The organism is Nonomuraea candida (assembly GCF_000725485.1).
Lineage (GTDB): Bacteria > Actinomycetota > Actinomycetes > Streptosporangiales > Streptosporangiaceae > Nonomuraea > Nonomuraea candida.
Window position 1 is genome coordinate 1 of sequence record NZ_JOAG01000049.1, and the last position, 57534, is coordinate 57534.

Annotated in this window: 49 protein-coding genes, 1 rRNA gene and 1 riboswitch (1 of these 51 only partly in view); of the genes, 24 read left to right on the plus strand and 26 right to left on the minus strand. The window is 71.3% G+C overall.

Annotated elements, in window-relative coordinates:
• Nucleotides 1–76, plus strand: a 5S ribosomal RNA gene (gene rrf, locus IO39_RS36330); the annotation flags it as partial.
• Nucleotides 77–422: 346 nt separating this feature from the next.
• On the opposite strand, the gene cpt is transcribed toward rrf, so the two are convergent.
• Nucleotides 423–956, minus strand: a complete 534-nt coding sequence (cpt, locus tag IO39_RS36335; RefSeq protein ID WP_084774087.1) for a chloramphenicol phosphotransferase CPT — start codon at nucleotides 954–956, stop codon at nucleotides 423–425.
• Nucleotides 957–1549: 593 nt separating this feature from the next.
• The gene (locus IO39_RS36340) at nucleotides 1550–2314 is read right to left on the minus strand and encodes a PhzF family phenazine biosynthesis protein (protein WP_043633491.1); all 765 of its coding nucleotides are present in this window, start codon (nucleotides 2312–2314) and stop codon (nucleotides 1550–1552) included.
• A 169-nt stretch (nucleotides 2315–2483) separates the two neighbouring features.
• On the opposite strand from IO39_RS36340, the gene IO39_RS36345 reads away from it, so the two are divergent.
• Nucleotides 2484–2867: a cell division protein SepF gene (locus IO39_RS36345; RefSeq protein WP_043633494.1), complete on the plus strand. Its 384-nt coding sequence runs from the start codon at nucleotides 2484–2486 to the stop codon at nucleotides 2865–2867.
• A gap of 133 nt (nucleotides 2868–3000) precedes the next feature.
• Here IO39_RS36345 and IO39_RS36350 read toward each other — a convergent pair whose 3' ends face one another.
• The 5 genes from IO39_RS36350 to IO39_RS36370 all read right to left on the minus strand — a co-directional run bounded on the left by IO39_RS36350 (nucleotide 3001) and on the right by IO39_RS36370 (nucleotide 10377).
• The gene (locus IO39_RS36350; RefSeq protein ID WP_245642496.1) at nucleotides 3001–4335 is read right to left on the minus strand and encodes a hypothetical protein; all 1335 of its coding nucleotides are present in this window, start codon (nucleotides 4333–4335) and stop codon (nucleotides 3001–3003) included.
• A gap of 120 nt (nucleotides 4336–4455) precedes the next feature.
• A complete protein-coding gene (gene argS / locus IO39_RS36355; RefSeq protein ID WP_043633497.1) occupies nucleotides 4456–6183 on the minus strand; it encodes an arginine--tRNA ligase in 1728 nt (575 codons plus the stop codon).
• On the minus strand, nucleotides 6180–8525 hold the full coding sequence (locus IO39_RS36360; RefSeq protein WP_245642497.1) for an HAD-IC family P-type ATPase: 2346 nt from the start codon (nucleotides 8523–8525) through the stop codon (nucleotides 6180–6182). The genes argS and IO39_RS36360 overlap by 4 nt, the downstream gene beginning before the upstream one ends.
• Before the next feature lie 120 nt (nucleotides 8526–8645).
• Entirely contained in the window at nucleotides 8646–9665 is a 1020-nt protein-coding gene (gene plsX / locus IO39_RS36365; protein WP_043633504.1) for a phosphate acyltransferase PlsX, read from the minus strand.
• A gap of 154 nt (nucleotides 9666–9819) precedes the next feature.
• On the minus strand, nucleotides 9820–10377 hold the full coding sequence (locus IO39_RS36370) for a DUF1707 SHOCT-like domain-containing protein (protein WP_245642498.1): 558 nt from the start codon (nucleotides 10375–10377) through the stop codon (nucleotides 9820–9822).
• 178 nt (nucleotides 10378–10555) lie between these two features.
• On the opposite strand from IO39_RS36370, the gene IO39_RS36375 reads away from it, so the two are divergent.
• Together IO39_RS36375 and IO39_RS36380 are read left to right on the plus strand one after the other, a co-directional pair.
• Entirely contained in the window at nucleotides 10556–11872 is a 1317-nt protein-coding gene (locus tag IO39_RS36375; protein ID WP_043633508.1) for a KamA family radical SAM protein, read from the plus strand.
• A gap of 401 nt (nucleotides 11873–12273) precedes the next feature.
• Complete coding sequence (locus IO39_RS36380) at nucleotides 12274–13275, plus strand: hypothetical protein (protein WP_157549400.1); 1002 nt, start codon at nucleotides 12274–12276, stop codon at nucleotides 13273–13275.
• 645 nt (nucleotides 13276–13920) lie between these two features.
• Here IO39_RS36380 and IO39_RS56255 read toward each other — a convergent pair.
• The 3 genes from IO39_RS56255 to IO39_RS36390 all read right to left on the minus strand — a co-directional run bounded on the left by IO39_RS56255 (nucleotide 13921) and on the right by IO39_RS36390 (nucleotide 16496).
• A complete protein-coding gene (locus tag IO39_RS56255; RefSeq protein WP_169789184.1) occupies nucleotides 13921–14076 on the minus strand; it encodes a hypothetical protein in 156 nt (51 codons plus the stop codon).
• 625 nt (nucleotides 14077–14701) lie between these two features.
• Entirely contained in the window at nucleotides 14702–15568 is an 867-nt protein-coding gene (locus IO39_RS36385; protein ID WP_211267297.1) for an ABC transporter ATP-binding protein, read from the minus strand.
• The gene (locus tag IO39_RS36390) at nucleotides 15561–16496 is read right to left on the minus strand and encodes an ABC transporter permease (RefSeq protein ID WP_043633514.1); all 936 of its coding nucleotides are present in this window, start codon (nucleotides 16494–16496) and stop codon (nucleotides 15561–15563) included. Before IO39_RS36390 ends, IO39_RS36385 begins: the two co-directional genes overlap by 8 nt.
• 602 nt (nucleotides 16497–17098) lie before the next feature.
• Here IO39_RS36390 and IO39_RS36395 point away from each other — a divergent pair.
• The 5 genes from IO39_RS36395 (at nucleotide 17099) to IO39_RS36415 (ending at nucleotide 22697) form a co-directional block, all read left to right on the plus strand.
• Entirely contained in the window at nucleotides 17099–18607 is a 1509-nt protein-coding gene (locus tag IO39_RS36395) for a peptide ABC transporter substrate-binding protein (protein ID WP_245642499.1), read from the plus strand.
• A gap of 128 nt (nucleotides 18608–18735) precedes the next feature.
• Entirely contained in the window at nucleotides 18736–19680 is a 945-nt protein-coding gene (locus IO39_RS36400; RefSeq protein WP_043633519.1) for an ABC transporter permease, read from the plus strand.
• The gene (locus tag IO39_RS36405) at nucleotides 19673–20647 is read left to right on the plus strand and encodes an ABC transporter permease (protein ID WP_052423820.1); all 975 of its coding nucleotides are present in this window, start codon (nucleotides 19673–19675) and stop codon (nucleotides 20645–20647) included. Before IO39_RS36400 ends, IO39_RS36405 begins: the two co-directional genes overlap by 8 nt.
• Nucleotides 20648–20659: 12 nt before the next feature.
• Nucleotides 20660–21697, plus strand: coding sequence for an ABC transporter ATP-binding protein (locus tag IO39_RS36410; protein ID WP_052423821.1), 1038 nt, complete (start codon nucleotides 20660–20662; stop codon nucleotides 21695–21697).
• Complete coding sequence (locus IO39_RS36415; protein WP_043633524.1) at nucleotides 21681–22697, plus strand: ABC transporter ATP-binding protein; 1017 nt, start codon at nucleotides 21681–21683, stop codon at nucleotides 22695–22697. The genes IO39_RS36410 and IO39_RS36415 overlap by 17 nt, the downstream gene beginning before the upstream one ends.
• Nucleotides 22698–22728: 31 nt before the next feature.
• On the opposite strand, the gene IO39_RS36420 is transcribed toward IO39_RS36415, so the two are convergent.
• The 5 genes from IO39_RS36420 to IO39_RS36440 all read right to left on the minus strand — a co-directional run bounded on the left by IO39_RS36420 (nucleotide 22729) and on the right by IO39_RS36440 (nucleotide 27159).
• Nucleotides 22729–23928 carry a lipid-transfer protein gene (locus tag IO39_RS36420; protein ID WP_043633621.1) on the minus strand — a complete coding sequence of 400 codons (1200 nt, stop codon included), beginning with the start codon at nucleotides 23926–23928 and terminating at the stop codon, nucleotides 22729–22731.
• Nucleotides 23925–24329 carry a Zn-ribbon domain-containing OB-fold protein gene (locus IO39_RS36425; RefSeq protein WP_043633527.1) on the minus strand — a complete coding sequence of 135 codons (405 nt, stop codon included), beginning with the start codon at nucleotides 24327–24329 and terminating at the stop codon, nucleotides 23925–23927. The genes IO39_RS36420 and IO39_RS36425 overlap by 4 nt, the downstream gene beginning before the upstream one ends.
• A gap of 48 nt (nucleotides 24330–24377) precedes the next feature.
• Entirely contained in the window at nucleotides 24378–25583 is a 1206-nt protein-coding gene (locus tag IO39_RS36430; protein ID WP_084774089.1) for a S8 family serine peptidase, read from the minus strand.
• Nucleotides 25580–26206: a hypothetical protein gene (locus IO39_RS36435; RefSeq protein ID WP_052423822.1), complete on the minus strand. Its 627-nt coding sequence runs from the start codon at nucleotides 26204–26206 to the stop codon at nucleotides 25580–25582. The genes IO39_RS36430 and IO39_RS36435 overlap by 4 nt, the downstream gene beginning before the upstream one ends.
• A gap of 146 nt (nucleotides 26207–26352) precedes the next feature.
• On the minus strand, nucleotides 26353–27159 hold the full coding sequence (locus IO39_RS36440) for an SAM hydrolase/SAM-dependent halogenase family protein (protein ID WP_043633530.1): 807 nt from the start codon (nucleotides 27157–27159) through the stop codon (nucleotides 26353–26355).
• A 117-nt stretch (nucleotides 27160–27276) separates the two neighbouring features.
• Here IO39_RS36440 and IO39_RS36445 point away from each other — a divergent pair, with 117 nt between their 5' ends.
• The 3 genes from IO39_RS36445 (at nucleotide 27277) to IO39_RS55220 (ending at nucleotide 29100) form a co-directional block, all read left to right on the plus strand.
• Complete coding sequence (locus IO39_RS36445; RefSeq protein WP_052423823.1) at nucleotides 27277–27576, plus strand: DUF3263 domain-containing protein; 300 nt, start codon at nucleotides 27277–27279, stop codon at nucleotides 27574–27576.
• Between the two features lie 39 nt (nucleotides 27577–27615).
• Entirely contained in the window at nucleotides 27616–28386 is a 771-nt protein-coding gene (gene otsB / locus IO39_RS36450; protein WP_043633532.1) for a trehalose-phosphatase, read from the plus strand.
• 63 nt (nucleotides 28387–28449) lie between these two features.
• On the plus strand, nucleotides 28450–29100 hold the full coding sequence (locus IO39_RS55220; RefSeq protein WP_043633535.1) for a hypothetical protein: 651 nt from the start codon (nucleotides 28450–28452) through the stop codon (nucleotides 29098–29100).
• On the opposite strand, the gene IO39_RS36460 is transcribed toward IO39_RS55220, so the two are convergent.
• Together IO39_RS36460 and IO39_RS36465 are read right to left on the minus strand one after the other, a co-directional pair.
• Nucleotides 29078–30277 (minus strand): MFS transporter, encoded by a 1200-nt coding sequence (locus IO39_RS36460; RefSeq protein ID WP_043633538.1) that lies wholly within the window; start codon nucleotides 30275–30277, stop codon nucleotides 29078–29080. The two genes, IO39_RS55220 and IO39_RS36460, sit on opposite strands and share 23 nt — an antisense overlap.
• A gap of 175 nt (nucleotides 30278–30452) precedes the next feature.
• The gene (locus IO39_RS36465) at nucleotides 30453–31877 is read right to left on the minus strand and encodes an alpha,alpha-trehalose-phosphate synthase (UDP-forming) (RefSeq protein ID WP_043633541.1); all 1425 of its coding nucleotides are present in this window, start codon (nucleotides 31875–31877) and stop codon (nucleotides 30453–30455) included.
• Nucleotides 31878–32007: 130 nt separating this feature from the next.
• Between IO39_RS36465 and IO39_RS36470 the strand changes: the two genes are divergently transcribed.
• From IO39_RS36470 to IO39_RS55225, 6 genes are all read left to right on the plus strand, one after another.
• Complete coding sequence (locus IO39_RS36470) at nucleotides 32008–32463, plus strand: RNA polymerase sigma factor (protein WP_245642500.1); 456 nt, start codon at nucleotides 32008–32010, stop codon at nucleotides 32461–32463.
• A 79-nt stretch (nucleotides 32464–32542) separates the two neighbouring features.
• Nucleotides 32543–32684: riboswitch (SAM riboswitch) on the plus strand.
• Nucleotides 32685–32697: 13 nt separating this feature from the next.
• A complete protein-coding gene (gene thrC, locus IO39_RS36475) occupies nucleotides 32698–33933 on the plus strand; it encodes a threonine synthase (protein WP_043633547.1) in 1236 nt (411 codons plus the stop codon).
• Between the two features lie 22 nt (nucleotides 33934–33955).
• Complete coding sequence (locus tag IO39_RS36480) at nucleotides 33956–34231, plus strand: MoaD/ThiS family protein (RefSeq protein WP_043633550.1); 276 nt, start codon at nucleotides 33956–33958, stop codon at nucleotides 34229–34231.
• A 240-nt stretch (nucleotides 34232–34471) separates the two neighbouring features.
• Nucleotides 34472–34672, plus strand: coding sequence for a cold-shock protein (locus IO39_RS36485; RefSeq protein ID WP_043633553.1), 201 nt, complete (start codon nucleotides 34472–34474; stop codon nucleotides 34670–34672).
• Nucleotides 34673–35001: 329 nt separating this feature from the next.
• Nucleotides 35002–36627 carry a chaperonin GroEL gene (groL, locus tag IO39_RS36490; RefSeq protein WP_043633556.1) on the plus strand — a complete coding sequence of 542 codons (1626 nt, stop codon included), beginning with the start codon at nucleotides 35002–35004 and terminating at the stop codon, nucleotides 36625–36627.
• Between the two features lie 147 nt (nucleotides 36628–36774).
• Entirely contained in the window at nucleotides 36775–37257 is a 483-nt protein-coding gene (locus IO39_RS55225; protein WP_157549403.1) for a hypothetical protein, read from the plus strand.
• Nucleotides 37258–37443: 186 nt separating this feature from the next.
• On the opposite strand, the gene IO39_RS36500 is transcribed toward IO39_RS55225, so the two are convergent.
• Both IO39_RS36500 and IO39_RS36505 read right to left on the minus strand, forming a co-directional pair.
• Nucleotides 37444–37974: a YbhB/YbcL family Raf kinase inhibitor-like protein gene (locus tag IO39_RS36500; protein ID WP_043633560.1), complete on the minus strand. Its 531-nt coding sequence runs from the start codon at nucleotides 37972–37974 to the stop codon at nucleotides 37444–37446.
• A gap of 64 nt (nucleotides 37975–38038) precedes the next feature.
• Nucleotides 38039–40120 (minus strand): HelD family protein, encoded by a 2082-nt coding sequence (locus IO39_RS36505; RefSeq protein WP_043633562.1) that lies wholly within the window; start codon nucleotides 40118–40120, stop codon nucleotides 38039–38041.
• A gap of 120 nt (nucleotides 40121–40240) precedes the next feature.
• Here IO39_RS36505 and IO39_RS36510 point away from each other — a divergent pair, with 120 nt between their 5' ends.
• Nucleotides 40241–40576 carry a hypothetical protein gene (locus tag IO39_RS36510; protein WP_043633565.1) on the plus strand — a complete coding sequence of 112 codons (336 nt, stop codon included), beginning with the start codon at nucleotides 40241–40243 and terminating at the stop codon, nucleotides 40574–40576.
• 289 nt (nucleotides 40577–40865) lie between these two features.
• Here the strand turns inward: IO39_RS36510 and IO39_RS36515 are convergent, their stop codons facing one another.
• The 3 genes from IO39_RS36515 to IO39_RS36525 form a co-directional block, all read right to left on the minus strand.
• Nucleotides 40866–42518: a DNA repair helicase XPB gene (locus IO39_RS36515; RefSeq protein ID WP_043633567.1), complete on the minus strand. Its 1653-nt coding sequence runs from the start codon at nucleotides 42516–42518 to the stop codon at nucleotides 40866–40868.
• Nucleotides 42519–42646: 128 nt separating this feature from the next.
• Nucleotides 42647–43000, minus strand: a complete 354-nt coding sequence (locus IO39_RS53355) for a hypothetical protein (protein WP_157549406.1) — start codon at nucleotides 42998–43000, stop codon at nucleotides 42647–42649.
• A gap of 170 nt (nucleotides 43001–43170) precedes the next feature.
• Complete coding sequence (locus IO39_RS36525; RefSeq protein ID WP_043633569.1) at nucleotides 43171–44649, minus strand: AMP-binding protein; 1479 nt, start codon at nucleotides 44647–44649, stop codon at nucleotides 43171–43173.
• Nucleotides 44650–44999: 350 nt separating this feature from the next.
• Between IO39_RS36525 and IO39_RS36530 the strand changes: the two genes are divergently transcribed.
• Nucleotides 45000–46388, plus strand: a complete 1389-nt coding sequence (locus tag IO39_RS36530) for a hypothetical protein (protein ID WP_157549409.1) — start codon at nucleotides 45000–45002, stop codon at nucleotides 46386–46388.
• 111 nt (nucleotides 46389–46499) lie between these two features.
• Here the strand turns inward: IO39_RS36530 and IO39_RS36535 are convergent, their stop codons facing one another.
• Nucleotides 46500–48830 (minus strand): helicase C-terminal domain-containing protein, encoded by a 2331-nt coding sequence (locus IO39_RS36535; protein WP_043633575.1) that lies wholly within the window; start codon nucleotides 48828–48830, stop codon nucleotides 46500–46502.
• Between the two features lie 273 nt (nucleotides 48831–49103).
• The gene (locus tag IO39_RS36545) at nucleotides 49104–49721 is read right to left on the minus strand and encodes a TetR/AcrR family transcriptional regulator (RefSeq protein ID WP_043633581.1); all 618 of its coding nucleotides are present in this window, start codon (nucleotides 49719–49721) and stop codon (nucleotides 49104–49106) included.
• A 241-nt stretch (nucleotides 49722–49962) separates the two neighbouring features.
• On the opposite strand from IO39_RS36545, the gene IO39_RS36550 reads away from it, so the two are divergent.
• Nucleotides 49963–50583, plus strand: coding sequence for an HAD family hydrolase (locus tag IO39_RS36550; protein WP_043633584.1), 621 nt, complete (start codon nucleotides 49963–49965; stop codon nucleotides 50581–50583).
• Between the two features lie 93 nt (nucleotides 50584–50676).
• Entirely contained in the window at nucleotides 50677–51072 is a 396-nt protein-coding gene (locus IO39_RS36555; RefSeq protein ID WP_043633586.1) for a cold-shock protein, read from the plus strand.
• Between the two features lie 121 nt (nucleotides 51073–51193).
• On the opposite strand, the gene IO39_RS36560 is transcribed toward IO39_RS36555, so the two are convergent.
• Complete coding sequence (locus IO39_RS36560; RefSeq protein ID WP_157549412.1) at nucleotides 51194–52867, minus strand: MFS transporter; 1674 nt, start codon at nucleotides 52865–52867, stop codon at nucleotides 51194–51196.
• 125 nt (nucleotides 52868–52992) lie between these two features.
• On the opposite strand from IO39_RS36560, the gene IO39_RS36565 reads away from it, so the two are divergent.
• Entirely contained in the window at nucleotides 52993–53793 is an 801-nt protein-coding gene (locus IO39_RS36565) for a DUF3027 domain-containing protein (RefSeq protein WP_043633589.1), read from the plus strand.
• Nucleotides 53794–53883: 90 nt separating this feature from the next.
• Nucleotides 53884–56919 (plus strand): sacsin N-terminal ATP-binding-like domain-containing protein, encoded by a 3036-nt coding sequence (locus IO39_RS36570; RefSeq protein WP_043633593.1) that lies wholly within the window; start codon nucleotides 53884–53886, stop codon nucleotides 56917–56919.
• A gap of 132 nt (nucleotides 56920–57051) precedes the next feature.
• Here the strand turns inward: IO39_RS36570 and IO39_RS36575 are convergent, their stop codons facing one another.
• Nucleotides 57052–57534: the end of an alpha/beta hydrolase gene (locus IO39_RS36575; protein WP_043633638.1), read on the minus strand. It continues 999 nt past the right edge of the window; the window shows 483 of its 1482 coding nt (coding positions 1000–1482); its start codon lies off the right edge, out of view; its stop codon occupies nucleotides 57052–57054.

A 57534-nucleotide genomic window follows, 5' to 3' on the forward strand; every position in this document is an offset into this window, starting at 1 on the left:
GAACCCGGAAGTTAAGCTTCTCTGCGCCGATGGTACTGCACTCGGGAGGGTGTGGGAGAGTAGGTCACCGCCGGACAATTTTTGGGAAGGCCCCGACGCTGCGCGTCGGGGCCTTTCTGCGTTTCCAGAGGGTTATGCGCCCTGCGGGGTGGCGGGCGGGCTGGCTTGGGGGTGTTGGCTGGTGGGCCGGCTACCGGGGCGTGGGCTTGATGGGCTTTCTGCCTCCTGCTGGGTGCCCGCCGGCTGATCGCGGCATCGTCGGACCCGGAAGCCTCACGCCAGAGCCGAGCTGCACCACTGCGTGGGAGATAAGCCGCCCTGGCGCCTCTTCGCGTGGCGCGGCTTCCCGTCATGGATGTCCTGCTCGCGATGACGGTGGCCGCAAGTGCCGTCGGGAATGGGAACGGTGCGGTGGTGGTGGTTCAGGTGACGTGGGCGGCGATGGTCTGGGCGCAGACCAGGGCTTCGGTGTGCGTGGTGTCCACCTCCAGGTCATAGACGACGCCCTGGTGGACCACTTCCGCCTGCAAAGCGGCCATCCCCTGAGGGCGGTCTCCCCGGGCGATCTCGCGGCCGGCGGCGACCTTGCTGTCGCATCTGACGCCGACCCACAGGACGTTCAGGCCGGTGAGAGCCTTCTGCCAGCGCTGCTGTGAGCCCGCACCGCCGAGGAAGACGTCATCGACGATGACCCGGGCGCCCGCGCGGGCCATCGCGGCGATCCCTGCCGTCCACGCCACGTCCAGGGCCATGAAGGCCGACCCGACGTTCACGGCACCGTCGGGGGAGAACTCGATGCCCTTCTCCGAAGCCTGCAAGGATGCGGGCAGCGCCTCGACCATATTGTCGACTCCCAAGGCGAGCCATGGGTCTGGCAGGACTGCTTGCAAGCACCGGGAGATTCCGGACTTTCCCGAGCTGGAGGCACCATTCAGCACGATCACATGAGTCGTCATGGCGCCACCCTAGGGGCTTACCGAGGAGCCTCGAAACGCATTTTCGGCGGCGTAGCGGGCTGCGGCCCATGGGTCCGGTGCCTACAGAGCGTCTCTGGGCTCCCACAGAGCGTCTCTCGGCGTCTTAGCAGGGTCTCGTAGGTCCTCCTCCTGCCGGCGTCCCCTGGCTCCCGTGTCTCCCGGTTTTGGCGTCGTCTGCTCCTGCTGTCTCCCGGCTCCGTTCTCTGCTGGTCCGGCATCTCTCGATTTCGGACGCTTCTTGGCCCCGACGTTTCCTGGTTCCGGATCTCCAAGCTCCCTCGTTTCCTGGTTCCGGCGTGCCCCGGGTCCCCACGTCTCGTGCGCGATCGGAACATCGTCTGCCTCGGGACACGCCGCCGGGGCCGGCGCGGCTCTCAGGCCGGCACGGCCCCGCCCCTCTCGCCTGATATTGCCAGGTCCCTCGCCTGGCATGGCACGGTCACGGCGCGGGCCGGTACCGTCGTCCCGATCCGGGCGTGGTCTGGCCGGGGGTGGCCCGGTCTCGGTGCGGTCGGGTCTTGGTGCGGGCGGCGTCCATCGGGAACTGCCGCGCATGAGGGGGCAGGGGTGGTTCAGAGGTGGAGGGTGCCGGATAGTACGGTGACGGCTTTGCCTGCCAGGTGCACGCGGTCTCCGGCGTGGGTGACGTGGACGAGGCCGCCTCGGGCCGAGAGCTGGGCGCCGGTCAGGGAGGGGCGGCCGAGGCGGGCCGACCAGTACGGTGACAGTGCGCAGTGGGCCGAGCCGGTCACCGGGTCCTCCGGTACGCCCACGTTCGGGGCGAAGAAGCGGGAGACGAAGTCCGTCTCCTCGCCGAGCGCCGTGACGATGACGCCCCGGGCGTCCACCGCGGCCAGGGCGGCGATGTCGGGGGCCAGGGTGCGGACAGCTTCCTGCGACTCCAGCTCCACCAGCAGGTCGAGGGCGCTTTTTCCGACGCGTACCGGGGTGGCGCCGAGTGCTTTCTCCAGGCCCTCCGGAGTGGGGGCGGGGGTGACCTCCTTGGCGGGGAAATCCATTGTGATCATGTTGTCGGGGGCGCGATTCACGGTAAGCGTGCCGCCGGCCGTACGGAATTCGAGGGGGCCTGTCGCCGCGCCCGTGGAATAGAGCACGTGGGCGGTGGCGAGCGTGGCGTGACCACAGAGTGTCACCTCTACGGCTGGGGTGAACCAGCGCAGGGAATCGCCGAGCAGGAAGGCGGTCTCGGAGAGGTTCATCTCGGTGGCTACGCTCTGCATCCATCGGTCAGTAACCGGAGAGTCCAGCAGGCAGACCGCTGCGGGATTACCCTTGAAAGCTGTGTCGGTGAAGGCGTCGACAGTGAACAGGCGCACGTGACCGATCGTATACGGGGGGTCGGATATCCAGCTGCAAGCAGGCTGCAAGCCGTACAAAATGGAATTAGGGCTGGGCGTGTCGCGTGGCGAATGCGGAATCGTCGGTTACCGTCCAATGTGTAGGGACGTGCCGATTACGGTGAGTTCCTGAGGAAAGGACAAGCCGATGGGGGCAGTGCGCAAGGTGGTGAGCTACCTTGGCCTGAGCGGGGTCGATCACTACGACGAGGGCTATGACGACGACGAGCACTACGAGGACGAGTACGTCCCCGCGACCGAGCGGGCCGCCAGGCGGTGGCGCGCGAACGTCGACTCGTCGCGGATCGTGATGGTCCAGCCGCTCAAGTACAACGACGCACCGTTGATCGGCCAGCATTTTCGTGACGGCCAGACGGTGATCATGGACGTCACGGGCATGTCGATGTCCGAGGCGACGAGGATGGTGGACTTCGCCGCCGGGCTGGCTTTCGGCTGCGAGGGGCGCATCGAGCGCATCGCCGAGCGCGTCTTCCTGCTCGCGCCGGCTCACGTAGAGATCGAGACCACCTGATCCCGCCACGGGGAGATCCGCACCTGAGCGGGCCCTCGTGAGCGGGATCAGCGAGCGGGATCAGCCCCGGCCTCGTGGGCCGGCCTGGGTCAGCGTGCGGGTCACCGCCGAGTCGGCCGGGTCAGCCTGGGGGTCAGCGGGCGGCGCGGGGGCCGCGGCGGATCAGGCGGGTCAGTTCGGCGGCGTCGTCGGCGGCCTGTTGTGCGCGGGTCTGCGCCTCGCGGGCGTAGGCGTGCAGCGCCCAGACCGCCCCTTCCGCCAGCTCCTTCAACTCGCCGACCTGGGCGGTGACGTAGCGGGCGTCCGCCTCGGCCAGCTTGCGGCGCTGCCAGAGCTGCCACAGGGCCAGGCCGATCATGGCCGCCGCGGCGGCGGCGAGCAGGCGGGTGGTGAAGAGCGTGCCGATGAGGCAGGCGACGCCCGCGACGATCAGCACGATGGCGGCCCACGGCCGGCCGCGTGGCACCATGCCCTCGGTGACGATGGACTCTTCCGCCGCGGCCAGCGAGGCTGGGTCGGCGCCTTCCGGGCGCAGCTCGATGGGGTGGCCGAGCAGCGGGACGACCAGCGTGTCGGGTGGTTCGAGGCGGCTGTCGGCCTCGAGCTCCTCGGCCACGCCGCGCAGGATGGGCGCCGCCACGTGCAGCGCGATGGCCGCCAGGTGGGGGTCGGCGCCGGGGCGCAGGTCGTCGAGGAGGTAGGAGCTGAGCGAGGCCATCGGCCCGGCCGGGCCGCCCTGGCCGATGAGTGAACGCAGCACCGCGAGCGGCTCGTTCTCGGCCCAGGTGGTGGCGGGGCTGCCGGAGCTGTTGTCGAGCGGGGCCGCGGAGCCGTGCTCGGCCTGGCGCGCCGAGGTGATCTCGGCGACCCGGCCGCGCAGCCTGGCCAGGCGGGCGGCGGCCACGGAGGGCTTGGCCAGCTCGGGGATCTCCGCCATCTCCGGGAAGTCGGCCAGCGACGGCGGCACGACGACGGTGGGCTCGCCGGGCACCAGCGCCTGCACCCACTGCTCGGGGTCGGCGTGCTGGGGAACGGCCAGCGCGTCGAGCTTGCGCAGCACGAAGATCTTGCCGGCGGGCCCGTACGCGCCCCGGGCGGCCGCCAGCCAGAGCGAGCGCTGGCCGTGCGAGACCGGGCGGTCGAGCGACAGCTCGCCGAAGGCGGTGCCGAGCCAGGAGGCGTGGATGCGGCTGCCCTGCCCGGAGACCGCCAGGGCCAGGCAGAGGAAGAGCGCGGTCTGCTGCTGGTCGCGGCCGGCGGCCCGGCTCAGCGGGTCGAGCGGGTCGTCGCCGGAGAGCAGCGCGACCAGCGCCTCGACGGCGGGGGGCAGCCAGTAGCCGGGGACGTCGCGAAAGCTCGGTGCGGCCGGAGGCGCGGTGCCCTTGGCGGCGAGGTGCGCCAGCAGCGCCTCGGCGTAACGGTGTAGTTCGGTCGCTGCTGGGGGGCTCGCAGTCAGGTCCGTGCTCAAGGCAGAGAACTCCCCCATTTCGGCCTCAGTTCATGACCGCGTAAAGCCTAGCCGTTGGGGCGCGCCAACCCGGTGGAGGCGCGCCCACGGCGGATCGTGAGACTTTGAGCCAACTGCCTGTTACATGCGCTCGGGGACAGGGACGCCCAGAAGGTCGAGCCCGGTCTCCATCACCCGCAGCGCCAGCGCGCACAGGGCCAGCCGCGAGGCGCGGGTGCCGGCCTCGACCCCTTCCTTGAGGACGGGGCACTGCTCGAAGAAGTCGGTGAAGGCGGAGGCGGTGGCGTAGAGGAACGCGCACAGGCGGTGCGGCTCGCTCAGGGCCGTCGCCTGCTCCAGCACCGTGCCGAAGCCGAGCAGCTGCAGGGCCAGAGCGCGCTCGGCGGGCTCGCCGAGCACGATGGGCCCGGTCGCGGTGGCCGGGTCGACCCCGCCCCTGCGGAAGATCGAGCGGATCCTGGCCTGTGCGTATTGCAGGTAGGGGGCCGTGTTGCCGGTGAAGGCGAGCATGCGGTCGAAGTCGAGGACGTAGTCGCTGTCGTGGCTGACCGACAAGTCGGCATATTTCACCGCGCCTATGCCGACCGCGTGCGCGATCTCCTTCTGCATCGCCTCGTCGTAGCCCCGGTCGGCGATCGCCGCGGTGGCCCGGTCGATGGCCTCGTTGAGCAGGTCGGTCAGCTTGACCGACTCGCCGGAGCGGGTCTTGAACCGGCGGCCGTCCTTGCCCAGCATCATGCCGATCTGGACGTGCTCGGCCGTGACCGTGTCGGGCAGCCAGCCCGCCAGCCGCGCGGCGGCGAACACCATGCGGAAGTGCAGCGTCTGCTCCGAGCCCACCACGTAGAGGATGCGGTCGGCCTTGAGGTCGTGGACGCGGTAGCGGATGGCCGCCATGTCGGTGGTGGCGTAACCGTAGCCGCCGTCGCTCTTCCTGATGATGAGCGGCAGCGGCTTGTCGTCGGAGCCGGTGAAACCGGGCGGGAACACGCAGAGCGCGCCCTCGCTCATCTCCGCCGTGCCGGCATCCTCCAGGTCGTCGCAGGTCTTCTGCAGCATGGGGTTGTACATGCTCTCGCCGGCCAGGTCGGCGTCGGTGAGCGTGACCCCGAGCAGGTCGTAGACCTTGTTGAAGTAGCGCACGGTGGCGTCCATGAACAGGTGCCACAGCCGCATCGTGGCGGGGTCGCCCGACTGCAGCGTGCTCACCCGCGCCCGGGCGCGCGTCTTGAAGTCCTCGTCACCGTCGAACTTGGCCCGCGCCGCCTGGTAGAACTCGGTGCCCTGGCCGGCCTCCAGCTGCGCGACCGCGGCCTCCTCGCCGATGTCGAGCAGGTGCTCGATGAGCATGCCGAACGGGGTGCCCCAGTCGCCCAGGTGGTTCTGCCTGATGACGGTGTTGCCGAGGTGCTCGTGCAGGCGGGCCAGCGAGTCGCCCACGATCGTGGTGCGCAGGTGGCCGACGTGCATCTCCTTGGCCGCGTTGGGCGCGGAGTAGTCGATCACCACGGTCTGCGACGGGGTGATGGTGCCGGCGCCGAGGCGCGGGTCGGCCAGCATCTGCCCGGACTCGGCGGCGATCCACGCGTCGTCAAGGGTGATGTTGAGGAAGCCGGGGCCGCTGACCTCGACCGTGCCGGGGAAGTCGGACAGCTCCGCCCTGATGGCCTCGGCGACCTCCCGCGGGGCCCGTCGCAGCCGCTTGGCCAGGCTCATCGCGACGTTCGCCTGGAAGTCGGCGAACTGGGAGGGCCGGATCAGCGGGTCTGCGTCGGCGTGCTCGGAGCCGAACGCGCGGGCCAGCGCCTGCTGGACGCGCTCGGTGAGCACTATCTGCGGGTCGGTCATGGTCTAAGGGTACCGGCGGCCTTGACCGCGACGCTTATCAATATGGCCGCCACGACCGAGATGCCGGCGGCGGTCAGGTCGTTGCTCAGGTCGCCCGGTTCGAGGGCGAAGAACTCCCTGACGAACGGCAGCGCCAGCCCGATCCCGAACAGCACCGCCATGGCTCCGACCAGCCCCGCCCGCCACCAGTTGAGCGGCCTGGCGATGAGCACGAGCACCCACCAGGTGACGAGGAAGAGCGTGATCACGGCGGCCGTCTGGTCCTCCAGGAGCGTGGAGGTGCCCTTGTGCGCGGCCCAGAACGACACCAGCACCGCCACCGCGCAGAGCACCCCGGCCGGCACGGCGAAGCGCAGCACCCGGCGCACGAAGCCGGGCTCGGAGCGCTCGATCGTGGGGGCCAGCGCCAGGAAGAACGCCGGGATGCCGATGACCAGGGCGTTGACCAGGGTCGAGTGCCGGGGCGCGAACGGGAAGGCCACCCCGGCCACCCCGACGAGCAGCGACAGCACGATCGCGTAGAAGGTCTTGGTGAGGAACAGGTTGGAGACGCGTTCGATGTTGGCCAGCACCCGCCGGCCCTCGGCCACGACGTGCGGCAGCGTGGCGAACTTGTCGTCGAGCAGCACCACCTGCGCGACGGCCTTGGTGGCGGGGCTGCCCGCGCCCATGGCGATGCCCAGGTCGGCGTCCTTGAGCGCGAGCACGTCGTTGACGCCGTCGCCGGTCATGGCCACGGTGTGGCCGCGGGCCTGGAGCGCGGTGACGAACTCGCGCTTCTGCTGCGGGGTGACGCGGCCGAAGACGGTGTGGGCGTCGAGCAGCTCGCCGAGCTTGGCGGGGTCGTCGTGGGGGAGGGTACGGGCGTCGATCGCGCGTTCGCCGCCCGGGATGCCGAGGCTGGTCGCGATCGCCGAGACCGCCAGCGGGTTGTCACCGGAAATGATCTTGACCGTCACGCCCTGCTCGGCGAAGTAGGCCAGGGTCTCGTGGGCGTCGGGCCTGACCCGCTGCCGGAGCGTGACGAGCGCGACCGGCTCGGGCTCCGCCTCGCCGCGCTCGACGCCGGACAGGCTGCCGGCCCGGCACAGCGCCAGCACGCGGCTGCCCGTCGCGGCCAGCTCGGTGGCCCGGTCGTAGCAGGCGCCGCCGCGGAGCAGCACGTCGGGCGCGCCCAGGACCCAGGCGCCGTGCTCGCCGAAGTCGGCCCCGCTCCACTTGCGCGCCGAGGAGAACGGGACGGTGGCGCGGGCGGTCCAGCCGGCGGGAGCGGCGGGGTAGCGGGCCCTGATCGCCTCGGCGGTGGCGTTGGGCCGCGCGTCGAGGTTGGCCAGCGCCCCCAGAGCCGCGTCGATCAGCCTGCCGTCAATCGGTCCGCCGTCGATCGGCCTGTCGTCGATCGGCCTGTCGTCGATCGGTCCGCCGCCGACCAGCCCGCCGTCGTGGACGGGGAGGATCTGGTCGAGGTCCATGCCGCCCGCGGTGAGGGTGCCCGTCTTGTCCAGGCAGAGCACGTCCACCCTGGCCAGGCCCTCGATCGCGGGCAGCTCCTGGACCAGGCACCTGCGCCGGCCCAGGCGTACGACGCCGACCGCGAAGGCGATGGAGGTCATCAGCACCAGGCCCTCGGGGATCATGGTGACGATGCCCGCGACCGCGCCGGTGACGGCGGTGCGCAGGTCGGCCGAGTTGGCGAGCTGGCTGTAGATCAGCAGGGCGCCGATCGGGACGACGAGCCAGGTGATGTACTTGATGAAGTTGGCCACGCCCGAGCGCAGCTCGGAGTGGGCCAGGTGGAACTTGCTGGCCTCCTCGGCCAGCTTGACGGCGTAGGCGTCGGTGCCGACGTGCGTGGAGACGAACGCGCCCGAGCCCGCCACCACGAAGCTGCCCGACAACACCCGGTCGCCCGGCCCCTTGTGCACGGGGTCGGCCTCGCCGGTCAGCAGGGACTCGTCGACCTCCAGGCCGTCGGAGTGCACGACGTCGCCGTCCACCAGCACCCGGTCGCCGGCGCCGAGCAGGATCAGGTCGCCGAGAACGACGTCGCGGGGCGGGATCTCGCGCTCCTCGCCGTCGCGGCGCACGCGCACGGGGGCCTCGTTGATCACCGCGAGGCGGTCGAGCGTGCGCTTGGCCCGCATCTCCTGGACGATGCCGATCAGCGCGTTGGCCACGATGACCAGCCCGAACAGGCCGTCCTGCCACTCCCCGAAGATCAGGATCAGCGCCCAGAGCACGCCGATGACCAGGTTGAACAGGGTGAAGACGTTGGCTCGCAGGATCGCGCTGAGCGAGCGGCTGGACCGGCGTGGCACGTGGTTGGCCGGCGCCCTCGCCACCTGTTCCGAGGTGAGCCCATGCGTCACTGAGACGAGCCCGTCCACATAACCCCCCGTATCTGTGGATCGGTCTCACACCTTACGGGGTCGCCTGTGCCGGTGGGAGAGACTTAAGTCTCTTCACCACAGCCTGTGGGAGCGGCCCGAGGCGGCCGTCCGGTCGCCGATCGCGGACACGACGCCGGCCGCCGCCAGGTCCGCGGCGAGCCGGCAGGCCGCGCTGATGCCCGGGGCCCGGGAGGCGCCGTGGGCGATGACGACGGTGCCGTTCAGCCCGAGCAGCACGGCGCCGCCGTACGCCTCGGCGTCGAGGCGGCGGCGCAGGTCGCGGATGCGGCCGCGCTGCATGGCGGCGCCGAGCCGGGCCAGCCTGCTGTCGCTGATCGTCTCCCTGAGCTCGGCGAACGCGTAGCGCACCGCGCCCTCCATGGTCTTCAGCGCCACGTTGCCGGTGAAGCCGTCGGTGGTGATCACATCCACCTTGCCGGTCAGCAGGTCGTGGCCCTCGACGTTGCCGGCGAAGGTGATGCCGGGGGAGCCCTGCAGCAGCTCGTGGGCGCGTTTGACGAGCTTGTTGCCCTTCTCCGCCTCGCTGCCGATCGTGAGCAGGCCGACCTTGGGGTCCTTGATGCCGTGGGCCAGCTCGGCGTAGGTGGCGCCGAGGTGGGCGAACTGCACCAGCATCTCCGGTTTGACCTCGGCGTTGGCGCCGGCGTCGAGGAGCACGGCCGGGGCGGGCAGCGTGGGGAGCGCGACGGCGATGGCCGGTCTGAGCACGCCCGGCTGCCCTTTGAGCCGGAGCCTGCCGGTGGCCACGATGCCGGCCGTCGATCCGGCGGACACGACCGCGGCCGCGTCGCCGCGGCGTACGAGGTGGCAGGCGATCGCGATGCTGGAGCGGGGGCGGCGCAGGCTGGCCAGCGCGCCCTCGTCCATCGCCAGGGCCTCCTCGGCCCGCACGATCGGGACCTCCTTGGTGGCGTCGTGGTCGGCGAGCGCCTCGTAGAGCACGCGCGGCGAGCCGACGAGCACCACGGACAGGCCGCGTTCGCGCACGGCGTGCACGGCCCCCGCCACGATCTCGTGCGGCGCGTGGTCGCCGCCCATGGCGTCGAGGGCGATGGGCCTGCTTTCGGACAACTGGTCACCTCGTACGGCATCGAGCCCGCCGTCACGGCTTGGCCGGAACGCGGGCTCGGTATGTCCGCATCGCAGGCACGGCAGGTGTCAGGTTAACCGGCGGGTAGGCGTACTTGGTTCCCGCGCCGGGGTGTTCCAGTCCTGGCCAGGGTGCCTAGTGCAGGTTCCAGTCGTCCTTGCCGCGAGTGACGATCACCTTGGAGAACTTCGCGTCGCCCGTCAACCTGATCAGCGGCCCGTCGCCCTCGGAGCCGGCCGTCACGTTGCGCTTGGCGAAGAGCGCGGAGCCCTCGTCGACGACGCGGGCGTTGTGGGGCACCCGGACGATCATCTTGCTGAACCGCGCGTTGGTCTCGACCGTGATCTCGCGCCCCGGCAGCACGGCGTCGGACAGGTCGATGATGAGCGCGCCGAACCTGGCCGACAGCCGGGTGTGCCGGGAGGCCACCCACCGTCCCTTGCGCACGACCTTGCTGAACTTGGAGGTGATGACCTGCCGCTCGATCGCGGCGGGCACGTCGGATGCGGACACCTCGGGCAGGTCCCGGGTGAGGGGGACGAGCTCGCCGACCGTCTTGGCCGTGTAGGCCGAGTCGAGGCGGTCGGCGTGCTCGACGCTGGTCAGTCTTCCCGTCGCGAGTGCCTCGCTCAGGACGGCGGCCACGCGGTCGCGGTCGGCGTCTGAGGCACGCAGGTCCAGCTCATCGGTCACGATTAATCAGTCTATGTTGGTACGCGATATGTCGCGAGTGTTCGTGAACCTCAAGGAAAACTTGGAGCCCAGCGGAACCACTGACGCCGGTGAGCGCGTCCGGGTATTAAGGACCGTAGACGCGCGACAAGGTCGTGAGGTTTACACCCGATCGAACAAAAAAGATGGGAAAGGCCTAGTGATCTTGAACCAGGCAGGCACCCGGCGCTTCCGGGCGTACACGTCCAAGCACCTCGACCAGCTTCTGCAGCGTGCGGGGCTGGGGGACGACGAGCGGCTCAAGGTCCGCGCCGTCGCCACGGTGCTGCCCTTCCGGACGAACGCCTACGTCGTGGATGAACTCATAGATTGGTCGGCCGCCCCCGACGACCCCATGTACCGGCTCGTCTTCCCTCAGGAGGACATGCTGCCCGCGGCCGACGTGGCGCGGCTGGCCGACCTGCTCAAGGCCGAGGCGCCGAACGCCGAGATCCAGGCGGAGGCGAACCGCGTCCGCGCGCAGCTCAACCCGCATCCCGCGGGCCAGATGGAGCTCAACGTTCCGAAGATGGGCGACGAGCCCGTCCCCGGGATGCAGCACAAATATCCGGAGACCGTGCTTTTCTTCCCTAAACAGGGACAAACCTGCCACGCCTACTGCACCTACTGCTTCAGATGGGCACAGTTCGTCGGCGACGCCGACCTCAAGTTCGCCTCCGACGACATCGACCAGATGGTCACCTACATCCGCCGGCACCCCGAGGTCACCAGCGTGCTGATCACGGGCGGCGACGCCATGATCATGGGTGAGCCCGTGATCAGGCGCTACGTCGAGCCGCTGCTCGAACTGGAGCAGCTCGAGTCCATCAGGATCGGCACCAAGGCGCTGGCCTACTGGCCGCAGCGCTTCACCACCGACCCCGACGCCGACGCCACCCTGCGCATGTTCGAGCAGGTCGTCGAGTCGGGGAAGAACCTCGCCTTCATGGCCCACTTCTCACACCCGCGCGAGCTGGAGTCGCCGCTGGTCGAGTCGGCCGTCCGGCGCATCATCGGCAGCGGCGCCACGATCAGGACCCAGGCGCCGCTGATCAGGTCCATCAACGACGACCCCGCCGTGTGGTCGGGCATGTGGCGGCGGCAACTGCGCATGGGGATGGTCCCCTACTACATGTTCGTCGAGCGTGACACCGGGCCGCAGGACTACTTCGCGGTTCCGCTGGCGCGGGCGTACGAGATCTTCAGGGACGCCTACTCGGCCGTCTCGGGGCTCTGCCGCACGGTGCGCGGGCCGTCCATGTCGGCCACGCCGGGCAAGGTCTGCGTGGACGGCGTCATGGAGGTCGCCGGCGAGCAGGTCTTCGTGCTCCACTTCATCCAGGCCCGTGACCCCTCCCTGGTGGGGCGGCCGTTCTTCGCGCGTTACGACCCGTCCGCCGTCTGGCTGACGGATCTGCGCCCCGCCTTCGCCGATCGTTTTCCGTTCGAGCCGGCGGACGCCCTGTTGCCCGCCTGATCCGGCCGCGCGCGTCCACCGCGACCGGATAATTTCGCCCCCGGCCCGTGACATTTGTTTTTCGCGACCCTTTGAGCACGGGCCGGCCGGGCCCCCTTCCGATGCATTCAACCGTCACCGTACGAGTGCGCGAATATCGGAAACTAGACCCTCCTATTTCCCGTTTTGTCTCCCCGCTCAACGCTCTCCCTTTACTCGGTAACCGGGCTGCAAACCCCTGCTACATGGGCTTTCATGCGCCTGCGGGCGATCATCACCAGTGGTAGAACTTCTTGCGTAGCTCAGCCGTAGCGACACGCTCAGTGTGGTGCCCATGGCGCGTACGCGACGGCATACGGGGGTTATCGATTCGCATTTCCACCGCATTCGAGAGCGATCGATCACGAGCCGGGAAGGCAATCATGAATCGAGTAGTCAAGACGGCGGTAGCCGTCACAGCATTCGGCTTGGCGGCTGCGGCCATGGCCGTGCCGGCCCAAGCGGAAGGTCAATACGACACCGCCAGGCACGCTCCCATCGACGGCCCGGGCGCGGGCACCAACTCCGGCGGAGCCCCGGTCAGCGGGCTCCTGGGCGACCTGCTCGGGGGCGGCCTGCTCAGCGGGCTGCTCGGCGGCGGCGCCAAGTCCGCGGCCCGGCCCAACCGCCCGCTGACCGAGGCCGAGCGGGACGCCATCATGGAGCACCAGGCCGAGCAGGGCACCACGGCCAACGCGGCCGAGGACGCGACCCGGACGGGAGGCCCGCTGCCCGAGCTGTCGCCCATCGTCGGCACGCTGGGCGGAGGCGCGCTGGGCCGGGGCGGCCTGACCGACTCCCTGCCGCTCCTGTCGGGCGCGTCCCGCCTGATGGGGCCGGTCACGCCCGCGGCCAAGGCGGGCAGGCAGGGCCAGGCCACGGCCGCGCAGGGTGCGCTGGGCGGCATGCTGGCCTCGCCCTTCGGCGGCGCGCTGGCGGGCCTCACCGGCGGCGGCGCCCTGTCCGGCCTCACCGGCGGCGGCCTGCTGCCGGGCTCGGGCGCGGGCGTCCTGGGCGCCGGCGGCGCCACGGCCAAGACCATGTACGGCACCAGCGGCAGCACCGGCTCCCTCGCGACCGGCGCCATGGTGTCCGGGCTCACCGAGGCCGTGGGGCGCGCGCTGCCGCACGGCACGGGCGGCGAGCTGTCCCCGCTGATCGGGCAGGTCGCGCCCGCCGAGACGGCGCCCCTGGTCAAGGTGCTGCCCGTCACCTCCCAGGCCGCCGCCATGGACGAGCTCACCCCGCTCGTCGAGGACGCCTCGGCCTTCGTGGAGGCCCGCGGGACCTCGGCCGCCACCTCCTACGGCGACGTGGTCACCGCCCTCGGCTGGACCACCGACGCCCTGACCCACTCGGTCCGCAACCCTGCCGTACGCGACTAGCGGCCCGCTCATCCGGAGGTGCGGCCGGACGTGGCTTCTGGGCTTGCGATGAGGTGCTCCCAGGGTCCGCGGCCGGACGTGATCGCGGAGAGGCGTGATTGCGGAGAGGCGTGCTCGGCGTACGTGACCGGACGTGATTCCCGGTCCGCGACGAGGCGCTTCCAGGTTCACGAGAGGGTTCGGGACGGGGTTTGCGATGGTGGCGCTGATGAGCGCGGCCGGCCGCGGAGCCGGCGGGGCGGTTCCCGGGCGTCCTAGGTGCCGACGCCCGGGCACCGGTCCCGGCGATCACGTGGCGGCCCGTTCCGGGCGCCCCAGCGACCCCCTGACGACATGTTCCCCTCGACCGGGGCCCTGATCGACCGGGCCCTTCGCGGCAGGCCGCACGGGCGCCCTCAGGTGCCGGGCGCCCCCGGCGCTGCCGCATGAGTTCGAGGCCCCGCGGTCAGCGGACGGTCTCATGCCGGGCTGGGCGGACGCGCCCTCGCCCAGGGAGCTCGCGCACTGCGCCGCCACTGCAGGGCAGCGGCGCGCGCGAGCACCCCGCCGCCGGCCCCCCGCGGGCCGGCGGCGCTTTTTCGTCTCCCGGGCGTCCAAGCCCTCCCACCCCTGTACGGCGGCGCCGCCGTCACCGCCGCCGGCGGCTCAGGGGATTCGGACGCCGGTGCGGCGGGCGATCTGGGCCTGCAGCCGCGCCATCTGCCAGTGCAGCTCGATGAGCTGCTCGGCGAGCTGCATCCTGGGGATCTCGGTCACGTCCTCGGTGGCCAGGTGGTCAATCGCGGCCGAAAGCTCTCCCATCGCGCGCCCCCACTCCATCACCGTTCCTCGCTCGAATTGACGTTCGAATGCTATCGGAACGCCGGGCTCGCTGTCAGTCATTTACCCCTCCCACCACCCCCGTTTCGCACACAAGATCGAACCCCCGACGGGACCATCCCAGAGGCACTGGCCCACCCCTGTAACGACTCACCCGAAAAGGGCTGGGGGAGGGGCTGGGGCGGCTAAGGGTCCCGGGGCGGAAGGCGGGCAGCCGGGCCTGAGACGCCCGCGGGGGCGCGGGAGAGGCCGGGAGAGGGGGAAGGGCGCTGAGGGCGCTCCTGGGCCGCGTGAGAGACCACGGAAGCCGGGCAACGTGGGCTCGCGTAACGGTGGCCCGCCGGTGAAGGGTCAGAGGCCGTTCCCCTGGAGGGTCCTCGGCCGGAGTGCGGCGGGTGGCGAACCACGGCACCGCCGTAACGGAAAGGAAGGCGAGCCGGGTCAGAGGCCGTTCCCTGGAGGGCCCTCAGCCGGAGTGCGGCGGGTGGCGAACCACGGCACCGCCGTAACGGAAAGGAAGGCGAGCCGGGTCAGAGGCCGTTCCTTGGAGGGCCCTCAGCCGGAGTGCGGCGGGTGGCGAAACCACCGCACCGCCGTAACGGAAGAATCAGCCCTTGTTGTACGCGGCGATGACTTCCTTCGGGTCGCCGTCCATTTTGATCTTGCCCTTGTGGAGCCAGATCACCCGGTTGCACGTCTGCTCGATCACCCGGAGATCGTGCGCGACGAGGAACACCGTGCCGGCCGACTCGCGGATCTGCCGGATGCGCTCCTCGCTCTTCTTCCTGAACTCGCGGTCGCCGGTCGCCAGGGCCTCGTCGATCAGCAGGACGTCGTGGGTCTTGGCGGAGGAGATGGCGAAGCGCAGGCGCGCGCCCATGCCCGAGGAGTAGGTGGACATGGGGAGCTGGACGAACTCGTCGATGCCGGAGAAGTCGACGATCTCCTGGTATTTCTCCTTGACCTCGGCCGGCGTCATGCCCATGGCGTAGCAGCCGAGGACGATGTTGCGCTCACCGGTCAGCTCGCGCATGAGGGCCGCGTTGACGCCCAGCAGCGAGGGCTGCCCGTCGGTGTAGACGGCGCCCTTGTGCGGGGGCAGCAGGCCCGCGATGGCGCGCAGCAGCGTCGACTTGCCCGAGCCGTTGCGCCCCACGATGCCGATGGCGTCGCCGTGATAGGCCACGAAGGTCACGCCCTTGACCGCGTGGACCTCTTTCATCTGCGGCCGGCCCTGACGCCTCAGGATGCGCGTGAGCGCGTTGACCGCGTTGCCCTTCTCGGCGTCGGAGGCCGCCCCGTAGACGCGGTAGACGATGTGCAGGTCGTCGACGATGACCGTGGGTGTGCCCGTCGGGACGTCGAGGGGCGCCTTGCCCGGGGGGTCCGGGTTGGGATGCACTCGGACATCCTTGCCGGAGACGGCGGGCTTGTCGCCCTTCACCTGTGACAGCTCCTTGGTCAGTTCAGCCACGCCCGTACCTCTCCTCGGCTCGCCAGAAGTACCAGAAGCCGAAGCCGAGTGCGAACACCGCCCAGAATACGCAAGACATCCACACCATCGGCGGCGGGTGGTGCCCGAACTCGGGGCGGTAGGTGCCGATGAGGATCTCGCGCATCCATTCGATGTAGGACGCGGCCGGGTTGAGATACATCACATTGGCCACCCACTGCGGCATCTCGGCCGACTCTACGACCTTCTCCTGGATCGAGAAGAAGACCCCGGAGGCGTAGAGCCACGTGCGTGTGATGAACGGCAGCAGCTGGTTGAGGTCGCGCATCTGGGCGCCGAGCCGGGCGACCACCAGGCCGGCGCCGATGTTGAACATCGTCTGGAGACCGAGCACCACCGGGATCATGAGCCAGAACCAGGTGGGCCACTCGCCGGTGGCGACCACGATCACGAAGAGCACGCCCATGGAGATGGCGAGCTGCTGCAGCTCCTGGATCGTGTAGGCCAGCGGCAGGGACGCGCGGGGGAAGTGCAGGGCCCGGATCATCGAGAGGTTGCCCGAGATCGACTTGGCGCCCGCGGTGACGGTCCGCTGCGTGTAGGTGAAGACGAACATGCCGGTCAGCAGGAAGGCCGGGTAGTTGACGATGTCGCCCTTGCCGCCCAGGATGAGGCCGAACATGACGTAGTAGATGGCGGCGTTGAGCAGGGGCGTCAGCACCTGCCACAGCTGGCCGAGCGCCGAGTTGGAGTATTTCGTGACGTTGCGCGAGGTCGCGTACGTCAGGATGAAGTGCCGCCGCTGCCACAGCTGGCGCAGGTAGACAGGGAACCTCGGCCGTGCGATGGCACGGCGGAGACCGTATCTCTTGGCGAGCTTGGCCAGCGGCTCCTGCCCGCTTCGGCCGCCCGCCTGGGCGTCCGCGACAGCGGATTCCGGCTGGCTCATGGCAAGGACTCTATTGGATCCCGGTAGGTGGGGTGTCTGTCGTACGGGTTGACGACGGACAGTTGGACGGTGTCTGCCGACGCCGGGTTCCAAGGCGTCACCAAGACCTGCTCAACCGTAGCCCAGCCGGGCGGGGCGCGGAGGCAAGGGCACGAGCACTGTCGTGTAGGGGGTATTTTTCATCGACTGTTCACGTCCGAGCTAGGCCCATTGAGGATGATTTGTGCAGTTTGTACCGCTTAGGGCCGAATGTCTGTGACGCTGGATAGGCACACGTGTGACCGAACTGCAACGCGCCAGAGACTCGCTGGTGGCAAGTAGTAAGGGATAGTCGCGATCGACTGGCAGGGCGTCGGCTGGTTTGACCATGTCAGCCAAATCCGGGGGGATACCAGGAACCCCCCGTCAGGCTGCTCACGATCACCGCAGCTCAGCGCTTGGCGCCCACCTGTAGAGGGAGGAATTCTTTCACCATGCGTGTTACTAAGGGCGCACAGATCGTCGCCGGTACCGCGCTGCTCGCCCTCGCGGTTGCCGCGTGTGGCGGCGGTGCCTCGGAAAGCGGTGGCACTGCCGCGGGCGGCGGAGAGACGCCGGTCCGCATGGAAATCGGTGAGCCTCAGGAGCTCCTGAACCCGCAGAACACCACGGAGACCGAGGGCTCCGAGGTGCTCGCCGCCGTGTTCTCGCCGCTCGTGCGGTACGACGAGAACAAGCAGCCGGTCGAGGAGGCCGCCGAGTCCATCACCACGACGGACAGCAAGGTCTGGACGATCAAGCTGAAGGCCGGCTACACGTGGCACGACGGCACCCCCGTCACCGCCGCCGACTACGCCCGTGCGTGGAACTACGCCGCCCTCCAGGACAACGCCATGAGCTCGTCCTACTTCTTCGGCCGCATCGACGGCTACGAGGACGTGCACCCGGGTGAGGGCAAGACGCCGTCGGCCAAGGAGATGAAGGGTCTCAAGGTCGTCGACGACAGCACCCTCGAGGTCACCCTGGCCGCGCCGTTCTCGCAGTTCAAGACGATGCTCGGCTACACCGCCTTCTACCCGATGCCCGCCTCGGCGCTGGGCTCGGACGGCAAGGTGACCCAGGCCTACGGTGAGAAGCCGATCGGGCAGGGCCTGTTCAAGGTGGACAAGCCGTACAAGAAGGGCACCGACCCGACCATCGAGCTGTCGGTCTACGACAAGTTCCCCGGCAAGAAGCCCGCGGGCTGGACCAAGCTCCAGTTCAAGGTCTACACCAGCTCCGAGACCGCGTGGAACGACCTCCAGGCCGAGAACCTGGACATCCACGACTCCCTGCCCGCCACGGCCATCTCGACGGCGAAGCAGGTGCTCGGTGACCGGTACTTCGACGAGCCCGACGCCTCGCTCGGCTACATCGGCGTCCCGCTGAAGTACAACAAGGAGTACGAGAACGCCGACGTGCGCAAGGCCATCTCGATGGCCATCGACCGGAAGACCATCACCGACACGGTCTTCTCCGGCACCCGCGCCCCGGCCGACGACTTCATCAACCCGGCCATCCCCGGCTACCGCCAGGGCGCCTGCGAGGCGTGCGCGTACAACCCGGCCGAGGCCAAGAAGCTGTACGAGTCGGCGGGCGGTCCCAAGACCATCGAGCTCGGCTACAACGCCGACGGCGGCCACAAGGAGTGGATCGAGGCCGTCGCCAACAACCTGCGCGCCAACCTGGGCATCGAGGTCACGCCGAAGCCGTTCGAGAAGTTCCAGGGCATCCTGGACGCCCTGGACGCCAAGGAGTACAAGGGCCTGTTCCGCATGGGCTGGGCGATCGACTACCCGTCGCCCGAGAACTACCTGACCCCGATCTTCGGCACCGGCTCCATCGGCACCGGTTCGAACTACGGTGGTTACTCCAACAAGGAGTTCGACGAGCTCGTGGCCAAGGGTGACCAGGCCACGGACGCCGCCGAGGGCATGAAGTTCTACCAGCAGGCCACGGACATCCTGAACAAGGAGCTTCCGTACATCCCGATCTACTTCTACCGGAGCAACTTCGGCCACTCCACCAAGATCAAGAACGTCAAGCTCAACCTGCTCAACCAGATCAACTGGGCTGACGTCGAGAAGGCCTGACGTCATTCGCCAGGCGGGCGGTCCACTTGCCGCCCGCCCGTCGAAGGACTGAGCTTGGAGGCAGTCACTCGGGCCGGGTAAATCACGGACTCCGGGGGGCTGCCTCCAAGTGTGTACCGGAGGGCTGAATGGGCCGATATGTCATTAGGCGTCTGATCCAGGCGATACCCGTCCTGCTCGGCGCCACGCTACTCATCTTCTGCATCGTCTTCGCGCTGCCCGGCGACCCCATCGCGGCACTTTTCGGGGACAAGCGGCCGGATCCGGCCATCGCCGAGATCCTGCGCGAGCAGTATCACCTCAACGATCCGCTGCTGCTGCAGTACTGGTACTACATCAGCGGCGTGCTCTTCCGCGGCGACTTCGGCGTCAACTTCGCCGACGTGCCGGTGTCTCAGATCATGGCCGGGAAGTTCCAGGTCACGCTGAACCTCGCCCTGACCGCCCTGGTCATGGAGGCGGTCATCGGCGTCGGCCTGGGCCTGTGGGCGGCGCTGCGCCGCGGCCGGGCCACCGACACCATGATCCTGGCCTCGACGCTGCTGCTGATCTCGGTCCCGACGCTGGTGACCGGCTTCGTGCTGCAGCTCATCCTGGGCGTCAAGCTCAAGCAGTGGACGGGGCTGGACATATTTCCCGTCGCGGGCACGTTCGCCGGCTGGCGCAGCTACATCGTGCCCGGCTTCGTGCTGGCCGGAGTGTCGGTCGCGTACCTGACCAGGCTCACCAGGACCAGCCTGGTGGAGACGCTGCGGGCCGACTACATCCGCACGGCCACCGCCAAGGGCCTGTCCAGGCGGCGGGTCATCGGCAGGCACGGACTGCGCAACGCCCTGATCCCGCTGGTCACCTATCTGGGCGCCGACCTCGGCAACCTGATGGGCGGTGCGGTGATCACCGAGACGATCTTCAATCTCCAGGGAATTGGCAACCAGCTCTTCAACTCGGTTTACTTGCGAGAACAGCCGGTTGTCGTCGGCATCGTGACCGTCCTTGTGCTGATCTACATCCTGGCGAACCTGGTCGTCGACCTGTTGTACGCCGTGCTCGACCCGAGGATCCGCTATGAGTAACCCAACCCCGCCGGTGGGGCCGGGGCTCCCGGAGACGCAGACGCTGATCCCGGACACGACCACCGCTCCCGGCAAGGAGAAAGAGAGCAAGCAGGGCAAGCAGGGCAAGCCCGCCAGCCTCTGGACCGACGCCTGGTACGACCTCAGGCGCCGGCCGATGTTCATCATCTCGGTGATCATCATCCTGGTGCTGCTGGTCATGTCGTTCTGGCCGTCGCTGTTCAGCTCGATCGACCCGTACAACGCCAGGACCTGTGACCTGTCCACCGCCCGGCAGGGGCCCAGTCCCGGCCACCTGTTCGGCCGCGACAACCTGGGCTGCGACGTCTACGCCAGGACGATCTACGGAGCCCGCAACTCCATCGTGATCGGCGTGTTCACCACGCTCGTGACCACGCTCATCGGCGGCCTGCTCGGCATCATCGCCGGCTTCCGCGGCGGCATGGTGGACACGATCTCCTCGCGCGTCACGGAGATCTTCTTCGCCATCCCCTCGATCCTCGGCGCGCTGCTGATCGCGGCCACCTTCCGCGGCCGCTACAACAGCATCCTGCTGGTGATCATCGCGCTGTCGGTGCTGGGCTGGCCGATGGTCTACCGGATCATGCGGGCGGCGGTGATCACGGCGAAGAACCAGGACTTCGTGGTGGCGGCCAGGGCACTGGGCGCGGGAGCGGGCCGGATCATGTTCCGCCACCTGCTGCCGAACTCGCTGGCCCCGGTCATCGTCGTGGCCACGATCAACCTGGGCACCTTCATCGCGGCCGAGGCCGCGCTGTCGTTCCTGGGCGTCGGCGTGCAGTCGCCGGACATCTCCTGGGGCCTGATGATCGCCGACGCGCGCAACAGGTTCCTGGAGGCGCCGCTGCCCCTGGTGTTCCCCGCGGTGTTCCTGAGCATCACCGTGCTCGCGTTCATCATGATGGGCGACGCCGTGCGCGACGCGCTCGACCCGAAGCTCAGGTAGTAGGGGGACTTAGTGAAGAGAACGTCTACCGACGTGCTGCCGGGCGAGGGAGCGCTGGGCGACGAGCCGCTGCTCGCGGTCGACAACCTGCACGTGGAGTTCCACACCCGGGCCGGGACGGTGCGCGCGGTCAACGGCGTGAGCTACACCGTCGCGCCCGGCGAGACGCTCGCGGTGCTGGGCGAGTCGGGTTCGGGCAAGTCCGTGACGGCCCAGGCCATCATGGGCATCCTGGACATGCCCCCGGCGGTCATCCCCAAGGGGGAGATCCGCTTCAAGGGCACCGACCTGCTCAAGCTCTCCGAGGAGGCCCGCACCCAGGTGCGCGGCCAGCGGATCGCGATGATCTTCCAGGACGCGCTCTCCGCGCTCAACCCGGTCTTCACCGTGGGCTGGCAGATCAGCGAGATGTTCCGGGTGCACCGGGGCATGTCCAAGGCCGACGCCATGAAGAAGGCCGTCGAGCTGATGGACCGCGTCCGCATCCCGGCCGCCAGGCAGCGCGTGCACGACTACCCGCACCAGTTCTCCGGCGGCATGCGCCAGCGCATCATGATCGCGATGTCGATCGCGCTGGACCCGGAGGTGCTGATCGCGGACGAGCCGACCACGGCCCTGGACGTGACCGTCCAGGCCCAGATCATGGAACTGCTGGCCGAGCTGCAGCGCGAGAGCCAGATGGGCCTGATCCTGATCACCCACGACCTCGGGGTCGTGGCCGACGTGGCCGACAAGATCGCGGTCATGTACGCGGGGCGCATCGTGGAGAACGCCCCCGTGTACGACATCTACAAGGCGCCCGCCCATCCGTACACGAAGGGCCTGCTGGACTCGATCCCCAGGGTCGACCAGAAGGGCCAGGACCTGTACGCGATCAAGGGCCTGCCGCCCAACCTGCTCGACCTGCCGACCGGGTGCTCGTTCCATCCCCGGTGCCCGTACCGGCAGGACAACTGCGTGACCGACGTCCCCCCGCTCTACGAGATCAGCGGCACGCGCGGCAGCGCCTGCCACTACTGGAGGGAGGTCCTCGATGGCGAGCGGCAGTGAGCGCATCCTCGAGGTGCGCGACCTGGTCAAGCACTTCCCGCTGACCCAGGGGATCGTCTTCAAGAAGCAGATCGGCGCGATCAAGGCCGTGGACGGCGTGTCGTTCGACCTGAACAGGGGCGAGACGCTGGGCATCGTGGGCGAGTCGGGCTGCGGCAAGTCCACGCTGGCCAAGGTGCTGATGGCGCTGGAGCGGCCCACCTCGGGCTCGGTGGTGATCAACGGCCGGGACATCGCCAAGGCCAAGGGCGGCGAGCTCAAGCGCATGCGCCGCAACATCCAGATGGTGATGCAGGACCCGTACACCTCGCTGAACCCCCGGATGACCGTCGGCGACATCATCGGCGAGCCGTACGAGATCCACACGGACGTCGCGCCCAAGGGCGACCGGCGCAAGCGGGTGCAGGACCTGCTGGAGGTGGTCGGCCTCAACCCCGACCACATCAACCGCTACCCGCACCAGTTCTCCGGCGGTCAGCGGCAGCGCATCGGCATCGCCCGCGGGCTGGCGCTGCAGCCGGAGATCATCGTCTGCGACGAGCCGGTCTCCGCGCTCGACGTGTCGATCCAGGCGCAGGTCATCAACCTGCTGGAACGGCTGCAGAACGAGTTCAACCTGGCCTACATCTTCATCGCCCACGACCTGTCGGTGGTGCGCCACATCTCCGACCGGGTGGGCGTGATGTACCTGGGCAAGTTCGTGGAGCTGGGCAAGGACGCGGAGATCTACGACCGGCCGGCCCATCCGTACACGCAGGCGCTGCTGTCGGCGGTGCCGGTGCCCGACCCGGAGGGGAGGGAGCAGCGTGAGCGGATCATCCTCCAGGGCGATCCGCCGTCGCCCGCCAACCCGCCCAGCGGGTGCCGGTTCCGCACGCGGTGCTGGAAGGCGCAGGAGATCTGCGCCGAGGAGGAGCCTCTCCTGCAGATCCGGCCGGGGACGACGCACGAGAGCGCCTGCCACTTCGCCGAGACCCACGACGTGGTGCACGTGAGCTGACACCCGGCTCGTCCGCACGTGAGCTGACGGCTCACACGGTGGCGATGATCGCTGAGCCGTGGCCGAAGAGGCCCTGGTTGGCGGCCAGGCCGACGCGGGCGTCCGCCGTCTGGCGGGCGCCCGCGCGGCCCCTGAGCTGGGCCGTCAGCTCGCAGAGCTGGGCGATGGCCTGGGCCGGGATCGCCTCGCCGAACGACGCCAGGCCGCCCGACGGGTTGACCGGGATCCGGCCCCCGAGGGCGGTCGCGCCGTCGCGCAGCAGCTTGTCCGCCCCGCCGGGCGGGCACAGGCCGATGTCCTCCATCCAGTCCAGCTCCAGGGCCGTGGACAGGTCGTACACCTCCGCCAGGGACAGGTCCTCGGGGCCCACCCCGGCCTCCTCGTACGCCGCGTGCGCGATCGCCGCCCTGAAGGGCCTCACGGGTCCCGCCGCGGCCGCCCGGGAGTCGGTGGCGAAGTCCGGCAGCTCCAGCACCGTGTTCGGGAACGTCGGCGTCACCGTGGAGACGGCGGCCAGGCGGACGAACCGCGTGGCGTGCCGGCGGGCGAACGCCTCCGAGGCCAGCACCACCGCCGCGCCCCCGTCGGAGGTGGCGCAGATGTCCATGAGACGCAGCGGGTCGGCCACCATGGGGGAGGCCGCCACCTCCCCGGCCGTGACGGGCTTGCGGTAGCGGGCCATCGGGTTGAGCGAGCCCGCCAGCGCGTTCTTGACCTTGACGGCGGCGAAGTCGGCCGGGGTCGAGCCGTGCAGGGCCATGCGGCGGCGGGCGTAGAGGGCGAAGTAGGCGGGGTTCGTCGCGCCCAGGAGGCGGAAGCGCAGCCAGTCGGGGTCGTCGGGCCGGTCGCCGCCCACCGGCTTGAAGAAGCCCTTCGGCGCCGCCTCCGCGCCGATCACGAGCGCCACGTCGCACAGGCCGGCCAGGATGCGGGTGCGCGCGATGTCCAGCGCCTGCGCCCCCGACGCGCAGGCCGCGTAGCAGGAGGCCACCCTGGCGCCCGACCAGCCCAGCGCCCTGGCGTAGGAGGCGCCGGAGACGAAGCCCGGGTAGCCGTTCCTGATCGTGTCGGCGCCGACCACGAACTGCACGTCCGTCCAGGCCAGCCCGGCGTCCCGCAGCGCCTCGCGGGCGGCCGCCACCCCGTACTCCAGGAAGGGCCTGCCCCACTTGCCCCAGGGATGCATCCCCGTGCCCAGCACCGCCACCGGCCCGGCTCCACCGGCGCTCATGAGGCCCGCCCCCACATCCACACCAGCGGGCCGTCGGCCAGCGGCCCCGAGGTCAGCTCCAGCTCCATGCCCACCGCGAGCTGCTCCACGCCCAGCCCCTCGACCTGCCCGAGCACCACGATCCCGACCTCGTCGAGCTCGACCGCGGCCAGCGTGACCGGCTCGTACGGCTCCGCCGCCACGTACGGCGCCGGCGGCGGGTAGCAGGCGTTCGTGTACGACCAGACCCGCCCCCGCCGCGGCAGCCGGACCACCTCCGTCTCCGTGCCCGCGCAGCGCGGGTCGGGGCACGACCCGTCGCGGGGCGGGAAGCACACCGTGCCGCACTCCGCGCACCTGGTGCCGAGCAGGCGGGCGCCGTCCCGCTCCACGGTGAACCAGCCCTCGATGGCGTACGTCATAGCCGGAGTCTCGCACAAGCGCTTGTTAGGTCCAACCCCGCGGGGCCGTCATGCGCGCTTCCGCCGTCTCAGCACCACGCGCGCCGACATCCCCATCGCCAGCAGCACCATCCCCGCCACCACCGGCAGCCGGGAGGCCGGCGCGGGCCCGTCCCCGAAGTACGCCACCGGCCCCGGCGTCCCCGCCGGCGCCGGCACGTCCAGCCGGCCGGCCGCCCGCAGCGCCAGCGGCGCGTCGGCCACGCCGTGCCCGTAGGCGGGGCTGTAGCCGCCGGGCGGCCGCCGCCTGGTGCCCGCCTGGATGGCCGTGCGCACGTGGTACGGCGACAGGCCGGGATGCGCGGACCTGATCAGGGCCGCGATGCCGGCGACCATGGCGGCGGCCGAGCTGGTGCCGTCGCCGACCACGTACGAGTCGCTCCCGTCGGCCGTGACGATCTCCGTGCCCGGCGCGACCACCGACACGTAGTCCTGCCTGTTGGAGAAGGCGGCGACCCGCAGCCGCCGGTCCACCGCGCCCACCGCGATGACCCCGGGATAGGCGGCGGGGAAGTTCTTCCTGTTGCCCGAGGCCCCGTCGTTGCCCGAGGAGGCGACCAGCACGGCGCCCTTGGCGATCGCGTACTGGACGGCCTCCTCCTCCGCGGCCGAGCCCTCCCAGGAGCCGCTGCCGCCGCCGAGCGACATGCTGATCACGTCGGCGCCGTAGTCGGCGGCGTACCTGATGCCCCTGGCCAGCGCGTCGCGCCGGCCGGAGCGGTGTTTCCCGCGCAGCGGGTCGTCGTTGTCCAGCGTGACCCGGACGGACAGCACCTCGGCCCCGGGCGCGACCCCGAGCACACCGCACCGGCGGCCGTCGCCGTGGCCGCGCCCGGCGATCAGGCTGGCCATCGCGGTCCCGTGCCGCCCGCCGGGGGCCTGCCCCGAGCCCGTCAGGTCGGGGCCCTGCACGACGGCGCCGCGCAGGTCGGGGTGGCCGGCGTTCACGCCGGTGTCGAGCACGGCCACCACGACGCCCGCGCCCCTGCTCGACCGCCACGCCTCGGGCAGGCGCAGCGCGCCCAGGTGCCACTGCCCGGCCCGCGCCGCCTTCCCCACCTCGTCCCCGCCGTCACCCTCGGCTCCGGCCGCGAACCCGCTCCCGGCCGCGAACCCGCTCCCGGCCCCCATCGCGGTCCCGTGCGCGGTGGCGGCGGGGGCGCAGGCGCACGTGACCAGCCCGGCCAGCAGCACGGGCAGGACGCGCCTCCTCATCCGGTCATCACCCGGTTCAGCGCCGTCGCGAGCTGCCGCGCGGCGTCACGCAGGCGCGGCCCGGCCCGGTCGCCCGGCTGGTACGCCCGCCCGTCGCCGTACCCCGCGGCCGTCGCCACCACGTAAGGCTCGCGCGACCCGACCACCACGCCGGTGAAGTACTGCCGGTCGCCGAACCGCGCGGCCGGCCCGCCGGGGAACGCCGCGGGCCGCACGGTCGCGGGCCGCATGGTCACGGATCGCCCCGGGCCCCCGGGGCCGATCCCGGGGCCGTCGAGCACCGCGATGCCCACGGTGACGACGTAGGTCTGCGTGCTGTCGGCGTACGTGGCGCGCAGGGCGGTGCGGCAGCCCGGCCGCACGGCCGCCGGCTGGAAGGCGACCCGGCAGGGCGCCTCGGGGGCGACCCCCGCCAGCACGTACGTGACCCGCGCCCCCGAAGGGCTGATCCCCGGCACCGCGGCGGGGAACACCCGGGTCACCGGCCAGGTGTGCCAGCGCTCGGAGACGGGCGGCGGCGGAACGGGCCAGCCCGCGAAGACGGGCGGCGGCGCGACGGGCCGGCCCGCGAAGACGGGTGGCGGCGCGACGGGCCAGAGCAGGGAGACGAGGGAGATCAGCACAATGGGCAGGTGGGACACGGCGACCTCGAACGGAAGGGGAGGGACCTCCGATCTGCTCGTGCATTCTGGCACGCGCGCGCCCGCCCCTTGCGACGCTTCGGTAAACAGTCCGATACGAGGAGTAACTCCGTTGTGTCGCCTTTATGCTATTTACAGGGCGAAAGTCTGACATGCGCCCCCGGCGGCAGGCCCAGCCGCTGCGCCGCGTCCCCGGAGTTGACCGCGATCGCGATCAGCCCGGCCGAGTCCGCGAACACCACCAGTTCCCCCGGCGGCACCACCGCGTACGTCTCCCGGTACGGCAGCGCGAGCTGCCGCCGCCCCAGCCACACCCCCAGCGTGTCGCCCACCCGCACGCCCAGCGCCCGCAGGTCGTCCACGGTGATCGAGAGCTGGGTGTTGCCGTAGCGGTCGACCGAGACGACCTCACCCTCCACCGAGCCCTCGCGCAGCAGCGAGGTAGGCTCGGGCAGCGAGACCAGCCTGTCCGGCGGCACCGAGGGCCCCAGGTCGGCCGGTCTCAGCCCGCCGGACAGCCGCCCGGCGACCGGCGAGAAGACGTCGCGCCCGTGAAACGTGGGCGAGACCGGGTGCAGGAAGTGGTCCGCGTTGCTGATCTCGTACGCCGCGTCCGCGCCGCCGCTGGCGTGCACGGCCCACGACAGCAGCCCGTTGTCGGGCCCGATGAACACCCGGCCGCCCGCCTCGACGGCCACCGCGCGCCTGGCGCCGCCCGCCCCGGGATCGACCGCGCCGATGTGGATGCCCTGGGGGAGGTAGGGGATGGTCTGGGCGAGAACCGCCGCGCCGCGCCGTACATCACCGGCGGGGATCAGGTGGCACACGTCGATCACCCGCGCCTCGGGGGCGATCCCGGCGATCACTCCATGACAGGCCGCCACATAACCATCCTCGAGCCCATAGTCGGTGAGGAGCGTGATGACTGAGGTCACATTTCGTGACTGTACGTCCCTCAATCCGTCGTGAACAGCCGCACTCCGCACATTACGATGGCCACGGGCCGCGTGCGGGCGACGTGATCGTCGCTCGCCCCTTCCGAGGAGGACACCATGGGAGCACCGCTCAGCGGTGACAATGCTGCCCAGGAACCGTCCCGCCAACCACTGTCTGAACGCGATCTCGAACTCCTCGCCTTCGAGCGCCAATGGTGGCGCTACGCGGGCGCTAAGGAGCATGCGATCAAGGAGACCTTCGGGTTCTCCGCCACCCGCTATTACCAGTTGCTCGGTGAGTTGATCGACCGGCCGGAGGCGCTCGAACAGGACCCCATGCTGGTCAAGCGGCTGCGCAGGTTACGGTCCGCGCGCCGGCGCGACCGCGCCGCCAGAAGGCTTGGCATGCGTCCCTGACCTGCTGGGTACGGCAGGCGCGTGAAGAACATCCCTGGAATGGAAGCCATCCTGAGCGATCCGGCGGGCGCCGTGATCGGGCTCGACTTCGACGGAACCCTCTCGCCGATCGTGCCCGACCCCGCCAAGGCCGTGATCCACCCCGAAGCGCCCGAGGTTCTCGCCGATCTGGGCGCGCACGTCCTGGCGGTGGCCATCGTGACCGGCAGGCCCGCGGCCACCGCCCTGGAGCTCGGGCCCGGCCTGGCCGACGTGCCGGGTCTGGTCGTGCTCGGGCACTACGGTTTCGAACGCTGGGAGGGCGGGCGGATCTCCGCGCCCCCGCCCCCGCCGGGCGTGGCCCGGGCCAGGGCCGAGCTGCCGCCGCTGCTCGGCTCGCTCGGCCTGGACGGCGTCACCATCGAGGACAAGGGCCGGGCCATGGCCGTGCACACCCGGCGCGGCGCCGACCCCGAGGGCGCGCTGGCCCTGTTGCGAGAGCCGCTGGCCAAGCTGGCCGCCCGCCACGACCTGGTGATCGAGCCCGGGCGCATGGTGCTGGAGCTGCGCCCGCCCGGCATGGACAAGGGGCACGCGCTGAGCGCGTACCTGGCGGAGCGGGGCGCCAGATCCGTGATGTTCGTCGGTGACGACCTGGGCGACCTGGCCGCCTTCGACGCCGTACGCGCCTCGGGGCTGCCGGGCGTGACCGTGTGCAGCGGCTCCACCGAGGTGACGGCGCTGGCCGAGCGGGCCGACATCGTGGTGGACGGCCCGGACGGAGTGGTGGCGCTGCTCGCCGAACTGGCGACCGCCTTCACCCGCCCCTGACCGCTCGTGCGGCTTTCAGCCGTTCGTGACTGATCTGCAAGTGGTGATCACTAGGGTCGGCGCATGTCCAAGCGCCACCTCGCCGCCGCGGCCGCCGCCGCGGCCACCCTCCTGCCCGCCACCGTGCTCACCACGGCGCTCACCACGGCGCTCACCACGGCGCTCACCACCGTGCTCACCACTGTCGCCACCACCCTGCCCGCGCACGCCGCACCGGCCCAGGAACTGCGGCTCAGGGGCGGGCTGACGCTCTACATCCCGATCGGGTGGAAGGTCTACGGCGCCGGCACGGACGTGGTCCAGGTCGTCACCGGCACGTGCGGCAAGCCCATGGGCTGGGGCTCGCCCAAGTGCGACTCCTTCTACGTCCTCGGTCCCGAGCGCATCAGGCAGGGCGCGGAGGGCTTCTCCCCGTACACCGGCAGGAGCCCCTACTACCCGGCCAGCGACGTGCAGCCCTGTCCCTTCAACCCGAAGTGGTACGAGCTCATCGGCCCGAAGGTGACCAAGGGCCTGCGCCAGGTCGGCCCCGGGCACAAGGCCGCCTACCGCGCCTGGCAGTCCACCTGCGTCTCCTCCTCCGGCTCCGGCTTCAAGGTGCGCAAGCGCTTCACGCAGCGTGAGTGGTACCTGCCGAAGACCCGCGTCCTGGTCGTCGACCAGTGGAACACGCCCGGCCTGGCCGACGCGCTCAGGCACGCCGACTGGAAGTAGCGGCGCGCCGGGCGGAGACGAAGACGCCGGCGCAGGCCAGGGCGATGAGCACCGGCACCAGCAGGAACGCGCTGCCGGTGCCGAAGGCGTCGGCCAGCGCGCCGAGCGCCAGCGGCCCGATCGCCATGGCGGCGCCCGCCCAGACGGGCGAGGCCGCCGCCGCCAGGTCCGCCCGGCCGCCCGCGCCGGCGATCAGCGCCGCCAGCGCGAGGGGGAAGTGCAGCGACACGCCGAGCCCGCAGACCACCAGCCCGGCGTACGACAGCACCGGCGTGGTGCTCGGCCAGAACAGCAGCCAGCCCGCGAACGTCACCCCCAGCGCCCCCGCGAACAGCGGCGCGGCCGGCAGCCGCAGCGCCAGGTACGTCCCGGCGAACCTGCCCGCCGCCATGCCGCCCATGAACGCCGTCAGCCCCGTGGCCGCCGTGGCCACGCCCAGCCCCGTGCGGGCGGTGAGCAGCTCGGCGGCCCAGAGGGTGAAGCTGAACTCCAGCGCCACGCAGCAGAACAACACCGCCCCCGCCAGGTGGAACCGCCACCCGGTCCGCCCCCCGCCCTCCGGCCCGGCGGCGGGCGGGGCGATCGGGGCGGGGGCGGGGCGAGGGGCGGGCCAGACGCGGCCGAGGGTCAGGGCGAGCAGGACGGCGGCGATCGGCGTGGCCAGGAGCGCGGCCCGCCAGCCCAGCGTCGTCTGGGCGACCAGGCTGAGCCCGAACGTCATCGCCATGCCCACCACCACGGCCACCGCGTTGGCCTCGCTGATCGCGGCGGCCCCGGCCGGCCCGTGGTGGTCGCTGAGCGCCGCCATGGAGGTGTAGAGCATGACGGAGCCGAACCAGCCGGCCACGCCGTACCCGAGCAGCGTCAGCGGCAGGGCGTCGGTGGCGAAGACCGTCAGCATGCCGGCGCTCATCCCCGCCAGCCCGATCCAGCTCGTGGCGCGCCTGCCGAGCCGCCGGACGAGCAGGGGGAGCAGGAGCCCGGCCGCGATCGTGCCCACGGCCATGGCCGTGCCGTGCAGGCCCGCCACGGTGGCCGTGGCGCGCTGGTCGGCGCGGAGCAGGGGCAGGGCGGCGCTCAGGCCGTACACGAAGGTGGCGAACGCGCTGAGCTGCAGGTAGATGAGCCAGGTCGGGCGGTCTCTGATCAGTCGGACGGGCGGTAAGACCGTGCTCACCCGGCAGCCTCTCGCTGGAAATGGAGGGGTTCGTCCCTCTCACGCTGGGTTTGTCCCTTCCATGCTAGGGGAGGGCGGTCGAGCCGGGCCGCGAGGGTGGCGACCGCTTCACGCGCCTGGCCGGGCGAGGGCGTCCGGCCGGGCCGCGAGGGCGGCGACGACCCCGCGCGCCTGGCTAGGTGAGGGCGTCGAGCTGGGCCGCGAGCCACTTCTGCGGCGGCAGGGCGGTGGCGGCGGCGTGCAGCTTGTCGCGGCGCGTGCGGCGCTCGTCCTCCGGCATGACCAGCGCTTCGTGCAGCGCGGCTGCGGTGCCGCTGATGTCGTAGGGGTTGACCACGAGCGCGTGCGGCCCCAGCTCGGCCGCCGCGCCGGCCTCCCGCGACAGCACCAGCGCGCACCGCGGGGACAGGACGGGGCCCTCCTTGGCGACCAGGTTCATGCCGTCGCGGATGGGGTTGACCAGCAGCACGTCGGCCAGCCGGTACGCGGCCAGCGAACGCGGATAGTCGTCGTCGACGTTGAGGATCAGCGGGTCCCAGTCCTCCGTGGCGTACTCGTCCTCGATCTGCCGGGCGCAGCGCTGCACCGAGGCGGTGTATTCGCGGTATTCGGGCAGGTCGTGCCGGCTGGGGTAGGCGAAGGCCAGGTGCACCACGCGGCCGTGCCACTCGGGGTGGGCGGCCAGGAACTCGCGGTAGGCGACCAGCCCGCGCACGATGTTCTTCGACAGCTCGGTGCGGTCGATGCGGACGATCAGGCGGCGGTCGCCCACCTGCTCGCGCAGCGCGGTCACGTGGGACTCGACGTCGGGCTCGCAGGCCCGCTGCCACAGCGCGTCGCCGTCCACGCCCAGGCTGTGCACGCCGATGCGGGTCGTCCGGCCCTCATAGGTGACGCTGCGCCCCACGCGGTCGGCCTCCGCGCCCAGCAGCCGCTCGCAGCAGTCCATGAACGCCTGCGCCCACCTGTCGGTGAGGAACCCGGCGTGATCGGCCCCCAGAATGCCTTCCAGGACCTCTCCCGCCACCTCGTCGGGCAGCAGGGAGAAGTATTCGGGCGGCGCCCACGGGGTGTGGCTGAAGTGCGCGATGCGCAGGTCGGGCCGTTCGGCGCGGAGCATCGCGGGGGTCAGCGTCAGGTGATAGTCCTGCACCATCACGCGGGCGCCGTGCGCGGCCTCCTCGGCCAGCGCCAGCGCGAACGCGCCGTTGTAGTCGCGGTAGCACTCCCACTCGCGCTCGAACCTGGTGCCGAAGCTGGGCGAGTTGGGGATGTCGTAGAGCAGGTGGTTGACGAACCACAGTGTGGAGTTGGCCACGGCGTTGTAGGCGCGGTGGAAGGTGGCGGGCGCGATGTCGAGCATCCGCACCGGGCCGGTGTCGTAGCCCGCGTGGTCGATGCGGCCCCCCGGGGCCAGGCGCACGGCGCCGCGGTCGCCGTCGGACAGCGCGGCGCAGACCCACAGCACGCCGTGGTCCTTGGCCACCCCCGACAACCCCGAGACGAGGCCGCCGCCGCCCCGTCTCATGGTGAGTTCGCCCTCGTCGGAGACGGTGAAGGAGACCGGCCCTCGGTTGGAGGCGAGCAGGACGCTGTTCATTCAGGCTCCCTTCGATCATAGGATCCCAGCTATGGCGCTTGATGAGCTAACCGAGGAACTCGCCCGCTCCGCAGCCGCCGGAGACCATCGCGCACTTGGCGAACTCCTGGCGCGGATCGAGCCTGACGTGATGCGTCACTGCGCCCGGATCCTGCCCTATCACCAGGACGCCGAGGAAGCCTGCCAAGATACGCTGCTGGCCGTGGCGCGCAACATCGGCCGCTTCGAGGGGCGGGCCAGGTTCAGCACCTGGCTGCACATCGTGACGGCCAACTGCGCGCGCACCACCTACCGGTCGCTGAAGCGCAGGGCGGCCGAGCAGAGCTCCGACGAGCTGCCCGTGCAGAAGCCCGACGTGCGGCGGGTCAGCGTGATCGCGGGCTCGCGGCTCGACCTGCTCGACGCGATGGAGGCGCTGGAGGCCGACAAACCCGACCTGGCGCAGGCGCTGGTGTTGCGCGACATCGTCCAGCTCGACTACAACGAGGTGGCCGAACAGCTCAACATCCCGCTGGGCACCGCGAAGTCGCGCATTCACCAGGCCCGCAAATACGTGCAGGGCGTGCTGGGTGAGGACTATCGCTGAGACTGTCCGTCTCACATGCTGAGATGGGTGGTAATTTCGGCCACTTAAGAGGGTAGAGTCCTTTTCAACAACTGCATATTGCTCATCCAGAGGGGTGGAGGGACCGGCCCTGCGAAGCCCCGGCAACCCTCCCGGCTTTCGACTCGCGACCTGGCGAGGCCGACCGGGACAAGGTGCCAATTCCGGTTCGCGGTCAAGGTGGCCGTGGGCGAAGATGAGGGAAGGCCTCGCTTCATGTCGCTTGACTTTGGTCCTGCCGTCGCTCTCTCCTGCCGCGAGTGCGGCGCCCGTTACCCGCTGGGTCCCAGCTTCGCGTGCCAGGAGTGTTTCGGGCCGCTGGAGGCGGCCTACGACTTCGGCGAGGTGACCCGCGCGCAGATCGAGTCGGGTCCCGCCAACATCTGGCGTTACCGGTCGTTGTTGCCGGTGCCCGCGGACGTCATCGACAAGCCGAATATGAACCCCGGCTGGACTAAATTGGTCAAGGCCGGAAACCTGGGCCGACAGCTCGGCATCAAGTCCCTTTACGTGAAGGACGACTCGGGCAACCCCACCCACTCCTTCAAGGACCGCGTGGTCGCGATGGCCGTGGAGGCGGCGCGCAACTTCGGGTTCCACACGCTTTCCTGCTCGTCCACCGGCAACCTCGCGGGCGCGGTGACCGCCGCGGCGGCGCGGGCGGGGCTGGAGGCGTGCGTGTTCATCCCGGCCAACCTGGAGCAGGCCAAGATCGCCATGGCCCGCGTCTTCGGCGGGCGGCTGATCGGGATCGACGGCACCTATGACGAGGTCAACCGCTTCTGCTCCGAGCTGATCGGCGACCCCATGGGTGACAAGTGGGGCTTCGTCAACGTCAACCTGCGGCCCTACTACGCCGAGGGCTCCAAGACCCTCGCGTACGAGATCGCCGAGCAGCTCGGCTGGCGGCTGCCCGAGCAGATCATCATCCCCATCGCCTCGGGCTCGCAGCTCACGAAGATCGACAAGGGCTTCAAGGAGCTGGTCAGGCTGGGGCTGGTGGAGGACACGCCGTACAAGATCTTCGGCGCCCAGGCGGCCGGGTGCTCGCCGGTGTCCGCCGCCTACAAGGCCGGCCACGACGTCGTCCAGCCGGTCAAGCCCGACACCATCGCCAAGTCGCTGGCCATCGGCAACCCCGCCGACGGGCCGTACGTGCTGGACATCGCGCGGCGCACCGGCGGGGGTGTCGAGGACGTCACCGACGACGAGATCGTGGCCGCGATGCGGCTCCTGGCCTCGACCGAGGGCATCTTCGCCGAGACCGCCGGCGGGGTGACCGTGGGCGTGCTGAAGAAGCTCACCGAGAGCGGGCGGCTCGACCCCGAGGCCGAGACCGTGGTGCTCAACACGGGCGACGGCCTCAAGACGCTCGACGTGCTGAGCGACGAGGACACGAGGCCCACGGCCGTGATCCGGCCCTCTCTCGACGCGTTCCGCGCGACTGTCTGACAACCAGGAAAGGCTCTCGAACATGTCTGTTTCTGTGCGGATTCCCACCATTCTGCGCACGTACACCGGCGGTAACGCGGAGGTCAGTGGCGAAGGCGCGACGCTTCGTGACGTTCTCGCCAAGCTCGACTCCGACTACCCGGGGATCGGCGCGAGAATTCTGGATGAATCGGGCAAGATTCGCCGTTTCGTCAACGTTTACGTGGGGGAAGAGGACGTCCGTTTCGCCGAGGGGCTCGACACTCCCGCCCCTGAAGGCACTCAGATCTCCATCATCCCGGCGGTCGCCGGCGGCTGACGGCCCGCACCCACTCTTGAAGGCGCCCCAAGTGGGCGCCTTCTCCATTTTCGGGCCTATTCAACCTTGAACGACTTCGCCGAGAAAGAAATTGGCGGTTTGCAGATTGACTCTGTTGCCAAACCCCGTGCCACAGGTATGGTCGAGGGCGATCGTCTGGCTGATTTCCCTTAAGTCATACGATTACAGGTCCCGCGGAGGAATGGGCGAGATCTGAGAGACCAGTAAGAGGAGTCGGAAGTGGCGCAGGGCACCGTCAAGTGGTTCAACGCGGACAAGGGCTACGGCTTCATCGCGGTAGACGGTGGTAAGGATGTATTCGTCCATTACTCAGCGATCCTGATGGACGGGTACCGCTCTCTCGAACAGGGGCAGCGCGTCGAGTTCGAGATCACGCAGGGCCAGAAGGGGCCGCAGGCGGAGTCCGTCCGCACGGTCTGATTGACATCGCTGGTATGCACCGGGCGGGATCGCACGGTAACGCAGTCCGTGTGAGGCCGTCACCCCCTCATTCGTCGACTCGCGTGCGGCGAGCTGCTCGGGCGGCTCGCCGTACCGACACACTGACCTGCACGGAAGTGTCGGGCAGGGGGGCGCTCGCTTGCACTCGGCAGGGTAGAGTGCTAAACAGTTCGTTGGCACTCTGTGCAGCAGAGTGCCAAACCGGGATCGAGACGATGGGGTCTGCCGAACGGAGATGCTGACCCATGCCGTCGCGGGCGTCGGCTCGGTCCACGACAAGCCACCCTGCATCTGGGAGGTCTAGCCTTATGGCAGCCAAGATGATCGCGTTTGACGAGGACGCCCGGCGCGGTCTCGAGCGCGGTATGAACCAGCTCGCCGACGCCGTCAAGGTGACCCTCGGCCCCAAGGGCCGCAACGTCGTGCTGGAGAAGAAGTGGGGCGCTCCCACGATCACCAACGACGGTGTGTCCATCGCCAAGGAGATCGAGCTCGAGGACCCTTGGGAGAAGATCGGCGCCGAGCTGGTCAAGGAAGTCGCCAAGAAGACCGACGACGTCGCCGGCGACGGCACCACGACCGCCACCGTGCTCGCCCAGGCGCTGGTGCGTGAGGGCCTGCGCAACGTCGCCGCCGGCGCCAACCCGATGGCCCTCAAGAAGGGCATCGAGGCCGCCGTCGAGCGCGTCAGCGAGGAGCTCTCCAAGCTGGCCAAGGACGTGGAGACCAAGGAGCAGATCGCTTCGACCGCCTCCATCTCCGCCGCCGACGCCGAGATCGGCTCGCTCATCGCCGAGGCGATGGACAAGGTCGGCAAGGAAGGCGTCATCACCGTCGAGGAGAGCAACACCTTCGGCCTCGAGCTCGAGCTCACCGAGGGCATGCGCTTCGACAAGGGCATGACGTCGATGTACTTCGTGACCGACTCCGACCGCATGGAGGCCGTGCTCGAAGACCCGTACATCCTGATCGTCAACAGCAAGGTCTCCGCCAACAAGGACCTGCTGCCCCTGCTCGACAAGGTCGTCCAGTCGGGCAAGCCGCTGCTGATCATCGCCGAGGACGTCGAGGGCGAGGCCCTGGCCACCCTGGTCGTCAACAAGATCCGCGGCCTGTTCCGCTCGGTCGCGGTCAAGGCCCCGGGCTTCGGCGACCGCCGCAAGGCCATGCTCAACGACATCGCGATCCTGACCGGTGGTCAGGTCATCGCCGAGGAGGTCGGCCTCAAGCTCGAGACCGCCACCCTCGACCTGCTGGGCCGCGCCCGCAAGGTGGTCGTGACCAAGGACGAGACCACGATCGTCGACGGCGCCGGTGACGCCGAGCAGATCGCCGGCCGGGTCAACGAGATCCGCGCCGAGATCGAGCGCACCGACTCCGACTACGACCGTGAGAAGCTCCAGGAGCGCCTGGCCAAGCTCGCCGGTGGTGTCGCCGTCATCAAGGCCGGCGCCGCGACCGAGGTCGAGCTCAAGGAGCGCAAGCACCGCATCGAGGACGCCGTGCGCAACGCCAAGGCGGCCGTCGAGGAGGGCATCGTCCCCGGTGGTGGCGTGGCGCTGCTGCAGGCCGGCGCCAAGGCCTTCGACAAGCTGGAGCTCAACGGCGACGAGGCGACCGGCGCGGCGATCGTCAAGAAGGCGCTCGAGGAGCCCCTCAAGCAGATCGCGGTCAACGCCGGCCTCGAGGGCGGCGTCGTGGTCGAGAAGGTGCGCAACCTCACCCCGGGTGAGGGCCTCAACGCGGCCACCGGCGAATACGTCAACATGTTCGACTCCGGCATCATCGACCCGGCCAAGGTGACGCGCTCCGCGCTGCAGAACGCCGCCTCCATCGCGGCGCTCTTCCTCACCACCGAGGCCGTCATCGCCGAGAAGCCCGAGAAGACCCCCGCTGCCCCGGCCATGCCCGGCGGCGGCGACATGGACTTCTAGGTCTATCCCGTCGAAGACGTGAGTGCGGCCCGGGGTTTTCCCGGGCCGCTCTTGTTTTCGGCGACTGCCATTACGTTTCACGATTGATCCGCTACTTGGCGTGAGGAAGGGTGGTGGCGACCATCCGCCTCGACGAAGGAGTAGAGGATGCCTTTCCGCAGCAGGCGTGCCTCCGGCACCGCCACCCACCCCGTTCCCGGCAATGCCGTCCGGGCTGTTCCCGGCATCGCCACCCACCCCGTTCCCTTCACCGCCACCCACCCTGTTCCCGGTGCCGGGGCCCCGACCATCCCGGGTGCCGCGACCGTCCGGGGTGGCGCGACCGTGCGGGGTGGTGCTCGTGGCGCAGCCGCCCTGACCATGACAGCCCTGGCCGGGCTGGCCCTGACCGCCGTCGCCGCCCTGGCCCTGGGCGGCGCGATTGCCGCTCCCGCGCGGGCGGACGAGGCGTGGGCCGACGGGGCGTGGGCGACCAACGTGCATCTCAGTGACGAGCACGAGCCCCAGATCCGGCTGCCGCGCGAGCTCCAGATGCCGCTGTGCCTGCCCGCGCCCGGCCTGGGCATCCCGCTCATCGACGCGTTGCTGCCCGAGCTGGTGGGCTGCCCCGCCATGGGCCTCGCCCGCTGACCGGGCAGTGCGCGCCGCCTCGCCACGGGTCTCGCCGGCCGGTCGGGGTGGCGGGCGGGCCTTGCCACGGATCACGCCGGCTGGTCGGGGTTGGCGTGCGCCGCCTCGCCACGGGGTTCGGCGGCCGGCCGGTCGATGCGTGCGCCCCGCCGCCCGGAGGGGGGCGGCGGGGCGCACGGCGGGCTGTCAGACGCCGTAGAAGCCGATGACGTGGCCGCGGGCCAGCGTGTTGGCCGTGATGTTGAAGCCCACCACCGCCGGGCTGGCGTCGCTGTCCACGCCGAGCTTGTCGACGCCCAGCGCGTGCACCGTGAACACGTAGCGGTGCGGGTCGCCGGGGGGCGGGGCCGAGCCGCCGTACGCCTTGACGCCGTAGTCGTTGCGGGCGTGGACCGCGCCCTCGGGCAGGCCCTTGAAGTCGGGGGCCGTGCCCGCGCCCGTGGGCAGCTCGGTCACCGAGGCCGGCAGGTCGAACAGCACCCAGTGCCAGAAGCCGCTGCCCGTGGGGGCGTCGGGGTCGAAGCAGGTGACGGCGTAGCTCCTGGTGCCCTCCGGGGCGCCCGACCAGCGCAGGGCGGGCGACTGGTTCTGCCCCTGCATGCCCCAGTCGTCGAAGACGTGGAGCTCGCTGAGCGTCGCGCCGTCCTGGACGTCGTCGCTCTCGACCACGAGCGCGGGGACCGACGGCAGGTGTTCATGGGGAAGGGGTGCGGGCACGGCATCCTCCTAGGGTGAGAGCTGCTTGCCCAGCCATCCTAGAAGCGGCCGCGCCCGCCCCCGGTCATGCCACGAGCTGCGCGGGCAGCGCCTTGTCGTGCAGGACCGTCAGGGACGTCACCGCACGGGTGAGCACGACGTACAGCCTGGCCAGGCCCCTCGGCTCGGCCTCGACGATGTCGGCGGGCTCGACCACGATGACGTGGTCGTACTCCAGACCCTTGGCCAGGGTGGCGGGGACGATCAGCAGCCGGTGCTCCTCGGCGGCGTCGGGGTCGAGCACGGCGTGCGGCAGGCCCGCCAGGGCCTGGGAGACCTGCGCGACCTGCGCGTCGGGGACGATCACGCCGATCGAGCCCTCCTTGGCCAGCGCCTCCTCGGCGGCGCGCGCCACCGAGCCGCCGGGCAGGACCGTGAGCGAGCCGAGGCCAGGGCGCAGCGAGCGGGGCGCGGCCAGCTCGGGGGCGATGGAGGGCAGCAGGCGGGCGGCGTAGTCGAGCACCTCGCGCGGCACGCGGAAGCCCAGCGTCAGCTCCGTCACCTCGCCCTCGGGCTGGCCCAGGTGCGCCAGCACCGACTCCCACGAGCGGGTCGACCACGGCGTGGTGCCCTGCGCCAGGTCGCCGAGCACGGTGGCGGAGCCGTTGCGGCAGCGGCGGCCGAGCGCGCGCAGCTGCATCTCGGACAGGTCCTGGGCCTCGTCCACCACGAGGTGGCCGAGCGAGGGCGTGCGCTCCATGAGGTCGCGCAGCTCGTCGAGGAGCGCGGCGTCGGCCGCCGACCACTTCGCGGACTTCCAGCTCCGGTACGGCTTCCGCCAGATCAGCATTTCCTGCTCGTCAGGCGACAAATCCGACTTGGCGGCGCGGGCGAGGAACTCCGGGTCGGACAGCAGGCGGTGCAGCACCTGCTCCGGGGTCAGCTTCGGCCACACGGCGTCCACGAGCTGCTTGACCGGCTTCGACCGGGCCACCGCGTCCTGCACCCGGTCGTCGGGCGACTCTCCGCGCTGCTCCATCCTGACCAGCACCATGTGCGCGAGTCGCTGCGCCAGCGCCGCCCGGCCGGGGTTGTACCGGGTGGTGCCGCGCAGGGAGGCCACGATCTCGCGCACCTCGTGGTCGGCCACCCGGTAGCGGTAGGCGCCCTTGGTGAACACCACGCCCTCCTCCGGCTTCGTGATGTGCAGCCAGAGCGCGCGTTCGAGCACCGCCGCCATCCTGGCGTCGCCCTTCACGGCCGCGACCAGCGGGTCCTCCGGCGCGGAGTGCTCGCCGAGCAGCCCCGCCACCGTGGTCTGGTCGACCTTGACCTCGCCGAGCGCGGGCAGCACCGAGGAGATGTAGGACAGGAACGCCTTGTTCGGGCCGACGATCATGACACCCGACCGCGCCAGGCGCTCGCGGTGCGCGTAGAGGAGGTAGGCGGCCCGGTGCAGGCCCACGGCGGTCTTCCCGGTGCCCGGCGCGCCCTGCACGCAGACGGTCTGGGCCAGCGTGGACCGTACGATCTCGTCCTGGTCGGGCTGGATGGTGGCCACGATGTCGCGCATCGGGCCGGTGCGGGGCCGCTCGATCTCCTCGGTGAGGATCCTGGAGGGGCCGATCTCGGCGCCCTCGCCCAGCTGCTCGTCCTCGAACGCGGTCAGCGCGCCGCCGTGGTAGCCGAAGCGGCGCCGGCGCGCGATGCCCATCGGGTCGGCCGGGCTGGCCTGGTAGAACGCCCGGGAGACCGGCGCGCGCCAGTCGATGACCAGCGGCTTGCTGCCGCCGTCGTGCACGTGGCGGCGGCCGACGTAGATCGTCTCGGGCAGGTCCTCGGCCTGGTCGTGGTCGCCCGGCTCCGCGCCGGCCGCTTCCGCGCCGCTCTGCCGCGGCGAGCCGTCCCGCGCGGGGACGGCGCGGTCGAGGCGGCCGAAGAACAGCGGGGTGTCCGGATGGTCGGCCAGCGCCGCCACGCGCTGGTCGAGCAGCGACTGGAGGATCTGCTGCGAGACCCAGTCGCCGGCCGCGTCCGCGGACAGGGACTGGGCGTGGGCGCGCATGGCCTTGAGCGCGGCTCTGGACGCGGCCAGGTGCGCCTGCTCGGCGGCGAGCACGTCGGTGGGTGCGTCGGATATGTCGGGGGCCAGCTGATCTGCGGGCATGCGAAAGCGCCTCCCTGTGTGGTTACGGAGGTGGTCCAAGGCAGCGAATCGGCCAGTGTAGTGGCGACTTCCGCGTGCTTCCAAAGCATTTACCGGCGGCGGGCGGGGTAGGGATAGGAGGTGGCGCGGGTACAGCTCCGTTTCTCGCCGATCATCCCCACGATCGCGAGCTTCCTGCTCGCTGCGTTGTGGGGGCTTTCGGTGTTCGCGGGGTGGGGGCTGGAGGCGTTCTGCGCGGGCGGGGAGGCCACCTCCGCGTGCTCGCAGCGCCTCGGCACGGTCTCCACCTTCTCGGGGCTGTTCGCCGCGCTCGCCGCCTGCTGCACGGTGGCCGCCTGGCTGCTGCCGTGGTCGAGGCAGGACTCCCGGCTGTTCGCCCGGTTGATGGGCGCGGGGGTGGTGTCCTGGATCGCGGCCGAGGGCGTGCTCTTCCTCGGGGGCCTGCTCGTCCGCTGAGCGGCGGGCGTCTCCGGCCGGAGGCAGGCGCCGAGACCGACAGAACCGGCTTCTTCCACCAAGCTGGGAATACCGAAAAATTCGGGCATATCAGGTGGGTTTGCCGGATCATGAGGGTATGTCGCAGGCGGCGTGATAGTACGCAGGTGAGGGGGGTGGTTCGAATGTCGTCGGCCCGCGGAGTCTCGTGGACGTGACACCACGCTGAATGCCTGGCCGCTCGGGCGAGCGGCCGGGCCTCACACCACCGCCGGCCCTCAGATGAGCGGCCGGGGTCTCACACCACCCGTCACACCCCGCCGAGCACGTCGTCGGCGTCGATGATCTGGTACGCGTAGCCCTGCTCGGCCAGGAACCGCTGCCGGTGCGCCGCGAACTCCTGGTCCACCGTGTCCCTGCTGACCACCGTGTAGAACCGGGCGCCACCGCCGTCGGCCTTGGGCCGCAGCACGCGCCCGAGCCGTTGCGCCTCCTCCTGGCGCGAGCCGAACGTGCCCGACACCTGGATCGCGACGGCCGCCTCGGGCAGGTCGATGGAGAAGTTGGCCACCTTCGACACCACCAGCACCTGGATCTCCTTGTCGCGGAAGGCCTGGTAGAGCCGCTCGCGCTCCTTGACCCGGGTCTCACCCTTGATCACCGGCGCGTTGAGGTGCTCGCCCAGCTCGTCGAGCTGGTCGATGTACTGGCCGATGACCAGCACCTGCTCACCCAGATGCCGCCGGACCAGGGCCTCGGTGACGTGCGTCTTGGAGGGCGTGGTGGCGCAGAAGCGGTAGCGCTCCTCGGACTCGGCCATCGCGTACGCCAGCCGCTCCTCGTCCGTCAGCGTCACGCGCACCTCGACGCAGTCGGCCGGGGCGATCCAGCCCTGGTTCTCCATCTCCTTCCAGGGCGCGTCGTAACGCTTGGGGCCGATCAGCGAGAACACGTCGCCCTCGCGGCCGTCCTCGCGCACCAGCGTCGCGGTCAGCCCGACGCGCCGCCGGGCCTGGAGGTCGGCGGTCATCCGGAAGATCGGCGCGGGCAGCAGGTGCACCTCGTCGTAGACGATCAGGCCCCAGTCGCGCGCGTCGAACAGCTCCAGATGGCTGTAGACGCCTTTGCGCCGGGTGGTCATCACCTGGTAGGTGGCGATGGTGACCGGGCGGATCTCCTTCTTGTTGCCGGAGTATTCGCCGATCTCGTCCTCCGTCAGGGAGGTGCGCTTGAGCAGCTCGGTCTTCCACTGGTGGGCCGAGACCGTGTTGGTGACCAGGATGAGCGTGGTGGCCTGGGCGTGCGCCATGGCGGCCGCGCCGACGATGGTCTTGCCCGCGCCACAGGGCAGCACGACCACGCCGGAGCCGCCGTGCCAGAACGCGTCGGCCGCCTCGCGCTGGTAGGGCCGCAGCGCCCAGCCGTCCTCGCGCAGCGTGATCGGATGGGCCTCGCCGTCGACGTAGCCGGCCAGGTCTTCGGCCGGCCAGCCCAGCTTGAGCAGGGCCTGCTTGACGTTGCCCCGGTCGCTCGGGTGCACCACGACGGAGTCGTCGCCGATGCGCTCGCCCAGCATCGGCTGGATCTTCTTCGAGCGCAGCACCTCTTCGAGCACGGCCCGGTCGGTGGAGGTCAGGACCAGGCCGTGGACCGGGTCCTTCTCCAGCCGCAGCCGCCCGTAGCGGGCCATGGTCTCGGCGATGTCCACCAGCAGCGCGTGCGGCACCGGATAGCGGCTGTGGCTGATGAGCGCGTCGATGACCTGCTCGGCGTCGTGGCCGGCGGCGCGGGCGTTCCACAGCGCCAGTGGGGTGACGCGGTAGGTGTGCACGTGTTCGGGAGCGCGCTCGAGCTCGGCGAAGGGCGCGATCGCCTTACGGCAGGCGTCGGCCCGCTCGTGGTCGACCTCGAGCAGCAGCGTCTTGTCCGACTGGACGATCAGCGGTCCATCGCTCACTGGCATTCTCCGTGGGGTTCTGACGGGGCCTGGCGCAACAGGACCATCGTCTCCTGATCCCGGCTACCCCGCTCCGAGTCTCCAACAACGGGCAGGCCGGGATTAGTCCTGGAGAACGCCACGGAGGCGGCGGGTCACTCGTCGAACGCGCCGCTGATCCCCAGGGCCAGGAAGCCGCCGACGGTCAGCACGAAGCCCACGCCGAACAGCACCCAGCTCCAGATCACCATGGTGCGGGCGCTCTCCGGCTGCGTGGCGGACCTGCCGATGGCCAGGCCGGCCAGGATCGCGCCGGGGATGCCCAGGAGGTTGCAGCAGGAGACGACCGCGAGGCAGTTGAGCACGAGCGCGACGATGGCGTTGGCGCTGGAGTTGCCGGGGCGGGGCGGCGGCGGGCCGTAGCCGTAGCCGTATTGCGGGGGAGGCTGGTCGCCGTAGGGCGCGCCATAAGGCTGGTACGGGTATCCCGGCGGGTCACCTTGACTCACGTTCACCTCCAGACACGTCAACACTTATCACGGAATTGACATGTCCCTGACCGGGATCACGACATCACGATAGCCCGTGACTTCCCCGCCCGGACCCACTCCGAACGGAGCACACCCCGTCCCGGGGGCGGGCGGGGTGCCGGCTCGCGTGGAACCGGGCGGTGCGGGAGTCAGGCGAGGAGGGCGCGCAGGGCCTTGCGGTCGAGCTTGAGCACGCTGGTCACCGGCACCGAGTCGACGAAGCGCACCTCGCGCGGGTACTTCACCCTGCCCACCCGCTCGCGCGCCCACTCGATCAGCTCCTCGGCCGTCACCGCCGCGCCCTCCTTGAGCTGCACGAACGCCACGACCTCCTCCCCGAGCCGGGGGTCGGGCCGGCCCACGACGCCCGAGACGACGACGTCGGGGTGCCGGTTGAGCGCGTCCTCGACGTCGCGCGGGAAGACGTTGAACCCGCCCCGGATGATCAGGTCCTTCTTCCTGTCCACGATGTAGAGGTAGCCGTCGTCGTCCACGCACCCGATGTCGCCGGTCCGCAGCTCCTTGCCGACCAGCGCGGTGCCCTCGGGGTCGGGCCGGTGCTCGCCCCAGTAGCCGAGCATCAGGGAGTCGCCGGTGACGCACACCTCGCCGACGTCGCCGATCTCCATCGCCTCGCCGTCGGCGTCGCGGATGGTGATCGAGTAGCCCGCCAGCGGCAGGCCCACGCTGCCGACCCGCCGCCGGCCCGGCGGGTTGAACGTGGTGACCGCGCTGGTCTCGGTCAGGCCGTAGCCCTCCAGGATCTGCACGCCGGGCACCCTGCGCTCGAACTCCTCCAGCGCCGCCCGCCCGAGCGGCGCCGCGCCGCAGGTGAGGTAGGCCAGGTCGGGCAGCGGGTGCTCTTCGAGCGGCTCGGCGAGCAGGAGGTGGATCATGGAGGGGACGACGGTGCCGTACTGGACGCGCTGCTGCCCGGCCAGGTCGAGGAAGGCCCGCGGCTCGAACCAGCGCATGAGCACCGCCTGCTGCGGCTCGGTGGCGTGCATGGCGGCGATCGTGATGATCAGCCCGTACGAGTGCGACAGCGGCACGGGCACCAGCGCGCGGTTCCCGCCCTCCTGGTGCGACAGGTCGTAGGCGTCCTTGGCCACGTGCCACAGGCCGTGGTGGCTGAGCATGACGCCCTTGGCCCTGCCGGTGGTGCCGCCGGTGTACATGAGGGCGGCCAGGTCGTCGGGGGCCCGGTGCACGGGGCCGCGCTCGGGGCCCTGTTCGAGCTCGGCCGTGTCCACGTGGACGGGGATGTCGACGCCGGCGGCCCGTACGGTGGCGGCCAGCTCGGGCGAGGTGACGATCGCGCGGGCGCCGCTGTCGAGCAGGATGTGCCGCAGCTCCTCGGGCCCCACCAGGAACACCACCGGCGTCACCACCGCGCCCGCCGCCCACAGAGCCTGGTAGACGAGCGGCACCTCGGGGGAGTTGGCCATCATCACGGCCACCCTGTCGCCCGGCCGGATGCCCGCCCCGGCCAGCCCGCCGCACATCCGGCGGGCGCGTCCGGCCAGGTCGTGACTGCGGTGCCAGACGCCTTCGTAGAACATCGAGTCGTGGTCGTCGAAGCGGTTCCAGGACTCCTCGGCCAGCCTGCCCAGCGTTTGCTCGGTCACAAGCCCAACCTCATGCGTACGGGGACACGCAGTCAAGCCTCGACACCCTTGACTAGTCAGAGTGGATGATGTTCTTGTAGCCGGTAAATCGGTATATATCTTCCTCTATGGCCATTCCTGTTTTCAGGACGGCCTAGATCGTGTAATGGTTGGAGATCTAGAGGCCGTGGGGCCGACCGGAGGCAATGGAGGGCATGATCCGCATGTCCGCACGGGCGGCGCCGGGCCGTCATCTTCGCAGGTCAGGTGCGAAATGGTGACGCTGTGCTACCTCTTCGGCGTAAATCGGGAAAGTCGTTGGCCGAAGATATTTTCCATAGAAAACTCCGCGTCAATACCGAGGTGGCTTCGTGACCGAAACGCCTGAACCGGGCGAGATCGACCTCGACAACATAACGCTCACAGGGAGCCTCAAAGCGGTTACAGAACATCTGCGGACCGTGGCGGGCCCCGCCGCCCGAGACCTGACCCGGCGGGAGGCCGACGCGCTGCTGCGCGCGTACCTGGAGCCCGGTTGTTTCCCCGAGGCCGTGCGCCGGCTGGCCGCCCGCCACCTGCTCGTCCTCGTGGGCGAGCACGGCACCGGCCGGCGGCTGGGCGGGCTGGCGCTGCTGTCGCGCATGTCGCTGGCCGAGAGCACGATCAGCGTGCTGTCCCCGGCCGCCGACGCGCACGACCTGCTGTCCGCCGTCGAGTACGAGCCGGGCCGGGCGTACCTGCTGCACGACTGGATCGCGGTCAGCACCGACCGCACCGAGCTGGTCAACCTGGCCCGCAAGCTCGCCGAGCTGGGCTCGTACCTGGTGATCACCAGGAGCGGCGGGCCCTCGCACGCCGTCGAGGTGGAGCACCCGTGGAGCGCGCCGCCGCCCGGTGAGCTGTTCGACCTGTGCCTGGCCGCGTTCGACCGGCGCGCCGGGCTGAGCCAGGAGGAGCTGGCCCGCGCGCGGGACCTGGCGCCGACCCTGGCGACGCCCGCCGAGGTCGTCCGCCTGGCCGGGCGGCTGGCCACGGGCTGCGGGCCGGGCGAATTGGCGGGAGGCGAGGCGGGCGAAGAAGCGGGCGGCGAGGACGTGGCGGCCTGGTTCGACACCAAGCCGCCCATGCGCGAGGTGCTGGCCGTGGCGGCGCTGGCCTTCACGCACCGGCTGGCCGGGCCCGTCTTCGACCACCAGCTCTCCCGGCTCGAACAGCTCTGCCACGAACAGGGCCGCCGCCCGCTCACCGCGCCGCTGATCGGCGACCGTGACGGGCTCGTCGCCTTCCGCGAGCCGCACCAGCACGCGCGGGTGCTGGCCGAGCTGTCCGCCCGGTACGGCTTCTGGTTGTGGCAGCCCTTGCGGGAGTGGGTCAGGTCGCTGCCGGGGCAGGGGGCCGCCGTGCAGATGCGCGCGGCCCACGGCGTGGCGCTGCTGGCCCGTCACTCGCTGAAGGACGTCCGGCAGGAGTTCCTGGAGGTCTGGGCGCGGGGGAGCGCGGCCGAGCGGGTGGCGGCGGCCAACGTGCTGTCGTACATGTGCGTGGCGGAGACCCTCGCTCCCGAGGCGCTCAGGATCGCGCTGGCCTGGGCGGAGGACCCGCGGCACGTCAGGGCGACGACCGCCGCCGCGGCGCTGGGCGGCGGGCTGGCCGTGAGATATCCGGACGACTGCGACCGGTGGTTGCGGCGGCTGGAACGCGCGGGCGGCCCGGCCGCCTCGGTGGCGAGCCAGTCGCTCAGAACCCGCCACCGTCGCTGACACCCGTCGCTGACACCCGTCGCTGACACCCGTCGCTGACACCCGTCGCTGACACCCGCCGCTGACACCGGCCGCCCCCGCCCGGCCGCCGGCGGTGAGCAGGCCGGTCGCTCAGAGGCCGGCGACCCCGGTGATGCGGTGCAGGGCGAAGCGGTGCACGGCGGCCCTGGTCTCGTCGTACGCGGTCAGGTAGCCGCCCTCCATCCTGGCCGGCTCCAGGATGCGCGAGGTCGCGTTGCCCTGGGAGTCGAGGTAGCCGATCCACACCCGCACGCCCTGCTTGATCGCCTCCTGCAACGCGGAGATCGTGGCCGTCGCGGGCCCGCGCGGCACCTGGCCGCCGGGCGCGTCCACCGGCTCGCGGCGCGCCAGGTGGGCGGCGTCGCCGGCCCGCAGCGCGCGCACGGCCGCCGCCGCCACCTCGGGGTCGAGGCCGTTGGCCGAGGTCACGGCGCGGGCCGGCGCCAGGCCCTCGGTGCGGCGGCTCTCAAGCTGGGAGATGATCACGTCGCCGTCGAGCGACTCGGCGACGGGCGCGTACCCCATGGCGCGCAGCGAGTCGACCAGCGCCGCCCTGGAGGAGCGGGAGGCGATGACGGTCGGCGCGAGCCTGCGCAGCCGCAGCGCGGCCGAGCGCCGGTCGGCGGTGATCTGGTCGAGCAGCGCGGGGTCGTCGCAGCGGACGTACGCGCTCGCGGTGCCCACCCTGATCCGCCCGTGCCGCCTGGCCACGTCGGTCACCAGGTAGGACAGCGCCTGCGGCACCGGCGTGGCCGAGTGGCGCGCCAGCATCGACACCAGCTCCTCGCCGCCGTGCCCGGCGTCGAGCGCGCGCCGGATCGAGCCCTCGCTGAACCGGTAGACCGTGGCCCCGCCCTTGGACTCGACGTCGGCGGTGAGCGTCATCCAGCGGTTGAGCTCGCTCGTGAGCGGCCCCGGCGCGACGGCGGTCAGGTCGGCCTGGAGCAGCACGTGATCGACGGGCTCCGGCAGCAGCGGCGCGAGCACCCCGGCCGGCTCGCCGCCCTCGATCAGCGCCCGCCCCTGCGCCGAGAGCGCGCCCAGCCCCGTCACGCCGACCTGCTCGGCCTCGCGCAGCGTGAACTCGGTGAGCTGCTCGCGCAGCGGCCCCCGGCGGCGTGGCTGCTCCCACGCCAGCCGTTCGAGCACGGAGTCGCGGTCGGGCGCGAGGCCGGGAGCCGCCGCCAGCACGCCCAGCGTGGCCGCCCTGACGCTCGGGGCGGAGGAGCGCCGCAGGTCGGTGTGCAGGGCGTTGAGCGGCCTGTCACGCTCGTCGCGGTCGCCGACCAGGCCCGGCACCCGGTCCATGTGCAGCCAGGTGGCCGCCAGCGCCGTCCACCGGTCGGCGGTGGACCTGACCCGCCACAGGTCGTAGCCGGAGGTCGGCAGCCACTCGCCGTCGACGCCGCCGCCGGCGGCGATCAGCCCGGCCGCGTGCGCGACCTCGACCACCAGCGCCGCCACCCACTCGGGCAGGTCCAGCTCGCCCGCCGCGCGCTTCAGGTCGCGCACGCCGAGCCCGCCGGTGCGCAGCACGCCCGGCGGCTCCACGCTCCACCGCTCGCACAGCTCCTCCACGGCCCTGACGAACGCGAACGCCTGCCCGGCCGCCGTCCGGTCGGCCAGCTTCTGGTCGCGCGCGGCCCCGTGCAGCGGCGGAGGCACGGCGAGCAGGTCGCGGTGCACCCGGCCGCCGCGCAGGTAGAGGCCGACCTCGCGGGGCAGCGTCACGCTCTCCTCGCCGGTGGCCGCCAGCAGGCCGCGGGCCAGCAGCTCCTCGATGGGGGAGCGGGCCGAGGCCACGGTGACCTCGCGCCTGGCGTTGGGCACCCGGCCGGTCGGCGGGCCCCAGGCGAGCTGGTCGAGCGCGCCCCTGGCCTCGGGCGAGACGGCGTCGATGAGCGGGGCGGGCGCGGCCAGCGCCGCCGCCAGCCGCTCCTTGCCGGTGCCCTTGGTGCCGGGGGCGACCTCGTCGGCCATCTCGTCCAGCTGCTCGGGCGCGTGGTGCCGGAAGGCGTCGACGGCCCTCGGACCCAGGCCCGCCGGGTCGTCGAGCAGCTTGCGCACGCCGGGGCCCAGCTCCAGCGCGTCGTCGGGGCCGTAGACCAGGGCCAGGTCGTACAGCCTGCCGAGCGCGGCGGACAGCGCGGGCTCCGGGTCGGCCTCGGTCAGCGCGGCGCCGACGAGCTCGCGCAGCGTGTCCTTCGAGGTCGGCCCGTCACGCACCGCCAGCGTCTCGACCACGGCCAGCGTGAACCGGTCGAGCCGGTCGAGCACCCTGCCGATCGCCGAAGGACTGGCGGCCCGCGAGGCGAGGCCCTCCAGATGCGCGGGCACCGGAGTGATCAACTCGGGACGCGCGGAGACGAGCGCCCGCAGCTGTTCGTCGGTGCGCCCCCTGATCCACTCCGTGAACTCCATCGTTGCCATGGTATGTCCCCCCTGATTGGGGCAGCATTGCCAGGCGTGATAGAGCGCGCGGACCAGCTCGTGCTGAACTACGTCTCCAAGGCCGCCGACGCGGCCCACGGCGTGCTCAGTCCGGCCGGCGGCTCGACTTCGCCAGGCGGCTGCGGGCCGGGATCGAGGCGGGGTTCCAGGAGTTCGCCCGGCAGTTCTTCGACGTCAGCGGGACGATGTTCATGATCGGTACGGGGATCGGCGTCGTCCGGCCGGCCTACCGGCTGCTCGACGTCAGCTGACCGGCGCGGGGCTGGGCAGCAGGCCGACGGCCAGGCGCACCCAGGCGGAGACGAACTGGTCCTTCTCCGCGTGCCCCGGCAGCTCGCCCACGGTCTCCAGGAAGAGCCGGTACTGCACCACGGCGCCGCCCAGCACGGCCGCGATGCCCGTCCAGTCGAGCTTGACGTCGCGGTATTCGGGCTGGGCCTGGAACCAGGAGACGATGGCGTCGAACATCGGCTGCAGCAGCCCCTCGCGCACGACCGTGACCAGCTCGGGGAACTGGCTCAGGTCGCGGAAGAAGACCCGGGTCAGCTCGGACTCCTCGCGCACCTTCGCCAGCCCGGCGCGGCACACGTGGGCCAGGCGCTCCTCCAGGTCCACCGAGGACTCCATGGCGCTCAGCTCGGCCATGCTCTCGGCCACCTGGACCCGCGTACGGCTGGCGTGCTCGTTGATGGCCGCGGCCAGCACCTCGTACTTGGACTTGAAGTGCCTGTAGAGCCCTCCCGCGCCCGGGGACAGCCCTGAGGCGGCCTCGATCTCGGCCACCGAGGTGGCGGAGTAGCCCCGCTCGGCGAACAGCCTCAGGGACTCATCGATGATCCGCTCACGGGTCGATCTGCTCATGTCTATGCTGATACCTCCGTAAGGAGAGTAATCGTTGCGGGGTGTCGGGCCGGATCAGGCGCGCCAGCGCGCGGCCGGGCGCGCGGCCGGGCGGGCGGCGGGCGGGTCCCCGGCGCGGGGTGCTCCACGGGTGCGGGTCACGGCCGCTCCTCTCCGATAAGTAATTCCTTTCTTCCCATTCCCGTGCGCCCGGAACAAGGGCCGTTACCGGGGGTAGGAGAGCCTTTGGCATCCTGCACATGTGACGACATCGGTGGGATTCGACCTTGACATGACATTGGCTGACACGCGGTCGGGCATCGCGGCCACTTACGACGAGATGGCCGCGCGATTGGGCGTGCCTTTTGACAGCGCCGCGATCGTCAGCCGGCTGGGCCCGCCGCTGGAGATGGAGCTGGCCAACTGGCTGCCCCTGGAGGAGGTCCCCGCGGCCGCCGATCTCTACCGGGAGATATATCCGGAAAAGGGGGTTCCGGCACACACCGCCATGGCAGGCGCCCACGAGGCCATCGCGGCCGTGCGCCGGGCGGGCGGCGGGGTCATCGTGGTGACGGGCAAGAACGTCCGTGACGCGCGCGGCACGGTCGCCGCGCTGGGGCTCGACGTGGACGAAGTGGTCGGCTCGGTTTTCGGCCACGACAAGGGATCGGCACTCGCGCGCTTCGGCGCGGCGGCTTATGTTGGTGACCATGTCGCGGACATCGAGGCGGCACGTGCTGGCGGCGCCGTGAGCGTGACAGTTGCGACCGGCCCTTACACGGTGGGAGAGCTGCGTGATCACGGAGCAGATGTGGCGCTGGGCGACCTGACCGAATTCGCCGCCTGGTTCGCCGGTTGGCGCGAGCACGATGAAGTCCGGTAATTGTCCCGCATTTACCCGGTCGCCCCGGCGCTTCGCGGGGCATAACCTACATCCATCCGTCCTTCTTTTCGACTGTTTGAACGAGGTCCTCCTGTGCCGAGTGGCAAGGTCAAGTGGTACGACGCCGACAAGGGGTTCGGCTTCCTCACCCGCGACGACGGCGGTGAGGTCTTCGTGCATTCATCCGCGTTGCCCGCAGGCGCCGGTGCACTCAAGCCGGGCCAGAAGGTCGAGTTCGGGGTCGCCGAGGGCCGCCGGGGCCAGCAGGCGCTCTCCGTCAGGATCCTGGAGCAGCCGCCGACGCTGGCCAAGACCAAGCCGAAGGGCAAGCGGAAGAAGCCGGACGAGATGGTCGTCATCGTCGAAGACCTGATCAAGCTGCTCGACTGGGTCTCGACCTCCTACCAGCGGGGCAAGCATCCCGACGCCGCCCACGCCAAGAAGGTCGCCCAGGTGCTCAGGGCCGTCGCCGACGACCTCGACGCCTGACCGCCGCCCTGTCGGCTTCCGAGACACGCGCGAGCCCCGGCCTGCGGTAGCGGCCGGGGGGTCAGCCGTTCGGGGGTGGTGAGCGGGCGGGGGTCAGCCGTTCGGCTTGGGAGCGGGTGGGTCAGCCGTTCGGGTTGGTGAGCGGCTTGGTCGGGTCGAGCCGCTCCCCCCGTTGATCGGCCTGCCCGTCGGCGCCGGGGCGCCGCGCCGGTCCCGGAGGCCCGGCCGGTCCGGGGCGCTCGGCGTACGCGCCCGCCTCCGCGCGGGCGGCGGGCTCGTCGTACGGGGCGGGCTCGGCATACGGGGCGGGCTCGTCGTACGGGGCGGTCGCCGCGTGGGCAGCGGCCTCGGCGCGCTGACGGTGCAGCTTGGCCTTGGCCGCGCGCACCCGCTTCCTCCTGGAGATCAGCAGCCACCCGAGGGCGGCGGTCAGCGCGACGGCCAGCGTCACCAGCCCGGCCAGGCTGCTCTGCGTGAGCGACAGCACCAGCCCCACCAGGCCGCCGCACACCCAGGCGAGCTGCAGCACCGCCTCGACCACGCCGAACGTGGACGAGCGCACCTCCTCGCCGATCTCCCGCTGCACGATCGCGTCGAGCGCCAGCTTGCCCAGCTCCTGGGCGAAGGCCGTGACCAGGGAGATCGCCAGCGCCGTCCACACGCCGAAGAAGACCGCGGTGGCGATGGTGGTCGCCGCGGTCACGGCCAGCGTGACCAGCACGAGGAGCTGGGGCGCGTGGTTGCGCGTCCAGTTCGCCACCGCCGCGCCGGCCAGGCCGCCCAGCCCGGCCGCGCCCGCGAGCAGCGCGATCGTCTTGGGGATGTCGAAGAACGGCTCCCGCGCCCACGGCTCGGACGGCGCCAGCCACGGCACCGCCTTGTCCTGCACCAGGAAGAGCAGGAAGAACAGCAGGAACCCGGAGAAGACCCGGATGGCCACGTTGGCCCAGACCGCCTCGGCCACCGCCGGGCCCACCTTGAGCAGGGTGCGCCAGCGCGGGGCGCCGCCCTCCTCCTCCAGGTCGGGGGAGTCGACGTGGCGCGGCAGCCGTACGGCGGCGACGCCGAGCAGCAGGAAGGCCACCATGGCCACGCGCAGCACCGCGGCGCTGCCCAGCCAGGCGGTCAGGCCCGCGCCGACCGGCACCAGCACCCCGGCCGAGACCAGCGTGAACAGCGCCACCCGCGCGTTGGCCGACACCAGCGTGATGTCGGCGGGCAGCACGCTCGGCATGATCGCCGCCCGCGACACGTTGTACGCCTTCGACAGCACCAGCACGCCCAGCGCCCCGATGAACAACGTCGGCAGGTCGCCGGGGCCCACGGCCGCGGCCATCGCGAAGCACAGCAGGCCGCGCCCGAACAGCGTGCCCGCCATGACGTAGCGGCGCCCCGACCTGAACCGGTCGAGTATCGGCCCCACGAACGGCGCCAGCAGCGCGAACGGCACCATCGTGATGACCAGGTAGAGGGCGACCGAGCCGCGCGCCTCGCCGACGGGCACGCCGAAGAAGACGGTGCTGGCCAGCGCCACCGTGACGAGCGCGTCACTGGCGCTGTTGCCCGCCGACAGCTCGATCAGCCGGCCGAGCCCGGTGCGGCCCGCGCCGCCCGCGTACGTCAGGCGCCGGGTGGCCCTGCCGACTTTTCGCGCGCCCTTGGCGGTCGCTTTGCCCGCCCGCGCGGTGCCGCTCGCGGTGGCCCTGGTCGCGCGCACGGTCGCGCGTCCCGCGTCGGCGGCGCCGTGCGCCATTCGCCGCGAGATCTGGCGAGCTCGCTCCCAGCCTCCCTTCACGCCTACCAGTCTTACCCGATTGGTGCCGGATCTCATGGAGGGATCTGCCGTTGTGGGCCCCGGAGGTCCCGCGATGGGTGAGAATGAAGTGTGAGCGAACAGCACCTTTCGGCGGAGGCGGCCCGATGAGCCGCACCAGGGCCCGCGTCTCCGCTCCCGACCAGGCCTGTGTCGCCGCGGTCGATCTGGCGCGCGCCGCGGCCGAGGAGCTGGCGCGGCCGGGCGAGCCCGGCGAGCACCTCGGCTACGAGAGCGAGGGCGACCGGATCGTCACCCACTACTTCGCCTGTCTCGACCGGGCCTATCGCGGCTGGCGCTGGGCCGTCACGGTCACGCGGGCCTCGCGCGCGAAGAAGGTCACGGTGAGCGAGGCCGTCCTGCTGCCCGGCACCGGGGCGCTGCTGGCGCCCGAGTGGCTGCCGTGGAGCGAGCGGCTGCGCCCCGGCGACCTCGGGGTGGGCGACCTGCTGCCGACCGCCGACGATGACGACAGGCTCGCGCCGGGTTTCACCGAAACCGACGAAGAGGCCGACCATCAGGCGGTTTTCGAGTACGGCCTGGGCCGGGCCCGTGTGCTCTCGGCCATCGGCAAGGACCGGGCTGCCAGACGCTGGCACGCGGGCGAGCACGGGCCGCACACACCGATCGCACACGCCGCACCCGCGCAGTGTTCCACCTGCGGGTTCTACTGGTTGCTAGCGGGCGGGCTGCGGCACATGTTCGGGGTCTGCGCTAACGAATACGCCCCCGATGACGGCAAGGTCGTGGCGGCCGACCATGGCTGCGGCGCCCATTCGGAGGCCGCCGTGCTGCCGCCGCCCGTGGAGCAGGCCATCCCGATCCTCGACGACCTGGGCTACGACCTGATGGAGGAGGAGGCCGGCTCGGTCGACGAGTCGGCGTCGGAGGAGCTCGGCCACTCCTGATCGCGGGTGTCGGCGCCGATGACACCCTTCCTGTCGGTGAAGGCCGCTACCCTACGGTGGCCCCCTACCCTCAACCAGGATTCGTGATCGATGAGCGACACCTACGGCACTGACCGGATGCGAGCAGCCGTCCTCTCGGCCTGGACGGCCTCGCCCGCCCGGTTCCGCGAAGACGCCAACGCGGAGGAGGACTTCGCGCTCGGCGGCTACCGCGACCGGCTGATCGTCGAGCTGGCCCAGAACGCCGCCGACGCGGCGTTGCGCGCGGGCGTGCCAGGGGTGCTGCGGCTGACGCTGCGGGGTGACCTGCTGACGGCCGCCAACACCGGCGCGCCGCTCGACGCCACCGGCGTGGAGAGCCTGTCCACGCTGCGCGCCTCCGGCAAGCGTGACGAGGCGGGCGCGGCGGGCAGGTTCGGCGTCGGGTTCGCGGCGGTGGTGTCCGTCTGCGACGCGCCCTCGATCGGCTCGCGCGGGGCCGGGGCGGTCCGCTGGTCCCGCACCGAGACCGCGGCCCTGGTCGCCGAGATCCCCGCGCTGGCGGGCGAGCTGGCCGAGCGCGGCGGTCACGTGCCGCTGCTGCGGCTGCCCTTCGACGAGCCGCCGCTCATCGACATCCCCGACGGGTTCGACACGCTCGTCCGGCTGCCGCTGCGCGATCAGGCGAGCGTCGAGGCGGTGCGCCGCATGCTGGCCGAGACCAGCCCCGCGCTGCTGCTCGGCCTGCCCGCGCTGGAGAGCATCGAGATCGACCTCGACGGCTCGCTGCGCACCGTCGTGGCCGACGGCTGGCACGTGGTGTCGGAGTCGGGCGAGTTCACCCAGGAGGAGGTCGTCAGGCTCTTCGCCGACCGGCCCACCGAGGAGCGCGCCCGCCCCTACTGGTCGCTGCGCTGGGCGGTGCCCGTCACCGGCACCGGCGAGCCGGCCCCGCTGCCCGAGACCGTGCCGTCCGTGGTGCACGCGCCGACGCCCAGCGACGAGCCCATCGACCTGCCCGCGCTGCTGATCGCGTCGTTCCCGATGGCCACCGACCGGCGCCACGTGGCCAAGGGGCCGCTGGCCGACTTCCTGGTGCAGCGGGTCGCCGACGCCTACGTGCGCCTGCTGCGCGAGCTGCCCCGCACCTCCAGGCTGCTCGACCTGGTGCCCTCCCTCATGGGCAAGGGCGAGCTCGACGCCCGCATCCGCAGGGCCGTGCTCGACCGCCTGCCCGGCACGCCGCTGCTGCCCGCCCTGTCGGCGCCCGCGCCGGTCGTGCACACGCCGTCGTTCGCCGACGAGCGGGTCTACGAGCCCGACGCGGAGCTGCGGGTCGAGCAGCCCGCGCCCGAGCCCGACGGCGACGGCTGGGTGGTCACCGGGCGCGAGGCGGCCGTCGTGGCCTCGGCCTCGGCCGAGTTCCTCGCGATCGCGGCCGGTTTCGTGCCGGGGCTGCTGCCCGCCGGCTGGCCCGCCCGCCACCCGGCCATGGTCGCGCTCGGGGTGCGCAGGGTCGAGCTGGCCGACCTCGTCGACCTGCTGTCGGGCGAGGCCGTGGAGGCGCGCGAGCCGTCCTGGTGGCGCTCCCTCTACGAGGTGCTGCCGGCCGACGACCCCGAGTCGCTGGGCGCGCTGCCCGTGCCGCTGACCGACGGCCGCCTGGTGCGCGGGCCGCGCGGCACGCTCATCCTGAGCGACGGCGGCGCCGAGCTCGACCTGGCCCCGCTCGGGCTGCGCATCGTGCACCCCGACGCCGCGCACCCCGCGCTGCTGCGGCTGGGCGCCGCCGAGGCCACGCCCCGCACGGTGCTGGACGACCCGCTGACCAAGGCCGCCGTCGCGCAGTCGCTCGACAGCCCCGACCCCGAGCCGGTGGCCAGGGCCGTGCTGTCGCTGGTGGAGGCGTCGGGGCTGGCGCCCGGCGAGGCGCCGTGGCTGGCCGAGCTGGCGCTGCGCGGCGCCGACGGCGAGCTCTACCCGGCCGGCGAGCTGATGCTGGCCGACGGGGCGCTGGCGGGGCTGCTGGAGCCCGACACGCATCTCGGGGTGGCCGCGCCCGAGCTGGAGGAGACCTACGGGCCGCGGGTGCTGGCGGCGGCCGGGGTGCTCGACGGGTTCGCGGTCGTGCACGAGCCCGACGTGCTGCTCGACCCCGACGAGTGCGACCACGACCTCGACGGCGAGGCCGACTGGCTCGACCACGTGCTCGACCTGCTGCCCGAGCTGGACGTGCCGCCGCTGGTGCCGGAGTTCCTGGCGGTGCGCGACCTGGAGCTGGTGGCCGACTGGCCGGCCGCGCTCGCGCTGCTGACCACGCCGCCGCTGCGGGCCGCGCTGCACCCGCTGCGCGTCGAGGGCGTCGAGGTGCCCTCCTACACGGCGTGGTGGCTGGCCCACCATCCGGTGCTGGGCGGGCGCAAGCCGCTGGAGCTGCGGCTGCCGGGCGCCGACCCGCTGCTGCAGGGCCTCTACTCCGACGCGCCCGCCGGGCTCGACGAGGCGGCGCTGTCGATGATCGGGGTGCGCACGACGCTGCCCGAGCTGCTGGCCTCCCACGGCGGGCCCGAGGAACTGCTCGACCTGATGGCCGACGAGTCGATCGAGGTCGACCGGGCCCAGCTGCGCGCCCTGTGGATCGCGCTGGCCGCCGTGGACCCGTCGCGGGTCGCGCCGCCGCCGCGGGTGCGGGCCGTGCTCAGAGGCTCGATCGTGGTGGCCGCCGCCGACGACGCCGTGGTGGTGGAGGCGCCCGACCTGCTGCAGCTCGTCTCGGACCGGCCGCTGGTGCTGGCCCCGTACGATCTGGCCGAGTCGTTGTCGGAGCTGCTCGACCTGCCGCTGGCCGGTGAGCTCACCTCGGGGGCGGTCACCTCCGAGGGGGTGCGGCGAGAGGTGCCGGCGGAGGTGCGCTCGTTGCTGCCCACCGCGCCCGACACCTACGTCGAGCACGAGAAGCTGCTCGTGGACGGGGTGGAGTGCGCGTGGCGCTTCTTCGAGGGCGACGTGCACTGCACCGGCCTCGACGGGCTGGCCAGGGGGCTGGCCTGGGCGACGGGGCAGTGGAACGACCGGCTCGCCGTGGCGGCGCTGCTGCGTGACCCGGCGGCGGTGCCGCTGCTGCTGGCCGAGGCCGACCTTTCCTGACAGCCGGTGCGATGCCGTGCCAGGGAGGCGCTCCCGTTGCCTCCCCGACACGGCTCGGGCGGCGCAGGCCCCGTGCGGGGGGTGCCGCCGGACGACCGCTCGGGCGGTGCGGGCGCCTCACCGGGCGATCGGTCAGGCGGCGCAGGTGGTGCCGGCGGCCGGCACCTTGCCCTCCAGCACATACGCGTCCACCGTCTTCATCACGCACGCGTCACCGGTCATGTACGCGCCGTGGCCCTCGCCCTCGTAGGTGACCAGCACGCCGGTCTTGAGCTGCTCGTTCAGCGACGTGGCCCACTGGTACGGCGTGGCCGGGTCGCCCTTGCCCCCGATGACCACGATGGGCGCGGAGCCGGTGGCGTCGATGCGCTTGGCCGCGTCGTCCCCCCGCACCGGCCAGTGCTCGCACGAGCCGTTGGCCCCGTCGAAGGAGAGGATCGGGAAGATCTTCTTCACCCGCTCGTTGACCCTGGCGGTGTCGGCGTCGCTCGGCCGCTCGGCGTTGTCGGCGCAGTTGATGGCCAGCAGGCTCGCCATCGCCGTGGTGTACGTGCCGTCGGCGCGGCGGCCGGTGTAGGAGTCGGCCAGGGCGAGCAGGATGGTCGCGTCGCCCTT

What these genes read in the sequence shown, in the direction of transcription:
- cpt (WP_084774087.1), bottom strand. Translation starts at nt 956, where the DNA reads ATGACGACTCATGTGATCGTGCTGAATGGTGCCTCCAGCTCGGGAAAG.
- IO39_RS36345 (WP_043633494.1), top strand. Translation starts at nt 2,484, where the DNA reads ATGGGGGCAGTGCGCAAGGTGGTGAGCTACCTTGGCCTGAGCGGGGTC.
- argS (WP_043633497.1), bottom strand. Translation starts at nt 6,183, where the DNA reads ATGACCGACCCGCAGATAGTGCTCACCGAGCGCGTCCAGCAGGCGCTG.
- IO39_RS36380 (WP_157549400.1), top strand. Translation starts at nt 12,274, where the DNA reads ATGAATCGAGTAGTCAAGACGGCGGTAGCCGTCACAGCATTCGGCTTG.
- IO39_RS56255 (WP_169789184.1), bottom strand. Translation starts at nt 14,076, where the DNA reads ATGGGAGAGCTTTCGGCCGCGATTGACCACCTGGCCACCGAGGACGTG.
- IO39_RS36390 (WP_043633514.1), bottom strand. Translation starts at nt 16,496, where the DNA reads ATGAGCCAGCCGGAATCCGCTGTCGCGGACGCCCAGGCGGGCGGCCGA.
- IO39_RS36395 (WP_245642499.1), top strand. Translation starts at nt 17,099, where the DNA reads ATGGAAATCGGTGAGCCTCAGGAGCTCCTGAACCCGCAGAACACCACG.
- IO39_RS36400 (WP_043633519.1), top strand. Translation starts at nt 18,736, where the DNA reads ATGGGCCGATATGTCATTAGGCGTCTGATCCAGGCGATACCCGTCCTG.
- IO39_RS36405 (WP_052423820.1), top strand. Translation starts at nt 19,673, where the DNA reads ATGAGTAACCCAACCCCGCCGGTGGGGCCGGGGCTCCCGGAGACGCAG.
- IO39_RS36415 (WP_043633524.1), top strand. Translation starts at nt 21,681, where the DNA reads ATGGCGAGCGGCAGTGAGCGCATCCTCGAGGTGCGCGACCTGGTCAAG.
- IO39_RS36420 (WP_043633621.1), bottom strand. Translation starts at nt 23,928, where the DNA reads ATGAGCGCCGGTGGAGCCGGGCCGGTGGCGGTGCTGGGCACGGGGATG.
- IO39_RS36425 (WP_043633527.1), bottom strand. Translation starts at nt 24,329, where the DNA reads ATGACGTACGCCATCGAGGGCTGGTTCACCGTGGAGCGGGACGGCGCC.
- IO39_RS36430 (WP_084774089.1), bottom strand. Translation starts at nt 25,583, where the DNA reads ATGAGGAGGCGCGTCCTGCCCGTGCTGCTGGCCGGGCTGGTCACGTGC.
- IO39_RS36445 (WP_052423823.1), top strand. Translation starts at nt 27,277, where the DNA reads ATGGGAGCACCGCTCAGCGGTGACAATGCTGCCCAGGAACCGTCCCGC.
- otsB (WP_043633532.1), top strand. Translation starts at nt 27,616, where the DNA reads ATGGAAGCCATCCTGAGCGATCCGGCGGGCGCCGTGATCGGGCTCGAC.
- IO39_RS55220 (WP_043633535.1), top strand. Translation starts at nt 28,450, where the DNA reads ATGTCCAAGCGCCACCTCGCCGCCGCGGCCGCCGCCGCGGCCACCCTC.
- IO39_RS36465 (WP_043633541.1), bottom strand. Translation starts at nt 31,877, where the DNA reads ATGAACAGCGTCCTGCTCGCCTCCAACCGAGGGCCGGTCTCCTTCACC.
- IO39_RS36470 (WP_245642500.1), top strand. Translation starts at nt 32,008, where the DNA reads ATGCGTCACTGCGCCCGGATCCTGCCCTATCACCAGGACGCCGAGGAA.
- thrC (WP_043633547.1), top strand. Translation starts at nt 32,698, where the DNA reads ATGTCGCTTGACTTTGGTCCTGCCGTCGCTCTCTCCTGCCGCGAGTGC.
- IO39_RS36480 (WP_043633550.1), top strand. Translation starts at nt 33,956, where the DNA reads ATGTCTGTTTCTGTGCGGATTCCCACCATTCTGCGCACGTACACCGGC.
- groL (WP_043633556.1), top strand. Translation starts at nt 35,002, where the DNA reads ATGGCAGCCAAGATGATCGCGTTTGACGAGGACGCCCGGCGCGGTCTC.
- IO39_RS55225 (WP_157549403.1), top strand. Translation starts at nt 36,775, where the DNA reads ATGCCTTTCCGCAGCAGGCGTGCCTCCGGCACCGCCACCCACCCCGTT.
- IO39_RS36505 (WP_043633562.1), bottom strand. Translation starts at nt 40,120, where the DNA reads ATGCCCGCAGATCAGCTGGCCCCCGACATATCCGACGCACCCACCGAC.
- IO39_RS36515 (WP_043633567.1), bottom strand. Translation starts at nt 42,518, where the DNA reads ATGCCAGTGAGCGATGGACCGCTGATCGTCCAGTCGGACAAGACGCTG.
- IO39_RS36535 (WP_043633575.1), bottom strand. Translation starts at nt 48,830, where the DNA reads ATGGAGTTCACGGAGTGGATCAGGGGGCGCACCGACGAACAGCTGCGG.
- IO39_RS36545 (WP_043633581.1), bottom strand. Translation starts at nt 49,721, where the DNA reads ATGAGCAGATCGACCCGTGAGCGGATCATCGATGAGTCCCTGAGGCTG.
- IO39_RS36565 (WP_043633589.1), top strand. Translation starts at nt 52,993, where the DNA reads ATGAGCCGCACCAGGGCCCGCGTCTCCGCTCCCGACCAGGCCTGTGTC.
- IO39_RS36570 (WP_043633593.1), top strand. Translation starts at nt 53,884, where the DNA reads ATGAGCGACACCTACGGCACTGACCGGATGCGAGCAGCCGTCCTCTCG.